This window comes from Flaviaestuariibacter amylovorans, from assembly GCF_039541815.1.
Lineage (GTDB): Bacteria > Bacteroidota > Bacteroidia > Chitinophagales > Chitinophagaceae > Flavisolibacter > Flavisolibacter amylovorans.
Window position 1 is genome coordinate 1 of sequence record NZ_BAABGY010000018.1, and the last position, 57,671, is coordinate 57,671.

General features: G+C 59.6%; 44 protein-coding genes and 2 tRNA genes (1 of these 46 running past the window's edge). 29 read left to right on the top strand and 17 right to left on the bottom strand.

Features of this window, described 5'->3' with window-relative positions:
* Nucleotides 1-251 (top strand): T9SS type A sorting domain-containing protein (locus ABD937_RS21835; protein WP_345258111.1); only part of this gene is annotated, 251 nt, incomplete at its 5' end.
* A 277-nt stretch (nt 252-528) separates the two neighbouring features.
* Here ABD937_RS21835 and ABD937_RS21840 read toward each other — a convergent pair.
* Nucleotides 529-1,521, bottom strand: coding sequence for a sugar phosphate nucleotidyltransferase (locus ABD937_RS21840; RefSeq protein ID WP_345258112.1), 993 nt, complete (start codon nt 1,519-1,521; stop codon nt 529-531).
* A 196-nt stretch (nt 1,522-1,717) separates the two neighbouring features.
* Here ABD937_RS21840 and ABD937_RS21845 point away from each other — a divergent pair, with 196 nt between their 5' ends.
* The 4 genes from ABD937_RS21845 (at nt 1,718) to ABD937_RS21860 (ending at nt 5,374) form a co-directional block, all read left to right on the top strand.
* Nucleotides 1,718-3,001, top strand: a complete 1,284-nt coding sequence (locus tag ABD937_RS21845; RefSeq protein WP_345258114.1) for a serine hydroxymethyltransferase — start codon at nt 1,718-1,720, stop codon at nt 2,999-3,001.
* A 240-nt stretch (nt 3,002-3,241) separates the two neighbouring features.
* Nucleotides 3,242-3,661, top strand: a complete 420-nt coding sequence (locus ABD937_RS21850) for a DUF4293 domain-containing protein (protein WP_345258115.1) — start codon at nt 3,242-3,244, stop codon at nt 3,659-3,661.
* A gap of 307 nt (nt 3,662-3,968) precedes the next feature.
* Nucleotides 3,969-4,916 (top strand): NAD(P)H-dependent flavin oxidoreductase, encoded by a 948-nt coding sequence (locus ABD937_RS21855; protein ID WP_345258116.1) that lies wholly within the window; start codon nt 3,969-3,971, stop codon nt 4,914-4,916.
* Between the two features lie 44 nt (nt 4,917-4,960).
* A complete protein-coding gene (locus ABD937_RS21860; protein ID WP_345258117.1) occupies nt 4,961-5,374 on the top strand; it encodes a carboxypeptidase-like regulatory domain-containing protein in 414 nt (137 codons plus the stop codon).
* A gap of 174 nt (nt 5,375-5,548) precedes the next feature.
* Here ABD937_RS21860 and ABD937_RS21865 read toward each other — a convergent pair whose 3' ends face one another.
* From ABD937_RS21865 to ABD937_RS21880, 4 genes are all read right to left on the bottom strand, one after another.
* The gene (locus ABD937_RS21865) at nt 5,549-6,097 is read right to left on the bottom strand and encodes a 2'-5' RNA ligase family protein (protein ID WP_345258118.1); all 549 of its coding nucleotides are present in this window, start codon (nt 6,095-6,097) and stop codon (nt 5,549-5,551) included.
* A 172-nt stretch (nt 6,098-6,269) separates the two neighbouring features.
* Complete coding sequence (locus tag ABD937_RS21870) at nt 6,270-6,953, bottom strand: HlyD family secretion protein (RefSeq protein WP_345258120.1); 684 nt, start codon at nt 6,951-6,953, stop codon at nt 6,270-6,272.
* Between the two features lie 204 nt (nt 6,954-7,157).
* Nucleotides 7,158-8,483, bottom strand: coding sequence for an ABC transporter permease (locus ABD937_RS21875; protein ID WP_345258121.1), 1,326 nt, complete (start codon nt 8,481-8,483; stop codon nt 7,158-7,160).
* 9 nt (nt 8,484-8,492) lie between these two features.
* Nucleotides 8,493-9,428, bottom strand: coding sequence for an ABC transporter ATP-binding protein (locus ABD937_RS21880; RefSeq protein ID WP_345258122.1), 936 nt, complete (start codon nt 9,426-9,428; stop codon nt 8,493-8,495).
* A 148-nt stretch (nt 9,429-9,576) separates the two neighbouring features.
* On the opposite strand from ABD937_RS21880, the gene ABD937_RS21885 reads away from it, so the two are divergent.
* A complete protein-coding gene (locus ABD937_RS21885; protein WP_345258124.1) occupies nt 9,577-10,584 on the top strand; it encodes a zinc dependent phospholipase C family protein in 1,008 nt (335 codons plus the stop codon).
* 462 nt (nt 10,585-11,046) lie between these two features.
* Here ABD937_RS21885 and ABD937_RS21890 read toward each other — a convergent pair whose 3' ends face one another.
* A complete protein-coding gene (locus ABD937_RS21890; protein WP_345258125.1) occupies nt 11,047-12,612 on the bottom strand; it encodes an NAD(P)/FAD-dependent oxidoreductase in 1,566 nt (521 codons plus the stop codon).
* A 414-nt stretch (nt 12,613-13,026) separates the two neighbouring features.
* Between ABD937_RS21890 and ABD937_RS21895 the strand changes: the two genes are divergently transcribed.
* The 3 genes from ABD937_RS21895 to dnaA all read left to right on the top strand — a co-directional run bounded on the left by ABD937_RS21895 (nt 13,027) and on the right by dnaA (nt 16,304).
* Nucleotides 13,027-13,779 carry a 5'-nucleotidase C-terminal domain-containing protein gene (locus tag ABD937_RS21895; RefSeq protein WP_345258126.1) on the top strand — a complete coding sequence of 251 codons (753 nt, stop codon included), beginning with the start codon at nt 13,027-13,029 and terminating at the stop codon, nt 13,777-13,779.
* Nucleotides 13,769-14,713: a bifunctional metallophosphatase/5'-nucleotidase gene (locus tag ABD937_RS21900; protein WP_345258127.1), complete on the top strand. Its 945-nt coding sequence runs from the start codon at nt 13,769-13,771 to the stop codon at nt 14,711-14,713. The genes ABD937_RS21895 and ABD937_RS21900 overlap by 11 nt, the downstream gene beginning before the upstream one ends.
* A 157-nt stretch (nt 14,714-14,870) precedes the next feature.
* The gene (gene dnaA, locus ABD937_RS21905; RefSeq protein ID WP_345258128.1) at nt 14,871-16,304 is read left to right on the top strand and encodes a chromosomal replication initiator protein DnaA; all 1,434 of its coding nucleotides are present in this window, start codon (nt 14,871-14,873) and stop codon (nt 16,302-16,304) included.
* Between the two features lie 160 nt (nt 16,305-16,464).
* Here the strand turns inward: dnaA and ABD937_RS21910 are convergent, their stop codons facing one another.
* Complete coding sequence (locus ABD937_RS21910) at nt 16,465-17,235, bottom strand: hypothetical protein (protein WP_345258129.1); 771 nt, start codon at nt 17,233-17,235, stop codon at nt 16,465-16,467.
* A gap of 220 nt (nt 17,236-17,455) precedes the next feature.
* Here ABD937_RS21910 and ABD937_RS21915 point away from each other — a divergent pair.
* Nucleotides 17,456-17,544: transfer RNA gene (locus tag ABD937_RS21915), tRNA-Ser, on the top strand.
* A 275-nt stretch (nt 17,545-17,819) separates the two neighbouring features.
* On the opposite strand, the gene ABD937_RS21920 is transcribed toward ABD937_RS21915, so the two are convergent.
* Genes ABD937_RS21920 through ABD937_RS21930 form a run of 3 tightly spaced genes read right to left on the bottom strand, consistent with a single transcriptional unit; the run spans nt 17,820 to nt 19,963 of the window.
* On the bottom strand, nt 17,820-19,307 hold the full coding sequence (locus ABD937_RS21920; protein WP_345258130.1) for an NADP-dependent isocitrate dehydrogenase: 1,488 nt from the start codon (nt 19,305-19,307) through the stop codon (nt 17,820-17,822).
* Between the two features lie 28 nt (nt 19,308-19,335).
* Nucleotides 19,336-19,653 (bottom strand): hypothetical protein, encoded by a 318-nt coding sequence (locus ABD937_RS21925; RefSeq protein WP_345258131.1) that lies wholly within the window; start codon nt 19,651-19,653, stop codon nt 19,336-19,338.
* A 1-nt stretch (nt 19,654) separates the two neighbouring features.
* Entirely contained in the window at nt 19,655-19,963 is a 309-nt protein-coding gene (locus tag ABD937_RS21930) for a hypothetical protein (protein WP_345258132.1), read from the bottom strand.
* Between the two features lie 70 nt (nt 19,964-20,033).
* Between ABD937_RS21930 and ABD937_RS21935 the strand changes: the two genes are divergently transcribed.
* From ABD937_RS21935 to ABD937_RS21945, 3 genes are all read left to right on the top strand, one after another.
* The gene (locus ABD937_RS21935) at nt 20,034-20,960 is read left to right on the top strand and encodes a LysR family transcriptional regulator (protein ID WP_345258133.1); all 927 of its coding nucleotides are present in this window, start codon (nt 20,034-20,036) and stop codon (nt 20,958-20,960) included.
* A gap of 206 nt (nt 20,961-21,166) precedes the next feature.
* The gene (locus ABD937_RS21940) at nt 21,167-22,084 is read left to right on the top strand and encodes a hypothetical protein (RefSeq protein ID WP_345258135.1); all 918 of its coding nucleotides are present in this window, start codon (nt 21,167-21,169) and stop codon (nt 22,082-22,084) included.
* 140 nt (nt 22,085-22,224) lie between these two features.
* Nucleotides 22,225-22,298 (top strand) — tRNA-Pro (locus ABD937_RS21945).
* A 317-nt stretch (nt 22,299-22,615) separates the two neighbouring features.
* Here the strand turns inward: ABD937_RS21945 and ABD937_RS21950 are convergent.
* A complete protein-coding gene (locus ABD937_RS21950; RefSeq protein ID WP_345258136.1) occupies nt 22,616-23,761 on the bottom strand; it encodes a LacI family DNA-binding transcriptional regulator in 1,146 nt (381 codons plus the stop codon).
* A gap of 259 nt (nt 23,762-24,020) precedes the next feature.
* Here ABD937_RS21950 and ABD937_RS21955 point away from each other — a divergent pair, with 259 nt between their 5' ends.
* From ABD937_RS21955 to ABD937_RS22015, 13 genes are all read left to right on the top strand, one after another.
* Nucleotides 24,021-27,071 (top strand): SusC/RagA family TonB-linked outer membrane protein, encoded by a 3,051-nt coding sequence (locus ABD937_RS21955; protein WP_345258137.1) that lies wholly within the window; start codon nt 24,021-24,023, stop codon nt 27,069-27,071.
* A gap of 34 nt (nt 27,072-27,105) precedes the next feature.
* On the top strand, nt 27,106-28,590 hold the full coding sequence (locus tag ABD937_RS21960; RefSeq protein WP_345258139.1) for a RagB/SusD family nutrient uptake outer membrane protein: 1,485 nt from the start codon (nt 27,106-27,108) through the stop codon (nt 28,588-28,590).
* A gap of 348 nt (nt 28,591-28,938) precedes the next feature.
* A complete protein-coding gene (locus ABD937_RS21965) occupies nt 28,939-31,218 on the top strand; it encodes an FAD-dependent oxidoreductase (protein WP_345258140.1) in 2,280 nt (759 codons plus the stop codon).
* Between the two features lie 114 nt (nt 31,219-31,332).
* A complete protein-coding gene (locus tag ABD937_RS21970; protein WP_345258141.1) occupies nt 31,333-32,766 on the top strand; it encodes an MFS transporter in 1,434 nt (477 codons plus the stop codon).
* An 83-nt stretch (nt 32,767-32,849) separates the two neighbouring features.
* Nucleotides 32,850-34,598, top strand: coding sequence for a cellulase N-terminal Ig-like domain-containing protein (locus tag ABD937_RS21975; RefSeq protein ID WP_345258143.1), 1,749 nt, complete (start codon nt 32,850-32,852; stop codon nt 34,596-34,598).
* Between the two features lie 465 nt (nt 34,599-35,063).
* A complete protein-coding gene (locus ABD937_RS21980) occupies nt 35,064-37,373 on the top strand; it encodes a PAS domain-containing protein (protein WP_345258144.1) in 2,310 nt (769 codons plus the stop codon).
* Nucleotides 37,374-37,547: 174 nt separating this feature from the next.
* Complete coding sequence (locus ABD937_RS21985; RefSeq protein ID WP_345258146.1) at nt 37,548-38,510, top strand: EboA domain-containing protein; 963 nt, start codon at nt 37,548-37,550, stop codon at nt 38,508-38,510.
* Nucleotides 38,511-38,545: 35 nt separating this feature from the next.
* Complete coding sequence (locus ABD937_RS21990; protein ID WP_345258147.1) at nt 38,546-39,529, top strand: TatD family hydrolase; 984 nt, start codon at nt 38,546-38,548, stop codon at nt 39,527-39,529.
* Between the two features lie 3 nt (nt 39,530-39,532).
* The gene (gene eboC / locus ABD937_RS21995) at nt 39,533-40,438 is read left to right on the top strand and encodes a UbiA-like protein EboC (RefSeq protein WP_345258149.1); all 906 of its coding nucleotides are present in this window, start codon (nt 39,533-39,535) and stop codon (nt 40,436-40,438) included.
* 30 nt (nt 40,439-40,468) lie between these two features.
* Complete coding sequence (locus ABD937_RS22000; RefSeq protein ID WP_345258150.1) at nt 40,469-41,629, top strand: 3-dehydroquinate synthase; 1,161 nt, start codon at nt 40,469-40,471, stop codon at nt 41,627-41,629.
* Complete coding sequence (gene eboE, locus ABD937_RS22005) at nt 41,626-42,867, top strand: metabolite traffic protein EboE (protein ID WP_345258151.1); 1,242 nt, start codon at nt 41,626-41,628, stop codon at nt 42,865-42,867. Before ABD937_RS22000 ends, eboE begins: the two co-directional genes overlap by 4 nt.
* 3 nt (nt 42,868-42,870) lie before the next feature.
* Nucleotides 42,871-44,226 carry an alkaline phosphatase family protein gene (locus ABD937_RS22010; protein WP_345258152.1) on the top strand — a complete coding sequence of 452 codons (1,356 nt, stop codon included), beginning with the start codon at nt 42,871-42,873 and terminating at the stop codon, nt 44,224-44,226.
* Nucleotides 44,227-44,421: 195 nt separating this feature from the next.
* The gene (locus ABD937_RS22015; RefSeq protein WP_345258153.1) at nt 44,422-44,832 is read left to right on the top strand and encodes a transmembrane 220 family protein; all 411 of its coding nucleotides are present in this window, start codon (nt 44,422-44,424) and stop codon (nt 44,830-44,832) included.
* Between the two features lie 149 nt (nt 44,833-44,981).
* On the opposite strand, the gene ABD937_RS22020 is transcribed toward ABD937_RS22015, so the two are convergent.
* From ABD937_RS22020 to ABD937_RS22035, 4 genes are all read right to left on the bottom strand, one after another.
* Complete coding sequence (locus tag ABD937_RS22020) at nt 44,982-45,596, bottom strand: N-acetylmuramoyl-L-alanine amidase (RefSeq protein ID WP_345258154.1); 615 nt, start codon at nt 45,594-45,596, stop codon at nt 44,982-44,984.
* A gap of 6 nt (nt 45,597-45,602) precedes the next feature.
* The gene (locus tag ABD937_RS22025; RefSeq protein WP_345258155.1) at nt 45,603-47,117 is read right to left on the bottom strand and encodes a glycoside hydrolase family 10-like protein; all 1,515 of its coding nucleotides are present in this window, start codon (nt 47,115-47,117) and stop codon (nt 45,603-45,605) included.
* A gap of 160 nt (nt 47,118-47,277) precedes the next feature.
* On the bottom strand, nt 47,278-48,606 hold the full coding sequence (locus ABD937_RS22030) for a hypothetical protein (RefSeq protein WP_345258156.1): 1,329 nt from the start codon (nt 48,604-48,606) through the stop codon (nt 47,278-47,280).
* A 197-nt stretch (nt 48,607-48,803) separates the two neighbouring features.
* Nucleotides 48,804-49,961, bottom strand: a complete 1,158-nt coding sequence (locus ABD937_RS22035) for an App1 family protein phosphatidate phosphatase (protein WP_345258157.1) — start codon at nt 49,959-49,961, stop codon at nt 48,804-48,806.
* Between the two features lie 226 nt (nt 49,962-50,187).
* Here ABD937_RS22035 and ABD937_RS22040 point away from each other — a divergent pair, with 226 nt between their 5' ends.
* Nucleotides 50,188-51,033 carry an alpha/beta fold hydrolase gene (locus tag ABD937_RS22040; RefSeq protein ID WP_345258158.1) on the top strand — a complete coding sequence of 282 codons (846 nt, stop codon included), beginning with the start codon at nt 50,188-50,190 and terminating at the stop codon, nt 51,031-51,033.
* 107 nt (nt 51,034-51,140) lie between these two features.
* Here the strand turns inward: ABD937_RS22040 and ABD937_RS22045 are convergent, their stop codons facing one another.
* The gene (locus ABD937_RS22045) at nt 51,141-53,540 is read right to left on the bottom strand and encodes a hypothetical protein (RefSeq protein ID WP_345258159.1); all 2,400 of its coding nucleotides are present in this window, start codon (nt 53,538-53,540) and stop codon (nt 51,141-51,143) included.
* 198 nt (nt 53,541-53,738) lie between these two features.
* Nucleotides 53,739-54,632: a DNA-methyltransferase gene (locus ABD937_RS22050; protein WP_345258160.1), complete on the bottom strand. Its 894-nt coding sequence runs from the start codon at nt 54,630-54,632 to the stop codon at nt 53,739-53,741.
* Nucleotides 54,633-54,865: 233 nt separating this feature from the next.
* Here ABD937_RS22050 and ABD937_RS22055 point away from each other — a divergent pair, with 233 nt between their 5' ends.
* On the top strand, nt 54,866-57,556 hold the full coding sequence (locus ABD937_RS22055) for a TonB-dependent receptor (RefSeq protein ID WP_345258161.1): 2,691 nt from the start codon (nt 54,866-54,868) through the stop codon (nt 57,554-57,556).
* A 36-nt stretch (nt 57,557-57,592) separates the two neighbouring features.
* A protein-coding gene (locus ABD937_RS22060) for a cyclase family protein (RefSeq protein ID WP_345258162.1) crosses the window boundary here: on the top strand, nt 57,593-57,671 show its start. 719 nt of this gene lie beyond the right edge of the window; 79 of the gene's 798 nt are visible here — the first part of the coding sequence; its start codon is at nt 57,593-57,595; its stop codon lies off the right edge, out of view.

Here is a 57,671-nt window from a genome sequence, read left to right on the forward strand (position 1 = left end):
GCAAGGTGAGCGTGGGCCCCAACCCGACGCAAAACCGGGTGACGGTCTACATTGATGCCTCGCTGAAGACGGGTGCTGCCTACTCGGTGCGGCTCGTAGATCAGCACGGTGCTGCGCTGATGCGCCCGGCGAGCTTCACGGGCACGAGCTATACGCTCGACCTGACGGGGCTGACATCGGGCACCTACCTGGTGCAGCTCACCGACACGCGCACGGGCGAGACCGTGCAGAAAAAGGTGATCAAGCTCTAAACGGGTTCTTGTACATACCCCCGCAACAACAAAAGGCCTCCCCGAAAAGGGAGGCCTTTTGCTATGCAGGTAAGCGAACAAGAGAACAGGGAACAGGGAACAAGGAATATCGAATAGCGAACAGGGGAACAGGGAACAAGGAACAGGAGAAGGAGGGGAGTAGCCCCAAACCTCCAAAACCCTAAGAACTGTAAGAACCCAAAAACGCAAAGCCCCGCCATCGGCGGGGCTTTGCTACTTCCTTATTCCCTGTTCCGTGTTCCCTGTTCGATTGTTCTTAACCAAGATCGATATCGGTATTATCCCCGATGTTGAGCGTGCGCGTTTCGCCGCGGATGCCGGTGTCGGAGCCGATGATGGAGTAGTCGAGCACGATGTCGAACAGGTTGGAGTAGGAGCCGATGATCGAATTCTTGATGATGGAGGAGTCCACGGTGGTCTGGTCGCCGATGGTGACGTTGGGGCCGATGATGGAGTTGCGGATGTCGCAGCCCTTGCCAATGCGCACCGGCTGGATGATCACCGTATTCTCATACGCCTGGCTCGACATCATAGAGCCGCCGAATTTTTTCAGCAGCGTGGCATTCGACTCGAGCAGGGTCTCGCGCTTGCCCGCATCGAACCAGGAATCGACCTTGAAGGAGCGGAAGGCCGCGCCCTTGCGGATCATGCAGTCGATGGCGTCGGTGATCGAGAACTCGCCGTGGGTGCGCAGGCCCTGGGCCATGTTGTTGTCGAGGCAGTCGAACAGCATGCGGCTCTCGCGGATCTTGTAGATGCCCACCAGCGCCATGTTCGACTTCGGGATTTGCGGCTTCTCCACCACATGCGTCACGTGGCCCTCGGGGTCGATCTCCGCCACGCCGAAGGCACGCGGGTCGTCGACCTTCTTGAGACCCAGCATGGAAACGGGTGAGGAGAGGACCATGTCGATATCGTACTCGCACAGCGTATCGCCCAGCACAATGAACACTTCGTCGTCGCCCACGATGTCGGCACAGAGCTTCAGCGCGTGGCCGATGCCCTGGCGGTCGTTCTGGTGCACGAAGTGCGTCTTGATGTTGAGGTAATTGTATTTGACGTAGTCCTGGATCTTGTCGCCGAGGTAGCCCACTACGAAGATGAACTCCGTGATGCCGGCGTTGCGGAGCTGGTCCACGATGATGCTGAGCACGGTCTTGCCGGCCAGCGGGATGAGCGCCTTGGGTTGCGTATAAGTATGGGGCCGGAGCTTGGTACCTGCTCCGGCAACCGGGATAATCGCTTTCATTCAGTTTTGTTTAGATGGCCCTCGCGGCACGGCTCGTTCTCACGGCCATCAGTAAACTATAGGAACGTCCACCGTATGGCTAAATTATTAAAGAGCCGGCAAAATTAGTGGAATTTAAAATTGCGGAAAATGGGCCGGCATCCACGGGGCCGCTTATTTTTGCGCCACCGCGCCGCGCGGGCCTCAAACCTTCCATATGCAAAGAGATAACGCCGTCTTCGATATTATCGGTAAAGAGCTGCAGCGCCAGCGCCAGGGCATCGAGCTCATCGCCTCCGAGAACTTCACCTCCGCCGCCGTCATGGAAGCCATGGGCTCCGTGCTCACCAACAAGTACGCCGAGGGCTACCCCGGCCGCCGCTACTATGGTGGCTGTGAGTTCGTGGACGAGGTGGAGCAGCTTGCCATCGACCGCATCAAGGAAGTATTCGGCTGCGGCTATGCCAACGTGCAGCCCCACAGCGGCGCACAGGCCAACGCGGCCCTCATGCTCGCCATCCTGAAGCCCGGCGACAAAATCCTCGGCCTCGACCTGAGCATGGGCGGGCACCTCACCCACGGCTCGCCGGTGAACTTCAGCGGCAAGCTCTATGAGCCGCATTTCTACAGTGTGCACCGCGAAAGCGGCCTCATCAACTACGAGGAGCTCGAGGAAAAAGCACGCACCGTGCGCCCGAAGCTGATCATCTGCGGTGCCTCGGCCTACAGCCGCGAGTGGGATTATGCCCGCATCCGCGCCGTGGCCGACGAGGTCGGTGCCTTCGTGATGGCCGACATTGCCCACCCGGCCGGCCTCATCGCCAAAGGCCTGCTTGCCTCGCCCTTCCAGCATTGCCACTTCGTAACGTCCACCACCCACAAAACGCTCCGGGGCCCCCGCGGCGGCGTGATCCTGATGGGCCAGGACTTTGACAACCCCTTCGGGCTGAAAGACCCGAAAGGCAATATCCGCGCGATGTCGCATGTGATCGACATGGCCGTGTTCCCCGGTTCGCAGGGCGGCCCGCTCGAGCACGTCATTGCCGGCAAGGCCATTGCTTTCGGTGAGATCCTCTCCGACGAGTTCACGACCTATGCCCGGCAGGTGCAGCAGAATGCCCAGGCGATGGCCAAAGCGCTCACCGACCTCGATTACCAGATCATCTCCGGCGGCACCGACAACCACCTTATGCTGATCGACCTGCGCAACAAGAACATCACCGGCAAGAAAGCCCAGGAAACGCTCGACCGCGCGCACATCACGCTCAACAAGAACGCGGTGCCCTACGACGACAAGAGCCCGTTCGTAACCTCGGGCATCCGCATCGGCGTCCCGGCCATTACGACGCGCGGCCTCAAGGAGGAGCACATGAAATCGGTAGTGGACCTGATCGACCGGGTGCTGATGAACATCGATGATGCCGCTACCATTGAGAAAGTAGCCGGCGACGTCAAGGACCTGATGGGTGGCTTCCCGCTGTATCCGGATCTCAGATCGTAGATCTCAGATCTCAGATCTCCGGATCTCAGATCTCAGTTTTCGAATGTGTGATTCGATTGAACTTGTTCGGATGCCGGTGAACTGCATACAGAAAGTCTGCGTAACGCAGGATCCTTCCGCAAGCTCAGTATGACAAAGCTTCGCTGCTCTCGCAATGACCGCAACTGCGTAAGAGGCGCCAACGTTGAACGACCCAAACTAATAAACTAATAGACCAATAGACCAATAAACGTTCTCCCTATGCTGCAACGTATTCAAAGTATCTGGCTGTTGCTCGCGGGCGCCTTCGCGGCCACCACGTTCCGCTTTCCGTTTTATTCGGGCACGCTGAAGCCGGGCGTTACCACGCTGACGAACCCCGAGCTGAACGCCAATGCCGATATGTGGCTCACGATCCTGACGGCCCTCGTGTGTGGACTCGCCTTTGTTACGATCTTCCTGTACGGCAACCGCAAGCTGCAGCTGCGCTTCGCCATCATCGGGCTGTTCCTTTCCATCGGCCTGCTGGCGCTGTACTTCCTGCAGATGGGCAACTACGCCACGGGCGTGATGGCGCTCTCCTGCATTTTCTACTTCGCCATCCCGGTGTGCTTCTTCCTCGCCATCCGCGGCGTGGTGCGCGATCAGAAGCTGATCCGCAGCATGGACCGGCTGCGGTAATTTCGCGCAAAGACGCAAAGAGCGCCAAGAGCGCAAAAAATACAAGGGTGCGCTATGGTGCACCTTTTCCTTTTCCAGACGGTTCCGCTGTGGCTTAGGCCCCTGCCTCTGAAGAAAAAGTGCCTTTGCGCGAAACCCTTTCGCTTTTATCAACGGTCAGCCTGCTGCACGTGGATTTTGGCGCAAACATGTAAATGGTCTTTGCGGAATTTGCGCGCTTTGCGCCTTTGCGTGAAACCGATTTGCGTACTTGGTCCCGCCAAAGGCGGGATGATACTGTATTTCCCGGATGCCGCATCTTTGCAGTATGTTTTCCAACCGCATTACGCAACTATTCGGGATCGAATATCCCATCATCCAGGCCGGTATGATCTGGGCCTCGGGCTGGAAGCTGGCCGCTGCCGTGAGCAACGCCGGCGGCCTCGGCGTCATCGGCGCAGGCTCCATGTACCCCGATGTATTGCAAGACCATATCCGCAAGTGCCGCGCCGCCACCGGCAAGCCCTTCGCCGTCAACCTGCCCCTCCTGTATCCTGACCTCGAGCGCCACATCGCCATCATTATCGAAGAAAAGGTGCCGGTCGTGATCACCTCGGCCGGTAATCCAAAGACCTGGACGGCGCACTTCAAGCAGCACGGCATCAAAGTGGTGCACGTGGTGAGCAGCTCGAAGTTCGCCCTGAAATCCCAGGAGGCGGGCTGCGATGCCGTGGTGGCCGAAGGGTTCGAAGCCGGCGGGCATAACGGCCGCGAGGAAACGACCACGCTGGTGTTGGTGCCGGCCGTAGCGGGCGCCGTAGAAATACCGGTGATCGCCGCAGGCGGCATCGCCACGGGCCGGCAGATGCTCGCCACCCTGGTGCTCGGCGCCGAAGGAGTACAGATGGGCTCGCGCTTCGTAGCCTCCGAGGAAGCCTCGGCACACCCTTCGTTCAAAGCCGCGGTGATCGGTGCAGCGGAAGGCGACACCCGGTTGTCTTTAAAAGCATTGACCCCTGTGCGCCTGCTGCGCAACCGCTTTGCGGAGGCCGTGCAGGAAGCAGAGGCAAGAGGAGCGGATAAGAACGAGCTGGCACAGCTGCTGGGACGGGCACGGGCGAAGAAGGGCATGTACGAGGGGGACCTGGAGGAAGGGGAGCTGGAGATCGGGCAGGTGAGCGCGCTGCTGAGCGACATTCTTCCCGCTGCCCGGATTGTGGAGAACGTGTGGCAGGAATTTTCGGCCGCCTTACAGAATCCGCTGCAAAAAGAATAACTTTACCCTCATTCTAATCATTTTCTCACCAACAAGCGAACGCTATGAAATTCAAAGCTCTTCTGCTGGCGGCCCTGATGGCCGGCGCTTCCGGCGCAGCCCATGCGAACAATGGCAACCCTCCCGGCGTTGGTGAGGAGAACATCAAAAAGGCCGACGTGGCCGGCGGCGTGCAGCACCACGAAAACCGCAAGCCGCTGGTGAACGTCACCGTTACCGCCTACGTGCTGAACCGCAAGGAGAAGGTAGCCACCACGGATGCGGCCGGCAACTATACCTTCGACGACCTGAAGCCGGGCACCTACAAGTTCGTGTTCGAGAAGCCGGGCTACCGCAAGGTGGAGCGCACCAAGACGATCGCCCGCGCCGACGAAGCCGCCGAGCTCAACGTGCTGATGGAGGAACATTCCACCTACGACTTTACCCCGGGCCCCGCCCACTTCTTCGATTTCCAATAAGAACGTGAATCGTCAATCGTGAATCGTGTAACCGCGATGCGCGGTGATACAGGAACGGATGCCTTTGGCATCCGTTCTTCGTTAACCGGCGTTAGCATTCACGATTGACGGTTCACATTTCCCCGCCTGGCCGGGCTCCTCTCCCTCCCGGGGGGGCTGGGGAGCATTCACGATTCACGATTGACGATTCACGAAGGCTGCCCGGTGCACCACGTCCCAGTGCCGGCCGTTGTGGTGGAGCAGCCCGATGTCGTCCGCAATCCAGGTGGCGGAAAAGCTTTCGGCTTCGAATTCGGGCCAGCACTCGAAAAAGGCCGACTTGCGCAGGTCGCGCGTGGCGATGGTGATGTGCGGGTGGAAGGGACGCCGGTCGGTCTTGAGGCCGTATTGCGGGCGCCCCCCGAACCACGCATCGTTGGCCACCTTCAGCGCTGCCAGCGCGGCATCAACCACTACGTCGATGAAGATCGTGCGCGGCCGGAAGGCCGAGAAGTGATTCGTGTGTACCGGGAACGGCGATTGTGTGTCTGCAAAGGCGTCCAGGTCGGCGCGGAGCTCCGGCTCCAGTGAGGGGTGCATCCAGAAGGGAGGTAGCAGCGTGATGTGCGCCGGCGACTTGAGGCCCACCTTGCAGCCATAGCGCTCCTGCATGCGCCGCTTCAGGGGCAGGATCCGTTCGTTCAGCCCGGCTGGGAGCACCAGCGCCGTAAAGTACATATCCATACAAAAAAGATCCCGCACCGGGGCAGGTGCGGGACGGGGCTTCCGTTAGCTAAAGCTAACACAATGCCAGGTAACCATACGGCGCGGTGCCGGGAGCGTGAGCGGCCCCGCGATCATCTACGGGCAGCTTCAGAAGGGAGGTCACTCACGCGCCGGGCACGGCCGCAGGGGATCAATCTCGGTCGCTGTTGATGCTTAGCTTCTCGTTCGTCTTCTTCCAGGTGAAGCGCTTGTGCTTCTCCAGGAAAGAGCGGTACTTGTTGTATACGTCTTCCGGCTGCTTCTTCCCGTTGAGCTGCAGCACACCGTCGCGGTGCTCGATGGTGTAGCGGTCCTGCTCGATAAGGCCGTCTTTTACCAGCGACTCCTCAAAGGCCCGGTATTCTTTCACGTCGCCGCGTGCCTTCTCGATGTCCTTGCGGGCGTTGGCGAAGGACGATGCCATTTCGGCGCGGGCGCGCTTGATCTCTTCGGCGGCTCGGGGCAGCTCTTCGCGGCGGGCGCGGGCAATCTCCTTGCGTGCCTGCGCGATCTCCTTCCGGGCAGCCTCCAGCTCGCGGCGCGAGATGTGCTCGTTGGCGCTGAGCTCCTTCTCGGCACGGGCCAGGTCGCGCTCGGCGCGCTCGAAGTCGGCTTCGGGTGCGGCCGGCGCCGCCGGGATCTCGGGCACTTCTTTGAGCGACTTCTCGGCGCGGTCGAGCTCTGCGTCCACATCGTCGAAGTTCCGGATCGTGCGCTCCGTATGGGCGCGCGGGGCCTTCGGTGCTTTCGGTGCTTTGGGGGCCGTTTGAGCAGAAGCACCCAGGGAAAGGGCGGCGGCCAGTACGGCCGTGAGGAAGATTCGGTTGTTGTTCATATCCTTCGGTTTTGTATGACGAATTGTTTCGTACAATATTACGATGGATTTCGTATTATGGTCTGCCGCTCATGGATTTGCGGAACCTTTAACAATTGTGCGGCACACGGATTTTTTGCGCGGGCGCAAAAAAAGAGACGCACATGGTGCGTCTCTACAATCGATATTCCGTGTTCGCTATTCAATATTCTTTGTTCGATATTCCTACGCCCGGCCAACCCACTTCATCATTTCCTTCCACGTCGGCTTCTTGCCGTACATCAGGATGCCGGTGCGGTAGATGCGGGCGCACAGCCAGGTGGTGAACAGGAAGCCCGCCGCCAGCAGGATCATCGAGAGGGCCAGCTCCCAGATGGGCACCGTGCCGGGCACGCCAAACGGCACGCGCGACATCATCACGATCGGTGAGGTGAACGGGATGATCGAAGCCCAGGTAGCCATCGCGCTGTTGGGGTCGTTGATCGAGTTCACCATGATGATGATGCCGATGACGATGGGCAGCGTGATCGGGAGTGTCAGGCTCTGCACGTCCTGCGGGTCTTCGTTGACGGCGGAACCCACCGCGGCGAAGAGCGCGGCGTAGAACAGGTAGCCGCCCAGGAAATAGAAGAGGAAGCAGCCGATCACCACGGGCCAGTTTACGGTCGCCATCGATCGCGTCAGCGAGTTGACCATCTCCAGGGAGTCGGCGTTCGGGGCGCCCAGGCCCGGGGTTGCGCCGGGTGCGTTCTTCACGCCCTCGAGCACGTCGGGCGAAGCCGCGCCGGTAAGGGCCATCCCGATACCCGTCAGCAGTACGATCCAGATCAGGAACTGCGTGATGCCGACGGCGCCGATGCCGATGATCTTGCCCATCATCAGCTCGAAGGGCCGCACCGACGACACGATCACTTCCGCGATGCGGTTCGTCTTTTCCTCCATCACGCCGCGCATCACCATCATGCCGTAGATAAAGAGCAGGAGGTAGATCAGGAAGGCGGTGAAGTAGCCGATGCCCATCTGCACCGAGAACGACGAGGAGCCGCCGCTGGCGACGTCCGATTTCTTCACCTGCTGAACCTTGATACCGGCGGCGATCTTCTTGATGGAGTCGATGCGGGCCGGGTCCACCTTCAGCTCGCGGCTGATCATATTGTTCTCGAGGGCGCGGCCGACGTCGTTGCCTACCTGGTCGTGCGCGAATCGGCTGAGGCTGCTTTCCGACACGAGCTGGAAATCGTTGCCGTGGTTGATGCCGGCGCCCGGCGCCAGCAGGAGGGCCGAGAAGCCCTTATCCGTAAAATTACTGGTGTCGGCATCGGTGGTGAACGTGTACGTCACCTTTTTGCCCGAGGTCAGCTTTTGCTGCAGCATGCCGGCGGGGTCCACCACGGCGATCTTTTCGTTGCGGATGTTCCGCACCGTGAAGTAGGTGGTGGTGGCGATCATGGCCACCAGTACCAGCGGGGTGAGGATGGTGGAGAGGATGAATGATTTCTTGCGCACGCGCGACAGGTATTCGCGCTTTATGATGATGAGGATCTTGTTCATGGCAGTGGCTTAAACGGTGAAGGTTTGAAAAGAGCGGGCGGGCGAGGTGCCTTCCACGAGGCGGATGAAGATCTCGTTTAGGGTGGGCAGCTGCTCGTTGAAGGAGCGCAGCTCGGCGCCCTGGCTGATGAAGAACTGCAGCACCGCGTTGGGCGTGAAGCCATCGTCGATGCGCACCGTGAGCGTGGGGCTCTTGGTGTCGGCACCTACAACGGCGAAGCCGGGGCCTTCGAGCACCGCCGGCATCCGCTCGAAGCCGACGCGGTAGAGGTGCTCCTTGTAGTATTGTTTCACCTCGCGCACCGAGCCGTCGAGGATCTTTTGACCCTTGTTCACGAGTACGATGTGGTCGCAGATCTCTTCTACCTGCTCCATGCGGTGCGTGCTGAAGATGATGGTGCTGCCTTCCTGCGCGAGGCGGAAGATCTCCTCCTTGATCACGTTGGCGTTTACCGGGTCGAGGCCGCTGAAGGGCTCGTCGAGGATGATGAGGCGCGGGCGGTGCAGCACGGTGGTCACGAATTGCAGCTTTTGCGACATGCCCTTCGAGAGGTCTTCCACTTTCTTGTTCCACCAGCTTTGCATTTCGAGGCGGGTGAACCATTCGCGGGTGAGGCGGTAGGCCTCGTCGCGGCCGAGGCCGCGGAGGCGCGCGAGGTAGACGGCCTGCTCGCCGATCTTCATTTTCTTGTACAGGCCGCGCTCTTCGGGCATATAGCCGATCTGCGCGATGTCCTTTGCCGGGTCGAAGGGACGGCCGTCGAAAATGACGGAGCCCTCGTCGGGGAGGATGATGCCGGTGATCATGCGGATGAGGGTGGTCTTACCCGCCCCGTTGGGGCCGAGCAGTCCGAAGATGCCGCCCTTCTGCACCGAGAAGGAGATGTCGTCGACGGCTTTCTGGGTGGCGTAGTGCTTTTTCAGGTGACGCAGTTCCAGGAGCATGGTTGTGGTTTTAGTGAGTACGTGCAAACTAGAAGGAAGTTCGCATTTGCTCCTAAAAATTTGACAAAAGGGCGCTTCCCCATGACGAATCGGGCCGCCATTCTTGTTCAGCCGCCCGGAAAGCGGCAATTTTGCGCAAACTTTCCCTATGCGCGCTTTTCGCCTTTCCGCACTGCTCCTCCTGATCCTGGTTGTTGCCGGGGGCTGGGGCTTCCTGGTGCACCGTACCACCACGCAGCTGGCCGTGTATCAGCTCCCCCTGCCCATGCAGTCCTTCTTCCACGAGAACATGGATTACCTCGTGCGGCATTCCGTGCGCCCCGACCAGCGCCGCAACGGCGATCCCACCGAGGGCCCGAAGCACTTCATCGACCTCGAGGCATTCGAGCACGGCGAAGGCGGCAAGCTGCTCCCCGAGCAGTGGGCCGAAGCCGTAAAGCTTTTTCCTGAAGACAGCCTGAAAAAATACGGGTACGTGCCCTACTGGGTGGTCACGATGAAGGAGCGCCTTACGGAGGCCTTCCAGAGCGGCAACCGCGACAGCATCCTCTTTTATGCCGCCGACATCGCGCACTACATTGAGGATGCGCACGTGCCGCTTCACACCACGCTCAACCACGACGGCCAGCGCACCGGCCAGAAGGGCATGCACTCGCTGTGGGAGAGCATGGTGCCCGAGATCGAGCTGACGAATTACCAGCTCTTCGAAGAGCACAACGCCACCTATATCTCCGACCCTGCAAAAGCCATCTGGGGCTCTGTGCGCCATGCGCATACGCTGCTGCCCGATCTCTTCGCCGCCGAAAAGGAAGTGTCGCAGGGCTTCGTGGATTCCACCAAGTACCGCATCCAGATGCGCAACGGCCGCGAGTCGAAGAGCTATAGCTCCGCATTTGCCCGTGCCTATGCGCAGCGCTTGGGCAACACCGTTAACAGCCAGCTCCTGCGCAGCACGCATATGGTCACCGACTTCTGGTACACCGCCTGGGTAGATGCCGGCAAGCCTGATCTCTCGAAGTTGCTGAAGGCCCCGCTTACCGCCGAGCAGCGCTTCGCCTTTGAAAAAGAGCTCCGCTCGTTCAAGAGCAACAACCTCATCCAGGACAAGCTGCTCCGCGCCCGCGAGGAGAAAAAAGAAGCCGGGTCGGGAGACTAGGGAATATCGAATATTGAACAAGGAATATCGAAGGATGACATAAGAGACCTCGCTACTGGCGGGGTCTTTTTTATTTCAGATTTGGGATTCGGGGTAGCGGGGACGGGTGGCGCTCCAAAAGGTTTTGAAAAACAATGGAACAGGGAATAAGGAACAGGGAACACGGAAGTGGCGCCGCGCTCCTTGAAGGCGGGCACTGCCTGCAAAGCAGCCACTGCAGAGAAGGAACGCAGCCCCGAAGCTTCGGGGTTACGGATTTGATACGAAAAGCGCGGATGTTCCTTTTGAGCTGTAAAACACCGCAGCCATACGCCTCCGACACAGGTAAGATCTTCCGGTACGATAAATGATACCGCAACACAACGACCCGTTTACCCATGGACCAATAGACCAATCGCCAACCCTCTTAGCGAATCCCTTAGCCCCTTCTTTTCTTAGCGGTAAGAAAACGCTTCTTCTCCTTTATTTGCCTTGTAGTACCGCCGCGATCTGCGTGGCTACCCGCTCTCCATCCATCGCTGCGCTCACGATGCCGCCGGCATAGCCCGCGCCTTCGGCACAGGGATACAGGTTTTCGACCTGCGGGTGCGCGAGTGTATCGTTGCCGCGCGGGATGCGGACAGGGGAGGAGGTGCGCGATTCGGTAGCCACCACTACGGCATCATTGGAATAATAGCCCCGGATCTTCTTCCCGAATTCCCTGAACGCCTGTTGCAGTGCGGTGTGCACAAACGTCGGAAGTACGCTGCGGAGGTCGGCGGAGTGAATGCCCGGCAGGTAGCTGCAATCCGGCAGGTCAACAGATGTTTTGTTCAGCGCGAAGTCCACGACCCGTTGCGCCGGCGCCACCAGCTTGCCACCGCCGGCGGCGAAGGCCTTTTGCTCCACTTCCTGCTGGAAGGCAAGCCCGGCGAGCGGACCCTGCTTGCTGTATTTCGTCACGTCTTTGTCTTCCACGTTCACCACGATACCGCTGTTGGCGTAGGGATTATTGCGCTTCGACGGCGACCAGCCGTTCACCACCACTTCACCGGGGGCCGTGGCCGCAGGCGCGATGATGCCGCCGGGGCACATGCAGAACGAGAATACCCCTTTGCCGTCTACCTGCTGCACCAGGCTGTACGCGGCAGGAGGGAGCCATTCGGGACGCAGGTCGCAGTGATACTGCCCCTGGTCGATGAGCGCCTGCGGGTGCTCGATGCGGACGCCAAGTGCAAAGGGCTTGAATTCGATGGCGAGGCCTTTGTCGTGCAGCAGGTGAAAGATGTCGCGCGCGGAGTGGCCGGTGGCGAGCACCACGGCATCGGCCGGCAGCGTATCGCCATCGGCGGTATGCACCCGGGTAAGCCGCCCTTTTTCGACGGTGAAGTCGGTGAGCTTTTTTTCGAACAGCACCTGTCCGCCCGCTTCGTTGATGGCGTCGCGGATGGCGGTGATGATGTGCGGGAGTTTGTTGGTGCCAATGTGCGGGTGGGCCTCGTAGCGGATGCGCTCGTCGGCCCCGTATTGGACGAGGATGTCGAGGATGCGTTGGACGTCGCCACGCTTCGTGCTGCGGGTATACAGCTTACCGTCGCTGTAGGTGCCGGCGCCGCCTTCGCCGAAGCAGTAGTTGCTTTCGGGGTTTACGATGCCTTCCTTGTTCATGGCAGCGAGGTCGCGGCGGCGGGCGCGCACGTCCTTGCCGCGCTCGAGCACGATGGGGCGGATGCCCAGCTCGATGAGGCGCAGCGCGGCGAAGAGCCCGGCGGGGCCGGCGCCTACCACGACGGCCTGCCGGGCGGCGGCTGTTACGTCGGGGAGTTGAAGCTTATAGGGAGGAGCGGGATGGAAGGGCTCGTCGATGAAGACCTGCAGCTTGACCTGGTACCAGGCCTGGCGGCCGCGGGCGTCGAGGGAGCGGCGGAGCACCTGCACGCCGCTTACCTGCGTGGGCTGCACGGCGCAGGCTTCGGCGGCAAGGCGGCGCAGGCTATTGTCGTCGGCCGCTTCGGAGGGCCGGATCCGTAGATGTACTTCTTGTTGCATAGTGTCAGGTGTTTATCCTGAAATCAGTGCAGCAAAGGTCCGGGATTTCGGCCGGTTTTGTTGTTGCGGCTGTCTTAAAGCGTGAGCGGGTGAGCGGGTGAGCGGGTGAGCGGGTGAGCGGGTGAGCGGGTGAGCGGGTGAGCGGGTGAGCGGGTGAGCGGGTGAGCGGGTGAGCGGGTGAGCGGGTGAAATTTTGGGTTACGTAAGGTACGTGTGGACCAGGAACACGCTGCGTAACGGAGGCGATTGCTTCGCTGCGCTCGCAATGACGTTTGCTGCGTCCGCAATGACGTTCAGTCCATGCCATGACGTTTACACTTTGAACGACCTTTTACCAATAAACTAATAGACCAATAGACCAATAAACCTGTTTTCTTCTGTACTTTACCCCGCAATCGCACTTATCTCATCCGTATGATCAACCAATTGAAACGATCCGTCTTTGCCGCGCTGTTGCTGCCCGCGGCGCTGCTGGCCTGCCGCACGGCGCAAGTGCCGGTAAAAGCCGAGCATGAGCGCTACCGCATCAACAGCGGCATGAAGTCCGACAGCAGTCTTGCCCGTGTATTGCAGCCCTACCGCGACAGCGTGGACCGCAGTATGAGCGAAGTGGTAGGCATTGCCGACAAGGCGCTCGACAAAAAGCAACCCGAGGGTACGCTCGGCAACTTCATGGTCGATGCGTTCTTCTACGCGGCGGAGCAGCAGTTCAAGCTGAAGCCCGACGTCGGCATCTTCAACTTCGGCGGCATCCGCCTTACGCAGCTGCCGGCCGGTCCGGTAACGCGCGGCAAGATCTTCGAGCTGATGCCCTTCGACAACCAGCTCGTGCTCCAGCGGCTTCCCGGCTCCGCGTTGCAGCAGTTGCTTGATCATGTGGCTGCGGCCAAGGGCTGGCCCGTGCACGGCCTCACCATGGAGATCCGCGGCGGCAAGGCGGTGAACGTACGCATCAACGGGGCGCCCCTCGATCCCAACAAGACCTATATCCTTGTCAATTCCGACTACGTGGCCAACGGGGGCGACAACGCCGCGATGCTGAAGGCCTTCCCGCAGCAAAGCGTCGGCTACCTGCAGCGGGATGCGCTGTTCGATTACATCCGACACCTCAAAAGCCAGGGAAAAAATATCTCCGCCACCGAAGAAAACCGCGTGTATGTACCCTAGAAGAAAGTTCCTCCAACAAACGGCCCTTGCCGCCGGCTCCCTCTTGCTGAGCCCTGCACTCGCGCGCGCAGCCGAGGCGGCCGCCGATGCTGCGCCGAAGCGCCTCACGATCCTGCATACCAACGATACCCATAGTCGCATCGACCCGTTCCCGATGGACGGTGGCCGCAACCAGGGACTTGGAGGTGTAGCCGCGCGCAGTGCGCTCATCCGCGACATCCGCGCGCAGGAGGAGCACGTGCTGCTGCTCGACGCAGGCGATATCTTCCAGGGCACGCCCTACTTCAATATCTACAAAGGGGAGCCGGAGGTACGCGCCATGTCGGCCATGGGCTACGACGCGGCCACCGTAGGCAACCACGACTTTGACGCCGGCATCGAAACGCTGGCCACACAGTTTGCCCGCCATGCCTCGTTCCCGATGATCGTATCCAACTACGACTTTTCCGGAACGCCCATGGAACACCTCGCGGTGCCGTATAAAATTTTCCGCAAAGGCGGACTCAAGATCGGCGTGCTGGGCGTCGGCATCAAGCTCGATGGGCTCGTACCCGACAACCTCACCGGGGGCACCCGCTACCTCGACCCGGTGCAGCGCGCCAACGAAACGGCCGCGGAATTGAAGCGCCAGGGCTGCGACCTCGTGATCCTGCTCTCGCACCTGGGCTACAAGTACGACAACGAGCGCGTGATCTCCGACCGCACGCTGGCGCCGCAGACCGAAGGCGTCGACCTGATCATCGGCGGGCATACCCATACCTTCCTTGATGCGCCCGAAGTGATGAAAAATAAAAAGGGGGAGGATATCCTGATCAACCAGGTCGGGTTCGCCGGTATTCAGCTGGGGCGGCTGGACTTTGTTTTTGAAAAAAATAAGAAGAAAAATTTGGTGAACTCAGGGTCGATTTCAGTTACGAAAAAAAGCGCACCATAAAAATTTTTTTCTCATTTTCTTTTCCACCAATTTCGTCCTCCCGACAAAAAAAAATTTAGTTGTACACAAAACACGTTGCGGGATTGTGAAGAACTAAATTGAGTAGTGAACGCCCTCGACCGAAGAATCCTCACTCAATATAAATCGCTTGAACTGCATGGAGAAGAATGCTGAATTGGTTTGGAACAATTGCCTTGCGATTATCAAGGATATTGTGGAATGGCAGCATTTTAAGACCTGGTTTGAACCCATCCGGCCCGTTGCCCTCAAGGAAAATGTTTTGATCATCCAGGTGCCGAGCCAGTTCTTCTACGAATACCTCGAAGAGCACTATGTGAACCTGCTGGCAAAGACCCTAAAGCGTGAGCTCGGAAAGGAAGCCCAGCTCGAGTACCGCATCATGGTCGACGGGGGCAACAACTACAACAAGCCGGTGACCGTGGACGTAGCGGGCCAGGGCTATAAATCCTTTGCTGGGAACGAGATGGACTTCCCGCTCGTGATCAACACGCCGGTCAAGAATCCCTTTGTGATCCCCGGGCTGAAGAAGATGCAGATCGACCCTCAGCTCAACGCGAATTATACGTTAGACGCCTTCATCGAGGGCGACTGCAACCGCGTGGCGCGCCGCGCCGGTAAGACCGTGGCCGAGAAGCCCGGCGCCAACTCCTTCAACCCGCTCGTGATCTATGGCAACGTAGGCCTCGGCAAGACGCACCTCGCCCAGTCGATCGGCAACGAGGTAAAGCGCCTGCATCCCAACAAAGTGGTGCTCTACGTGTCGTCGGAGAAATTCATCAACCAGTTCATCGATCACAGCCGCAACCAGGCCATCAACGATTTTATCCACTTCTACCAGATGATCGACGTGCTGATCATCGACGACGTGCAGTTCTTCAATAAGGCGGAGAAGTCGCAGGATGCGTTCTTCTCGATCTTCAACCACCTGCACCAGAGCGGCAAGCAACTCGTGCTCACCTCCGACAAGGCGCCCAAGGACCTCGAGGGGGTGCAGGAGCGTCTGCTGAGCCGCTTCCGCTGGGGCCTGTCCGCAGATATACAGGTGCCCGACTACGAGACCCGGATCGAGATCCTCGAGCGCAAGATGAAGAACGACGGCCTCGAGATGCCGCCCGAGGTGGTGAAGTACATCGCCTACAACATCAACAACAACGTGCGCGAGCTTGAAGGCGCGCTCATCTCCCTGCTTGCCCAGTCGTCGCTCAACCGTAAGGAGATCGACCTCGAGCTGGCCAAGAAGGTGCTGCGCAACTTCGTGAAGTCGTCGAGCAAGGAGATCACGATCGATACCATCCAGAAGATGGTGTGCGACTACTTCGAGGTGCCTTACGAGAAGCTGCTGCAAAAGACGCGCAAGCGTGAGATCGTTCAGGCCCGCCAGATCACGATGTACCTCGCCAAGGCCTTTACCAAGAACTCGCTCAAGAGCATCGGCGAGCACTTCGGCGGCCGCGACCACACCACCGTGATCCACTCCTGCCAGACCGTAAAGGACCTGATGGATACCGACTCCGGCTTCCGCGAGAACGTGCTGGAGCTACAGCAGAAAGTACAGCTGGCCGCCCTCTAAATCATCTCCCGATTGAAAGCAGTAAAGGTTCCCACAAGGAACCTTTTTTATTGGTGTGCCACTGCTCCTGATGCTCCTTTCGCAGTCGCCATTATTTTTTCTTTCAACACTCCCGTTCTCCTCATTACCCCATCACCCCATCACCCCATTACCCCATTAATTAGTATCGGTACTCGAACTGCTCTACCTGTGCGGGATGGTGCAGCTCGATGATCGTTTTTCCGGAGTGGGTCTTGTGGCCCAAGGCGTTGTACTGGTAGCTGTGCTGGATGGTGCGGAGCACCGTTCCGTCGGGCCGGCGGTACTCTTCCCGTAAGGGGTTGTTCCGTACCGGCGCATCGATGCCGAGGTAGTAGGGCAGCCCTTCGGTGGCGGCGGTGGTATTTGGTTGCCCGTCGTATTGCAGCACGTGCACGCGCTCGAGCAGGGTCCAGTTGCCGCTATGGCCGTTGTAGCGGTCGGTGCGCACGATGTTGCCGGCGGCGTTGTAGGTGTATACGCAGCGCTCGCGGCGCTCGACGCCTGCGGGCGTATGCAACGACTCCTGCACTTCGAGGATGCGGGTGCCGGCGATGCGGTAGCGCAGCGTCCAGGTGGGGTTGCCCGCAACATCGTACACCTGGATGCGGATGCTGTCGGAGGAGGGGTAGTGGTAGTCGGCGCGGCCGCTGCCGTTGATGCGGCATTGGCTGGGGCGTCCGCCTACGTAGGTATACACCTGCTCGAACAGCACGTCGCCGGCGGTGTTGCTGCGGAAGAAGCGACGGAGCGAGCCGTCGGGATTGTATTCGAAACTGTCGGTGAGCGCGCCGGAGCGCATGCTGCTGATGCGGGTTGCCGCCAACGGGCGCTCCAGGCCCGAGCGATCGGGGCTGCAGCCCAGGATGCCCAGGAGGCAGAGAAGCAGGGCAATCGGGAAGGTGTTGTTCATGGTGGCAGGTTATGGTGCTGCAAAGGTGCCGCGGCCCGCATTGCCGGGCAAGGGCGGGGCGTGCGTGCTGTAGGAGGTGGCGGCACCAGGCGGCAGAATGCCGGTATGAATTGGGCGGGGGGCGCCGCGGCGCAAGGCGCTGAATGTTCAGGGATTAGGCAGTAAAATTTGTTGGGCTGATTTGTTTTTATCCCTATTTTTGCCACCCTTGCAAAAGGAAGGTGAGGTGGATGAGTGGCTGAAATCAGTAGTTTGCTAAACTGCCGTACGGGTTAAACTGTACCGCGGGTTCGAATCCCGCCCTCACCGCAGCAACTACACGAGGCCCCGACTGAAACGTCGGGGCTTTTTCGTGCCCGGGACCGATGCAAGCTTGGTTGAAAGAGCGCACCGGGTAAGAAAATCGGCGGATGCCGGGCGCTCTTGCAGTTGCTGCCTCCCCCACCCGGGAGGGCCGCAGGCAATCCCGCCCTCATCGCAGCTACTACAGCAAAAGCCCCGACCGTTCGTGTCGGGGCTTTTGCGTGGGTGGCCATCCCGGTTGCCGGCGCGTTGCCGTACAGTGTCCGGGTCACTGCCTTCCTTTATTGACCTTGCCCGGCGCTGAATCCAGGCACTCCGTCAAAGGTGTAGAGATTCTCTGTTTTGATGATATCCAGTCCGGCCTTGCTGATCTGCTGCAGCAGGAAGAGCATCCCGGTGTAGCCGCAGTCGTTCAGCTCTTCGCACAGGAAGCGGCAGCGCCAATGGTCGGTGCAAAAGGTCTCAGGGTGGCCGTCGGGCCATACCTTGGTGCCCCGGTTGGTGATCATTTTCAGCTTCACCTTGCCCACCATCAGCGACTGCATCCGGGCGCCCAGCTCGTTGGGGTTTTTGCCGTTCCAGTGCAGGAACACGTCGATCCCGACCAGCTTTTTCTCGGCAGGCTTTACGGGCGTCACCTGCACGTTGATCTGCCGCGTCGGTTGTTGGTAGCTGACCGCCGGCAGTTGCACCGGCAGGCTGCCCAACCGCCTGATCACCGCATCGGCAAACTCCCGGGTGCCTACATGTTCGCTGGAGTTGCCTTCTTTGAAAATGTCATAGGTGTGCACGCCGTCTTCGAGCGTCCGGAGCCAGGCGTTGTGCACGCGCTCCGCCACGTCGCGCTGGCCGATATGCACCAGCATCTGCACGGCGCCAAGCAGCAGCCCCGAAGGGTTGGCGACGTTCAGGTTGGCCAGCCGGGGCGCGGAGCCGTGGATGGCTTCGAACATGGCCACGCCATCGCCGATATTGGCGCTTCCGGCAATCCCCACCGAACCGGTGATCTGTGCCGCCACATCGCTCAGGATGTCGCCATACAGGTTGGGCATCACGATCACGTCGAATTGCTCCGGCGTGTCGGCGAGCTTGGCCGCACCGATGTCCACGATCCAGTGTTCCTTTTCGATCTCCGGGTACTCGGCGCCTACCTCGTCGAACACCTTGTGAAAAAGGCCATCGCTCATTTTCATGATGTTGTCCTTAGTGAAGCAGGTCACTTTTTTACGCCCGTACACACGGGCATACTCGAAGGCGTAGCGAACGATCTTTTCGCAGCCGGGACGGGAGATCAGTTTCAGGCACTGCACCACTTCGCCGGTCTGCTGGTGCTCGATGCCGGCATAGAGGTCCTCTTCGTTCTCGCGAATGATCACGACATCCATCTTCGGATGCTTCGTCTGCACAAAGGGGTGATACGAGGTGCAGGGGCGCACGTTGGCATACAGGCCGAGCACTTTCCGGGTGGTCACGTTCAGGCTTTTGTAGCCGCCGCCCTGCGGGGTGGTGATGGGCGCCTTCAGGAATACCTTCGTTCGGCGGAGCGAGTCCCAGGCAGTGGGCTGGATACCGGACGTGTTGCCCTGCAGGTATACTTTTTCGCCGATATCAATGCGTTCGATCTCGAGCCGGGCCCCGGCCGCCTCAAGGATGCGGAGCGTGGCCTCCATGATCTCCGGGCCGATGCCATCGCCATAAGCAACGGTGATCGGTGTCGGGGCCGGCAATGCCGGTGCTGCCGGTTTTGGTTGCGGTTGTGTAGTAAGCATAAAGTTGATTGGGCTTTGATAATTGTGGTTATACGAAGGGGATGGCGAGGAGACTGCGCTCTTCCACCGGCGCTTCGGTGAGATCGAGCTGCAGCGACATGCGTACGCTCAGGTGCTGCTGCATGGTCTTGGCTACTTCCAGGAAGCGGTCGAGCTCTTCCTGGGCGCGGCAAAGCTTCTGGATGTTCGCGGACGCCTGGGCACAGTTGCCGTCGTAGCGGATCAGCGACTGGAAGTCCTGGAGCCGCTGGTGCTGGAGCGCGGCTTTGATCATCGCCCCCAGGATCTCGCGGGCGTCGGCGGGGGCATAGCTGCCGTGTAACAGAGGTACATCTTTCGGTTGCATGTTATTGTTGGTTTTGAGTGGATGAAGTAGTTCCGAGCATCGCCAGCAGCAGGAAGGCGATCAGTGCGGGGCCGCTTTCCTCGAGCAGGGGATGGCTGCTCCGGAGGTAAAGAACAATGACCGTGAGCAAACCGGCCCCGAGCAGTAGCTTACGGCCATCGACACGTTTGTGCGTACGGGCGTCGTCGTCGTCGTTGTGAGCGCCTTCGGACTGCGTACCGGACGTGCGGCCGGCTACGTGCATGCGGGCGGGCTTTTTCGACAGGAAGCCGCCGGCAGATGATTGCTGTTGGGTGGTTGTCTGGTTCATGGCTCAAAATTGGGGTCGGTACATCATAAGCGATCATATAACTTTGAAATAAAAGTCATAGCTTTTTTTTATGAACTATACACTCAACCAATTGCGCATTTTTCTCAAGGTGGCGGAAACGGCAAGCATCACGAAGGCGGCGGAAGAGCTGCACCTGAGCCAGCCGGCGGTGTCGATCCAGCTCCGGAATTTCCAGCAGCAGTTCGACTATGCGCTTACCGAAACGATCAGCAAGCGGTTACACATAACCGATTTCGGAAGGGAGGTGGCGCGCGCGGCGGAAACGATCCTTGCCGAGGTCCATGCCATCCAGTTTGCGCAGCAGGCGTATAAGGGAAAGCTGGTGGGACGGCTGAAGGTATCCGTGGTGTCGACGGGTAAATACGTCATGCCTTATTTCCTGGCGCAGTTTCTCCGGCAAAACGATGGGGTGGAGCTGGTACTCGATGTTACGAACAAGGCCAAGGTGGTGGAGAGCCTGGAGAAGAACGAAGTGGACCTGGCGCTCGTATCGGTGATGCCCGAGCAATTAAAGGTCAGCAAGATCGAGCTGATGCAGAACAAGCTCTTCCTCGTCGGCAACCGCGAGCGGAAATTCAACAAGCGCCCCTACGATCATAAGATCCTGCGTGAGTTGCCGCTGATCTTCCGGGAAAAGGGCTCGGGCACGCGCCATGTGATGCAGCGCTACCTGGAGCGGCACCGGCTGTCGGTGCAGATGAAGATGGAGCTTACCTCCAATGAGTCGGTGAAGCAGGCGGTGATCGCGGGGCTGGGCTACTCGGTGATGCCGCTGATCGGGCTCCGCAACGAGCTGCAGCTCGGGCAGCTGCAGATCATTCCCGTCGCTGGGTTCCCGATCAAGTCCAGCTGGAACCTGATCTGGCTTGCGGAAAAGCGGCTCTCGCCGGTGGCGGAGGGGTACCTGCACTTCCTGCGGGAGCAGAAAACAGCGATCATCGAAGACGCATTCGGTTGGTTCGAGAAATACGCGTAGGGGCCGGCGAAACCCCCGGCCGTGCGCGGCCTCCGGCGGTTACCACGCCGCTGCCGGTTACTGGCGGTGAGCGGCCACCTGAAACAAGTTGTAGCCCGTTGTGACCAGTGCTTTTTGCACATCTGCAGCGGTGTTGACGTCCTGTTTGGCAGCATCTCGCAGGGGTTGCTTAATTTTAAGCCCTATCAAAAGTCAGTTACCCGCTTATGAGAAACTACCTGTCGGCGCTCCTGCTTCTTCTGACTGCCGCTTCGTGCCGGCGTACCGATAACACGATGGAGGCGCCTCCCTACGAGCCGCCGAGGCTCCTGCAGGTGGTCGGCATCGACTCCACCCGCGCTGTTCCCAATGATACCATCAGCCGGGTCTCGTATATCTACGATGCGCAGGGACGCACCACCGAAGTGCATTCGGTGCAGCTCCGCGGCGCGCGCGATACGAGCAGCTACACCCGGCAGCTCATCGACTATGCAGGGGGCGATACGCTGGCCAGCCGCAGCCTGGTGATGACGCGCGCCACCGGCGCCGATACGCGGTTTGATACGATCTACTACGGCCATCGGAATGGCGTGCGGGTGTACGATTCGATCCGCACCGCCTTCGCCTCGGGAATGACCGCGACCCGCGTACGCCGCCGCACCTTTACGGCCACCCACGTGATCGACTCGGTTACCCTGGTGCAGGACGACGGCGTCAGCGGCCCCGACAGCACCTACGAAGTGCGCCGGATCTGGCAGCAACGCGTCGGCATTTATTTCCTGCGCCAACTCGACAGCACCGTTGCGCAGGGGCCGCTGCTGCAGACCTTCCGCCGGCAGGAACTGAACGTAACGCCGTCGGTCATCCCGAACCCCGTATACCGCGCCCTCCGGGGGATTACAGATGTGGTGGCCGACGAGCAGACGAGTACCTTCCCCGATACCTGGGCCCTCCAATACCTTCCCGAAGCCACCCTCAGCAGCCACAAGTCGTGGGAGGCAGGCATGCCGGGATCCGTGGAGCGAACGGAAAGCACCACGTACCAGGTAACCACGGACAATAGCAGCTTCCCTGTGCGCATGACGGTGCGCCGGACGGTCGGATCGGCTGTTTCGGTGCGGTACTACCGGTTCCTGTACCGATAGTACCGGCACCGGCGAAACTCTTTTGCTCCGGTGCTCCGAAACCGCTAGCTTTGCAGCCCCTTGCGGGAAGTAGCGCAGCCCGGTAGCGCATCCCGCCTTCGGGCGGGAGGGTCGCCGGTTCGCGTGAAGTGAAATCAGTTCGGGAAGTAGCGCAGCCCGGTAGCGCACCTGGTTTGGGACCAGGGGGTCGCAGGTTCGAATCCTGTCTTCCCGACTAGAAAGGAGTGTCTTCATGACGCTCCTTTTTTTATTCAGTATTCGGTTGTGCTTCCCGCCTTCGGGCGGGAGGGTCGCAGCTTCTGTCGGCGTACCCAAAATCCGGCAGTTTAGAACCGGAGTTTCCGGGATGCTTTTAAACTGTCGTGCACATGAAAAAAGGTTTAGTGAGTCGCATATGGTAACGGCAAACAGGGCGGCATGGGAGTTTCCGACGGCAAACGATTGAAAGCGCGCGGTAGCGAAATAAGCGGGCATAGAGGAATCAGAACCTGCATGTACAAACGCACCGATAAAAAGGTACGCTTACAAACATCAGTGGTTATGCGAAGAAGAGCTACGAATGACCAGTGAGGTCGAAAGAATTTTCGATTCTATATGGACATCCCTGTTTTTTAGTCGCTGCAACACCAACCGGGCGGCAGCTTTGCCGATCTCCCGCACCGGCTGCGCCATGGTGGTCAGCCCGATAAACTGCGCTATGATGTCATCGCTGAATCCAACTACCGCCAATTGCGCCGGGATTGAAATCCCCCGCATTTTTGCCAACTGAATAACCTCAACAGCGATCGTGTCGTTCATAGCGAAAATGGCATCAGGGCTATTCTCCAGATCAAACAAATAGGCAGCTGTACGTTTTGCTCCTTCGAAACTCAGGTCGCAATGCCGGATCCAATCCTCATTAACCGGGATCTCATACTTTTTCAAGGCATCTTTATAACCCGTGATACGGCTTTGGGCAATCTGCAATGTTTGGGGTCCGGCAATGTGCGCTACCTTTCTATAGCCGTTCAGAATCAAATGCTCGGTCGCTTTGAAAGCGCCTTCGTAATCGTTGACCGTCACTTTAGGGACGTCTACTTCGGTACAGATCCGGTTGTACAATACCAGGGGGATGCCCTTGGCGACAATAGCTTTTAAATGATCGTACTTTTTCGTTTCCTGCGTCAGCGAAATCAGAAAGCCGTCCACACGGCTCGAAAGCAGCAACTTTACATTTTCCACTTCCCTTTCATATGACTCGTTGGAGTGGCAGATGACCAGCTTGTAGCCCGCCTTCGCCAACACTTCTTCCGCACCCAGAATGACATTGGGAAAAAACGAATTGATAAACTCCGGCACCACGATGCCAATGGTGAAACTTTTGCTTTTCACCAGGCTGCTGGCCAGCATATTGGGCTGGTAATCGAGCCTGGCTGCCAGATCCAACACTTTTTTCTGCGTAGCCAGGTTGATGTCCGGATGCTTGTGCAACGCCCGCGATACGGTTGAGGCAGATAAATTCAAGTGCCGGGCGAGGTCGGTGATGGTCACCTGGTGCTGGTGTGCAACGGGCGATTTGTCCTCCTGCTCCTCCGAAAAGTAAACCTTGCAGTCCTTGCAATAATACCGTTGCCGGCCCCGCACTTTACCGGACTTTTTGATGTACCCTACCTCGCCGCACTTTTTACATCGAATCATAGAAGGATTAATTGGTAAAGCGTGGTTGATACGGCAAGAAACTTTTTTTGAACGGGCGTTTTCTGCCGCTTTCCCGGAGTTGAAAATACTGAATATTCTACCCGGCAGCTATCGCAAAGGTTTTCGGTAACGTTTGCGGTACCTCTTGTGTATCGGTTGGTTTTTCGCTTTCCCGAAGCAATGGATATTTGATCAGCGACTCTTCCGGTGCGCGCTGCACCAGCCTTTCGCAGAATATTCAAACACTAAAACAATTGCTATGCTGCTTGCTCCATCTGCAAAGAGAAAACATCCGCTCTTTTGCCTGCTGCTTTTGCTCTGTTTATTCCCGGTGTCGTTGTTTGCGCAAAATACACTGACCGTAAAAGGACGTATCACCGATGATGCGGCCCAACCGCTGGCCGGTGTGAGTGTTGTGGAGAAAGGCTCCGCCAACGGCACCACCACCAATGCCGCCGGTACCTACACGCTCCGCGTTTCGAACGGTGCGGCTTTGCTGCAAATTTCTTATACCGGATTTGAAACCCGTGAACAGCCGGTGAATAACCAGGCCTTGCTGAATGTATCGCTCACACCGGACAACAAATCACTGGCCCAGGTGGTGGTGGTGGGCTACGGCACACAGCGCCGGGCTTCCGTTACCGGTTCCATTGCATCGGTAAAGGCAACAGAACTGATGCAAACACCAGTAACCAACGTGGCACAGGGACTGCAAAGCCGCGTGGCCGGTGTGCAGATCAACCAAAACTCATCGGCGCCCGGAGGCAATATCAGTGTGCGCATCCGCGGCACTAACTCCATCAATGGTACCTCCGAGCCGCTGTACGTGATCGACGGCGTACAGATCGGAAACGGCGGCGGTGTTAATGATATCAGCCCGCTGTCTACCATCAATCCCGGAGATATAGAATCCGTAGAGGTATTGAAAGACGCATCGTCGACAGCCATCTACGGCGCACGGGGTGCCAATGGAGTTGTCCTGATCACCACTAAAAGAGGCCGGGCTGGCGGCGGCACCCGTGTCAGTTATGAAAGCTACTATGGTCAGCAGGAAGCCACCCGGAAGATCGACATGCTGAACTCCGTGGAGTTTGCCAAGCTGGAAAATGAAGTTTACCGGTCGAACATCTACCCCGACCCGGCCAGCCTGGGCAATGGCGTCAACTGGCAGGACCTGGTGCTCCGCAAGGCAGCCATCAGCAGTCATCAGCTGATGGTAAACGGGGGCAATGAGAAAACGCAGTTCTATTTCTCGGGAAATTATTTTGACCAGAAAGGCGTCATCCTATCCTCTGATTTTAAACGCTACTCCCTGCGGATGAACCTCGATCACCAGATCAGCGAACGGTTTAAAATGGGTACCAGTCTGTTTGGGAGCTATACCATCAATAACCGGATCCCCACTGGCTTCAGCAGTATCGACGGCGGGGCCACGAACAGCATTGTAGGCGCTGCCATAGTGGCGCCGCCGGTGCTGGCTCCTTACAATCCGGATGGGATGATTTTTCCTTTTGCCGACCAGCTGAACGGGCGGTACCGGGAAGTGGTAAACCCACTTGGCCTGGCCGAAATAACCGACCGGAACGCAACGGTCCGCAGCATTGTCAATGTCTACGGCGAAGCAAAGATCCTGAAGGGGCTGAGCTACCGGGCTTCTTTTAATGTGGACCTGAATGATGGGGCAAACGATTACTACAGCCCGATCTATATTGTGGCAGTGCGCGACCGGAACGCCAATACCGGCAGCGCAGCTAAATTCAATGACCGTGGCATCACCCTGCTACACGAGAGCATCCTCACGTACACAACAGAGATAGCCAGGGATCACACATTTAAGTTTACCGGCGTTTTCGCTACCCAGTCGAACAGCCTTGAAAGCAGCAACGCTTCGGCTTTCGGCTTTCCCAACGATGCAACGCTTTACAACGCCTTGCAATTAGCACCACAAGCGAACCGCAGTGCCTCCAGCTTCCGCAGCAGGGACCGGCTGGATTCCTATATGGGCCGCCTTAACTATGGCTTCCGTAACCGGTATTTTCTGGATGTGACCGCCCGTTACGACGGCTCCAGCAAATTTGGAGAGAGCAACAAGTATGGTTTTTTTCCTGCCTTCTCAGCAGCCTGGCGCGTGAGTGAGGAAAACTTTATGGCGAATCAAAAACTCTTTAGTGACCTCAAGTTTCGCGTCAGCTATGGCTCCACCGGAAATGCCGGCGCCATTGCTCCTTATCAATCGCTGGCCTTGTTCAATCCCACCGGCGGCTACAACTTTAACAATGGTGCTCCGGCGGTAGGCATCGCACCGGCAAGGGTGCCCAACCCCGACCTGCGGTGGGAACGTTCCGTACAGGCCGACATCGGCCTGGATGCCAGCTTCTTCAATAACCGCCTCAACATCGTGGTGGATCTTTATAACAAACGGACCAAGGACCTGCTGTTTGTCAGGCAACTGCCGTTTTCCTCCGGCTATGCCAGCCTGACCGGCAATTTTGCTGAGATTGAGAACAGGGGCGTTGAATTTGCGGCTGATGCCCGCCTGATCAACAGCGAATCCATCAAATGGACCGTGAATGGCAACATTACGTTCAACCGGAACAAGCTGATTAGCCTGGTCGACAATCGGGAAGAGTCTGTGGTCAATAACTATTCGGTGCTGCAGGTGGGGCAACCGCTCGGCATCTTCAAGACCTTCGTCTTCGATGGTATTTATCAGACCGGCGAAACGGTTTTGCCTGGTTCCGACAGCCGCACCGGTGGTGTAAAGGTTCGCGACCTCAACAAAGACGGCCAGATTACCGCAGCCGACCAGATCATCACCGGCAATGCCAATCCCAAATTCATCTACGGCTTTTCGACCAACTTCCGCTTTCGCAACTTCGACCTGAGTGCGCTGTTTGCAGGTGTACAGGGAAACAAGGTGTACAACCTGCTGCGCTATACGCTGGAGAACCCCCTGGGCAACCGCAACGTGGTCGCCGGCATGGTAGACCGCTGGTCTCCCACCAATCCGAACAACGAGTTTGCGTCCGGCTTCCAGGGTGGTCGCCTGCCCATTTCCGACCGGTTCATGGAAGACGGTTCCTTTCTGCGGTGTAAGAACCTGACACTGGGTTACCGGCTGCCCGCCATCAAAGGCATTTCCTCGGCAAGGGTTTACCTGAGTGCCAACAATTTGTTCACCATCACCAACTACACGGGTTACGACCCTGAAGTGAATACGTTTGGCAACTCCAACGTATTGCTGGGTGTGGACAACGGTGTCTACCCGATGGCCCGTTCCATCATCGGTGGCTTGCAGGTCAATTTCTAAGTAGTACAGATTGCTCCCTTTAAAAATTTGCGACATGAAAAAACATTTTGTGCTGATGCTCCTTTCCTTCGGCTTCCTGTTTTCCTGCAGTAAGCTGGACGAAACAGTCTATTCATCCATCGCCCAAACCAATTTTTATAAAACGGCCTCGGATGCGGAAGCCGGCTTGACTTCGGTTTATAGCTCCTTTGCCGATATGTACAGTGGCCCTTCCATGGTGTTGGTGCCTGACTTTAGCGCCGACCAGGTGTATCCCCGCCCCGTGGTGGGACGCAACACGCTTACGATGTTCAACTACGACGCCAACTACACCACCCAGCGCAGTTTCAACCGTACGTTGGAATCGCCGCTGGATATCTGGCAACATACGTACACCGGCATTGAGCGAGCCAACTGGGTCATCAGCAAAGTGCCTGGTGTTGCCATGAATGCCAGCCGACGAGACCAGATTGTTGGCGAGGCTCTTTTTCTTCGTGCGCTCTTTTATTTTACGCTGGCCCGCAATTTTGGCGATGTGCCGGTAAAAACGACGCCCACGCTGAACGAGACGGACGCTTTTACAGCCAAAAGCGCGCGGGCTGATGTGTACCGGCAGATTTATGAAGACCTGGACAAGGCAGCGGGTTTTCTGCCTGCGTATAGTGCTTCAATTCCAAAAGGCCGCCCCTCAAAGGAAGCTGCAATGGCGCTTCATGCCAAGGCAGCGCTTTATGACGAAAAATGGGACGTTGCCCTGCAGAAAGCACAACAGGTCATCAGCTCCGGCAGATACAGCCTCATACCGGAGGTAAAAGATTTGTACGATGTTGCCAGGGAAGCGGCGGCCCGCCAGGAGGTTCTGTTCGCCTTTGAAGCCGAAAGCACTGCCGGTGGCCGTAACGGGCAGATAATGAGTCTTTATGGCCCTCGAAACAGCGACGGACCGCAGTACGGTAAAACAACGTTCGGCTCCATCTTCGCCTATCAGAAGTTTTTCAACTCGTTCAATCCACTGGACAAACGGCGGCAGTTGCTGGATACGAACTATGTAAATGGGCAAGGCCGGGTGGTGCCGCAAAGAGATATTACGCCCATCACCACCGAGGGTGTGCTGGTGAAAAAATACATGGACCCGAACTCCAATGGCGCTAATGGCGCCAACAACGTACCAGTGCTGCGCCTGGCTGATGTGTACCTGGTTGCCGCTGAAGCCGAGGCCCGTTTGAATGGCCCTTCCGGCTCTGCGTACAACAACATCAATATCGTGCGCAGGCGGGCGGGCCTGGGCGATCTGACTCCCGGCCTGAGCAGGGATGCTTTTGTGGATTCTGTTTTGCAGGAGCGCTCCTGGGAGTTTTTTGGCGAAGGCGACCGGTGGTACGACCTGACCCGCACGGGCAAGTTCCTGGCGGTAATTCCGACTGCAATCAACAGTGTATTTCCCGTGCGGACACCGCTGGCGAAACACCGGTTTTTTCCTCTTCCGCAGGATGAAGTGAATGCGAACCCGAAACTGGAGCAGAATCCCGATTGGAGGTAGTGGAGCGGCAGGGGTGCAGGATGTTTTGAAAAGCTGAACGCCTTTAAAAGCTATTTTGAGTACACGGATACCATATCGTGATCTGGCAGGGACGCTTTTTTGTGGACTTTTACCGTTGCCGTGCTGGCCCATATCTGTTCCGGCTCGATCAGCGGCTTCCATCATGGCCGATCCGACCGCTATTGACAAAAACTGAAGCGAACGCGCAAGCCAGCCATTGCATTGCCACCCACTGACAGTAACATCATCAAGACCCTGCAACGCGGTAAACCTTCGAATGCCGGCTGGCTGTAGGTGCCGAATCCCGGGCAGCCGGTGATACAACGAAAACCGATACAAATTAGAAGTATGATCAGGGAAGAAGCGACAGGAAACAGAGCCTTGCAAACGGTACATTTCTCAGCCGATCTGGTAGTGGTGGGCGGGGGGCTCTCCGGTACAGCATGTGCCGTAACGGCAGCACGCGCAGGAATAAAGGTTATTCTCCTCCAGGACCGGCCCGTACTGGGCGGAAACGCCTCCAGCGAGGTGCGGTTGTGGGTGCTGGGTGCTACCTCGCACATGGGCAACAACAACCGCTGGGCAAGAGAAGGCGGCTTTATTGACGAACTGCTGCTGGAGAATCTTTACCGGAATCCTGAAGGCAATCCGCTGATTTTCGACACCATTATCCTGGAAAAAGTGGTGGCGGAAGGAAACATCACGCTGTTGCTGAATACAGCCGTTTATTCGGTGGATAAGTCGGACGAGGAAACCATTACTTCCGTCACCGCTTTTTGCAGCCAGAACGCGACGCAGTACACCGCTGCCGCTCCCTTGTTTTGCGATGCGTCCGGCGACGGGATCCTGGGCTTTTTGGCAGGTGCGGCCTTCCGTATGGGAGCAGAAAAAAAGGAGGAGTTCGGGGAGAAGTTCGCTCCATCGGTAGCGTACGGAGAATTACTGGGGCATTCCATTTACTTCTACACCAAAGATGTGGGCAAGCCGGTGCGCTTTGTGCCGCCCGCTTACGCGTTGCAGGATATCACGCAGATACCCCGCTACCGCAGCTTCAACGCGAAGGATTACGGCTGTAAGCTGTGGTGGATCGAGTACGGCGGCCGGCTAGACACGGTGCACCAGTCGGAAGCCATCAAGTGGGAGCTTTGGAAAGTGGTGTATGGCGTATGGAACTACATCAAAAACTCGGGGAAGTTCCCGGAAGCCGAAACCATGACGCTGGAGTGGGTGGGCACTATTCCCGGCAAGCGGGAAAGTCGCCGCTTTGAAGGTGATTATATCCTCACGCAACAGGACATCATCGAACAGCGGCCACACCATGATACGGTGGCGTTTGGTGGCTGGAGTGTGGACCTGCATCCCGCTGACGGCGTTTTTTCGGAAAGGCCTGGTTGCAATCAATGGCACAGCAAAGGCATCTATTCCATTCCGTTTCGCTGCCTCTACAGCCGCAACCTGAAGAACCTGTTTTTGGCGGGGCGGACCATCAGTGCTTCGCATGTGGCATTTGGCTCCACGCGGGTGATGGGCACCAGTGCGCATGTGGGGCAGGCGGTAGGTATGGCAGCAGCCCTTTGTGTACAAAAGGATTGTACGATCCGGGTGTTAGGCCGGAAAGAAAAGATCGGCGAGTTGCAGCAGGCCTTGCTGCGAACAGGTCATCATCTGCCCAACATTTGTCTGCAAGATCGGGAAGACCTGGTGCAGAAAGCTACGGTCAGGGCTACGTCCGTTTTCCAGTTAAGAGAGTTGCCGGAAGGGGAGGAGTGGTTCGCCTTAGCTGATTCGGCAGCACAGATGCTGCCGGTAACAAAAGGGAAAATGCCGGCTCTTTCCGTTCCGGTACAGGCATCGGAAGAAACAACGTTGCGCCTCCAGTTCCGGTGCAGCAGCAAGCCGTATAACCACAGCCCCGACACCACCTTGAAAACCATCGACGTGCCGTTGAAAAAAGGACATCAGGTAATCGAACTCGCCGAAGACCTGGAGGTGTGTGATGACGGCTACCTCTACATCTGCTTTTTGAAAAACAAGGCGGTGCAGCTTTGTTATAGCGAGCGTAGGGTGAGTGGCGTATTGTCGCTGTTCAACAAAACAAATGCGGCGGTGTCTAACTATGGCCGGCAAGACCCGCCGGAAGACATTGGCGTGGAGGCCTTTGAGTTTTGGTGCCCCGACCGCCGGCCGTATGGGAAAAACATAGCGATGAAGGTGCAGGGGAATGCCTTTTCTTTTGTTGCCGAAGCCGTCCGCAACGGAATTTTCCGGCCCGCCGTCCTGCCCAATGCCTGGGTGGCAAAACCCGAAGAGGAAAAACCTGCCATTACGATTGACTGGAGCGAACCCCAAACCATCCGGCGGCTGGTGCTGCACTTCGATACTGATTTCGACCATCCGCTTGAGTCGGTGCTGATGACCCATCCCGAAACGGAAAGCCCTTTTTGCGTTGCCCATTTCATCATCTGCAACGACAAGCACGAGAGAGTGTTCGAGATGCGCAACAATCATCAATCTGTTGTGGCGGTTCATTTCGACAGCCCATTAACCACCCGCTCACTTACCCTGCACCTGGAGCGGAAGAGTGAAAACGTGCCGGCGGCTCTTTTCGGCGTGCGGTGTTATGCCTAAAAAAGGAGCGAAGTCGTAAACAATATGTTTTTACTCTTGTCCTAAACCTTTACAGGGGGATACACAGACAGGGATTGAAAGGAGGGAATGGAGCGTGGCTGAAAAAAATTGCTTATGAAAATTAAAGGCATGCGTTGGTGGATTGTGGGCCTGCTGTTTCTGGCAGCGGTGCTCAACTATGTAGACCGGCAAACCCTGTCGGCTCTGGCGCCAACGATTCAAAGCGACCTGGACATGAACGACCGCGATTATGCGAATGTGGTCAACATCTTTTTGGTGGCATACACCATTGCCTATCTTTTGTCGGGACGCATAGCGGATAAAATCGGTACCCGCAGCAGCATGTTCCTTTTTGTGGCCTGGTGGTCTGTTGCCAATATGCTCACGGCCGCTGCAAGAGGCATTACTTCACTGGGTGTTTACCGTTTCCTGTTAGGCCTGGGTGAAGCAGGCATCTGGCCAGCCGCATCCAAAGCCGTATCGGAATGGTTTCCGGCAAGGGAAAGGGCTTTTGCCATCGGCCTGTACACGATGGGCGCCACCATCGGAGCAACCGTTGCTCCGTACATTGTCATTCCGCTTGCCACACATGCCTATGCCGAAACGGCGCCGGCCGTTGCCGCCTGGTTGGGGCAGGGCGCCGGCTGGAAGCTTGCATTTATCGTGACAGGACTGGCTGGTTTGATATGGCTGGTTCCCTGGATGCTGACCTACCGCAAACCAGGCAAAAGCCGCTTAATCACCGCATCGGAGCGGCAACTGCTACACGAGTCGGAAGCGGCTGAAAACCCCGCCGATTCAGCCGCTGAAAATGCCTGGTCGTGGAAGCAGGTGTTCACGTTTCGCGGTACCTGGCTCCTGCTTCTGGCCCGCCTCATCACCGACCCGGTCTGGTACTTTTACCAGTTCTGGTTTCCCAAGTACCTCAGCGCCGACCGCAATCTTTCACAGGAGGCGCTCAAGATCACCTGGGTCATTTATGCTGCGGCCGGCGTGGGCAGCCTGCTGGGCGGCTGGTTATCGGGCCGTATGGTACGAAAGGGTGTGGCACCTTCGCAAAGCCGGTTATGGGTGATGCTCGGATGTGCCTGTATCATGGCGCTATCTCCTTTTATCAGCCAGGTTACCGGCTTAAGCCTTTCCATGGCGCTGGCGGTTTGTACGGTGCTTGCGGCACTGGCCTGGTTGATCAATATCAGCTCCCTGGTGGTTGATATTGTACCGAGACATTCGCTGGGTACCGTGTTCAGCGTAGTGGCCGCAGGTAGTACCGTTGGAGGCATCATGATGAACATGATCGTAGCAGCCATGGTTTCCGGGCCTTCGGGCAAACCTTCGGGCTTCCTGGATAAAGGGTTGCAAACCCTGCTGCATCCCCTTTTGGATGCCGTGCAGGAACAAGGCTATGGACTTTGGTTTTTGATCATGGCTTTTTTGCATCCCCTGGGATGGCTGCTGCTTAAACTCGGTGGTATCACTAAACTTTCCGCTATCCGATCGGAAAACAGAAAAGCAGTAACGCAGCCGGAAGTCGCACCCGCGGAGTAAACAAGCAGGCTTGAAAAAATTGAACAGGGTCGCTCTTTCTTCATAAGCAGTATTTACGAGCACTCCCATCTAAACAAGAAAAAATGAGACCTCTATTTTGCAGCATTTTACTTGGATTCGCTTCTGTTTCCGTTGCACAGGATCCGCTGCCGGCGGCCGGTAGCGCATCGCCAATTGCCGTGAACCAGGTTGGATACCTGACGGACGGGCCCAAACGGTTCACATCACCACTGCTTAAAACGGGTGCCTTTTCAATTCAAACGGTAAAGGGCAACAAAACAGTTTATAAAGGTGCGATCAACAATCATCTCGGTGACTTCTCCGGCTTTAAGCCAGCCAACGGAGCAGGAGAATATTCCATAAACATAAAAGGACAAAAAGGAACATCTTTCCCATTTTCGATTGAGAGGAACCTTTACCAGGAGCAGTTCTGGCAGCCTGCCATCAACTTTATGATCGACTGCCGGAGTGTGGTCGGCACACACCCCAGTGCTTACGGTGGCTGTCCCTGGCGGGATGGTACGTATTATTCCTACGAAGTGCCGTCATTGCTGTGGCTCTACGCGGCTGATCCGGTCTTTATGGAAGGCATGCCCCGCCAGATCAACTGGCAGGAAGACAAGCAGCGGGTATTGTCTCCGGAATTCAGGTATGACGAAAAGAACCCGCAGTCGGAAGATGTTATGGAAGCGGTAACCCGCTATTATACGGAGCTGGAGCCGCCAGCAGATAAAGCGCCTGACGCAGTAAAGCTTATTCACTGGGGGTTGGGTTTTTACCTGATGAAACCCTATACAAAAGACCCGTCGCAGGACATACTTCCGAAGCAGATCCACGGCCAGGTGGTAGCGCAGTTCGCTCATTTTCTTTATGCCTGGGACAAGCTGAAGCTGAACCGTTGGATCGCTCGATCGTTCTACGACAAATGCCTGGATTTTGTGCTTACCCATTGGAAAGCATCCGGGGGGCTGGCTATTGACCCGAACTGGTCAACGTCCACCTATTCGGAACCTATCAAAACAGACAGCGGTTGGGTTTTAAAGATTTTGCACCCCTATAAAGGCCGGCATGTACCTGGTCACTCCATTCTGCCCAACTTGTATATGTACCAGGTTACAAAAAATAGGTTCCCTGTTCTTGCCCGGGATTTTATCAACGCTGCGAAGAACCAAACCAGATGGATCATCGATAGCCTCGACTGGAATATTCCGGGTGCTACCAAAGGTCAGCGTGGCGGCGAATTTAAAACCATCGTTAACCTGGTATGGTTCCTGAAGAATATGCCCGACCAGGCGCCGGGAGAGCTGCAACACAAGATCGAAGAATGGGCACAGGTGGTAGTGTCACGTTCAGATAATATGTGGGACTTCAGGCGTTACGATCTTGTAGATCACTGGACCATTCCCGAGATGAACGAAACCGGGAACCTGGCAGGGTTTCCGGCTTGTGCACTGGCTGCCGCCAGCGTTTTGAAAGAGGGCACTCTGAAAAGCAGGCTCACCGAAATCGCCTATGCCCATATCGATAATTTGTTCGGAAGAAACCCGAAGATGGCCGCCGCCGCTAACCGCCCGCATAAAGGATATCCGCTTGTTGAAAATGGATGGCCCATACACTACAAACCGGATGTCTGCGCCCGCCTGGAATTGTGCCGGGGCGGATTAGATGCCTCCCCGGGCACAGAAATGTATCCGTACAATCCTCAGGGAAAATTCCGGCATCCGGAAGGTTGGATCATCTGGAATGCCTCCTGGAATGTAAGCCTGGCTTTTTTACAAACGAGTCGGCCGGCTCATGAAAATAAAAACGGGGCAGACGCTGCTTATCGATGAACGATCGAAGGATAAAAAGTGAACGGCGCAGTATGCGCCCGTTAGCCGATGGCCAGGACCGGGTAGTAAGGGAATACGGATCAATTTCGAAAGCGAAGCGAAGGCGGGCTTTCTTCTTCGGCACATTGCCTCGTTTTCGTCGGGCTTCGTCGGGCGCAGTCCAACGAATGCGGTTCGCATCCGATTGAGGTCTTGTGTCAATTTGTTTAAATATTGTTTCATCTTCCCGACAAGAAAGAGCGTCTTTGACACTCTTTTTTTGTGCCCGCCACCACAGGGGGCGTTTTTGCTGCGCTCATCTCCAATGCTCCCGCAAATCTTCGCTCCCCCGACCCGGCAGGGACGGAGCCCTTTGCTCCCGCCACCACCCGCCCGGAACGGGACAGCGGCCGTTTTCCGCGAACGCAGTTGGCCGTCTGTCCGCCGCATCCTATTTTTACGGACCCTTAACCGCCAGCTTCCTGAATGGAATCCCTTCATCACAACGAGCAACAAACCGCCTCGATCATCGACGCCCTGCCCGACGCCGTGATGCTGTATCTCCCGATGTACGGAGACGAAGGCACCCTTTCGCCGGTCGACTTCCAGTTTTGCTATTGCAACGATGAGATCGTTCGCCTGCTGGGCGTATCAAGGGAACTGCTGATCGGGCAGACCATCCGCACCACCAACCTGTCGGCGCCGGAAGTACGCGAGCATTTCTTTCAGCAACTCTGCGCCGTCTGGTCGCAGGATATCCGGCAGACCGAAAGCTATTACCATCCCCAGCTCGACAAGCACCTGGAGTCGGTGCGCAGCAAGGCGCTCGGCGGGGTCATCAGCATCACCCGCGACCGCACGCGGGAAGTGAAATCTGAGGCATCGCTCCTCGAGCAGGAGCGGAAGTTCCGCACCATCATCGATACCTCTACCGACGGCGTCATGCTGATGGAGCCCGTCCGTACGGGCAACGTCATCACCGACTTCCGGGTCACCTTTTGCAACCAGTTTGCGTTGGAGATCGGGCGTATGCCCGCCCACTGCCTCGGGGCAACCCTGCTCGGGATGTTCCCGCAATTGCGCGCCTCCGAGCAGTTCGAGTTGCACCGGCAGGTAGTGGAAACCGGCGAGCCCGCCCGCTTCGAAACGGCATTTCATGACGTCGATGGCAGATCGTTCGGCTGGTTCATCGTGTCGCTCACCTGGGCAGATGACGTGCTGATCTCCCGCTTTACCGACATCGCCTATAAGAAGAAGCACGAGGAGGAGATCGAAGCCCAGCGCGACCTCCTGGACGGGATCCTGAACGCGTCGCTCAGTGCCGTTTTTGCCGCGGAGCTGCTGCGCGACGAGCAGGGGCGGCCGCAGGATTTCCGGATCATCAAGGTCAACGCCGCCTTTACGCGGATCAATACCGTTACCGCCGAGCGGGCGGAAGGCAACCTCTTTCTCTCGCTCTTCCCGGCCACCCGCCCCGCCGGGATTTTCGACGCCTATTGCCGGGTGGTGGAAGACCAGCAGCCCTACGAAACCGAGTTCTTTTACAACGGGGAGGGTATCGACGGTGCCTTCGAGGTGAAGGCAGTGCCCTGGGGCGAAAACGGGATCGTCGTCAGCTTTTCCGACGTCACCGAGCGCCACCGGATCACCCGCAAAGTGGAGCAGGCTGCGGAATACCTGCAGCAGGTGATCGACGTGGCGCCTACCGGCATCCTCACCCTCAGCCCCGTCCGCGACGATGCCGGCGCGATCGTCGACTTCCGGTTCAAGGCGGTGAACCGCGTGCTGGCCGCTTATGTGGGACAAGAACCGCAGGCGCTCATCGGCGACCTCCACGAAAAGTGGTTTCCCGGCTACCGCGCCAACGGCGCTTTCGCGATCTATAAAGAGATCGCGGAGCAGGGTGGCGAAAAGCGTTTCGAGCGGTATTACCGCGATGAGCGGATCGAGGTCTGGCTCGATGTGACCGCGAAGCATGTCGACGGCGACGTGCTTATCAGCTTTCATGATTTCAGTCCCCTGAAGCGGCTCCAGCTTCAGCTCGAGTCGGTGGTGGAGCAGCTGCGCCGGTCCAACGAGGACCTCGAGGAATTCGCCTATGCAGCTTCTCACGACCTGCAGGAGCCGCTCCGGAAGATCGTCATCTTTGCCAGCAATCTGCGCGAGTCGCTGGCAGGGCACCTCAGCGGGCAGCAGCAACGAAGCTTCGAGCGGATGGAAGAAGCTGCCCGGAGAATGCGGACCCTGATCGACGACCTGTTGTCGTTTTCACGCTTCGGCAAAAAGAACGATTCGGAGTTCGGTCCCGTAGATCTGAACGCGTTGCTGGAGCAGGTAGTTCAGGACCTCGAAGCGCCGATCCAGGAAACGGGCGCCCGTTTATCCGTGGCGACGCTCCCGGTGATCCAGGGTGATAAGCGCCAGCTGCACCAGATGCTGCAGAACCTCCTGGGCAATGCCGTGAAATACCGGAAGCCCGATACCGCCCCGGAAGTGGAGATCGGCTACCGGTTGGTGGCTCCCGGCGACGAAGTGATGGCGCGGTTCCCGTCGGCGCCCGTGCAGCCCCATCACCTGGTAACGATCCGCGACAACGGGATCGGCTTCGAGCAGCAATACGCGGAGCGGATCTTTAAGGTATTCCAGCGCCTCCACGGGAACGCCGAGTACCGCGGCACCGGGGTCGGTCTTGCCATCGTGAAAAAAGTGGTGGAAAGCCACAACGGCCAGATCACCGCGGTTGGCGAGCCCGGGGTAGGGGCGACCTTTTACCTGCTCTTTGCCGCGGGTGTCTAGTCGCAATTGCATTTGCTCCCATCGCGCCCCGGGCGCTCCAAAGTCGGCGCGCCTGCTTCCCACTTTTGGACCTTCGGCCCACAGGTTTCTACCCTTTTTTTCAATCCACTCCGCACCCCTGCGCCCTTACCCCGTTCCATTTTGGGGACCTACGCCACGGCACAGCTATAGGGCATGATTTTTTTGGCTGAGGTTGCGACCGGCCCCTTCATCCGGGCCTGGACTGTTACCATGCACGCTACCACCCACGAAATCGTCCCCAGGCCTTACCCATTCGACCGCGACCGGCTATCGGCGCTGCTGGCTGCCCTTATCCAGCAACAGGCACCCGCAGGGGCCTGGAACTGGCTGGACGTTGAAGCGGCGACAGGCAATGCCCCCCGCTTCTATGGCGCCTTTGCACAAATGCCCCGGAAGACCGGCAAGTCGGTGATTGCGATCAGCACGGACGACGCCGAAACGCTGAATGCCCTGGTGCCCCATTTTACGATCGGCGGCTGGACGCTTGACCGGCTCGCCCGCGTCTGGCTCCTGCTTCAACTCGACGCCTCCGACCGGGAGCGATACCTCCGCCAGGTGGAGCAGCTGTTCCGCGCGGCTGACATGAACGAGCTCGTGGCGGCCTACTCGGCGCTGCCGGTGCTCGCTTACGGCCCCGCCTGGAAGTTGCGCTGTGCCGAAGGCATCCGCAGCAATATCGGCGACGTGCTCGAAGCCATCATGTGCCGCAATCCCTACCCGGCTGCCCACCTCGACGACCCCGCCTGGAACCAGATGGTGCTGAAGGCCTTTTTCACCGGTAAGCCGGTGAACGAGATCGTGGGACTCGCCGAGCGCAACAACCCGGAACTCGCAGCGATCCTGATCGACTATGCCCACGAGCGGCAGGCGGCCGGCAGGCCGGTTAACCCCTTGCTCTGGCGCTGCGTGGCGCCCTTTCTCGACGAAGGCAGCCTGCCTGACATCGCCCGGCTCCTGGAGTCGGCCGACACCGGAGTACAGGCCGCCGGCGCACTCGCCTGCCGCGACAGCCGGTACCCGCCCGCACAGGCACTGCTGAAGCAATATCCCCGGCTTGAGGGCGCCGTAGTATCCGGCGCACTGAGCTGGGACGCCCTCATCCTAACCCCCTCCTGAAACATCCACAGCCACCTCCCTAAACGATTCGAAACATGTGTTGCAACCCCCTCAGCAATGAACGCAAACAGCAGCCGGCAGAAGACCCGGGCTTTCTCGATAGCATCAGCGGCATGACCTTCTTCGATCCGCACGTGCACATGACCTCGCGTACTACCGACGACTACCAGGCGATGGCCGACGCCGGTATCGTAGCCCTCATCGAGCCCGCCTTCTGGCTCGGGCAGCCGCGCACCGGCGTATCCACGTTCCAGGATTACTACAGCAGCCTCATCGGCTGGGAGCGGTTCCGCTCCTCCCAGTTCGGCATCAAGCACTACTGCACCATCGGGCTCAACTCGCGCGAGGCCAACAATGTGCCGCTCGCAGAGGAGGTGATGGAGCTCCTGCCGCTCTTCATCTACAAGGAAGGCGTCGTAGGCATTGGTGAGATCGGATTCGACGACGGGACGGCCGCCGAAGAGCGCTTTTACCGGGCGCAGCTGGAGCTCGCCAAAGAAGCGAACCTGCCCGTGCAGATCCATACGCCCCACCGCGATAAGAAGCGCGGCACCACCCGGAGCATGGACATCGCCCTGGAGCACGGCCTCGACCCCGGCATGGTGATCGTGGACCACAACAACGAGGAAACGGTGAAAGAGGTACTCGACCGCGGCTTCTGGGCTGCCTTCACCATCTATCCCTTCACCAAGATGGGCAACGAGCGGATGGTGCAGATCGTAAAGCAATACGGCGCCGGACGCATCATGGTCAACTCGGCAGCCGACTGGGGCATCTCCGATCCGCTGGCCGTTCCTAAAACCGCTGCCCTGATGAAGCGTACCGGCATTTCCGACGCCGACATTCGCCTCGTGACCTACCAGAATGCGATCACGGCCTTCGGGCAAAGCGGGCAGATCAGCGAGGCCGATTTTGCCACCGTACGCGACGTCGATCAGAGCGGGAAGTACGAGGGCAATACCGTGCTGCGCGGCGGACAGCAGCCACGGATCGACAAGTCGTCCATCATCATTTCCTGATCCATGAACACCACTATCGCCATGCTGCGGCTCATGCGACCGGCCAATATCATCACGGCTGTTTCCGACATCCTCGCCGGTGCCGCCATTGCACTGTTTGCCGGCAATGCCGACTGGCGGGCGGTTCCCGTGGTATCTGTATTATTACTGGTGGCCGCAACCGCGGGACTGTATGGCGGCGGCGTGGTGCTGAACGATGTGTTCGACGCGGAGCTGGATCGGGTGGAGCGCCCCGAGCGCCCGATCCCGAGTGGCGCCATCGGCCGGGGAGCGGCCGCGCTGCTCGGTGCTGCACTGCTGGTAGCCGGTATTGTGGCGGCCGGATTCGTGCACCGGCCCCATTGGCTCTCTGCCTCGTTCTTGCTTGCGGGCGCCATTGCGGTGGCGGCGGTGATTTACGATAAATGGGGCAAGCACCATTCGCTGGCGGGCCCGCTCAACATGGGGCTTTGCCGCGGGCTGAACCTGCTGCTGGGCATGAGCCTCCTTCCCGAAGCCCTGCGCAATTACTGGCTGCTCGCACTGGTGCCTATCGTGTATATCGCGTCCATCACGATGGTGAGCCGGGGCGAGGTGCATGGCGGCAGCCGGCGCACGCTTCACAGCGCCGTGGCCCTGTACGCGATCGTGGCTGCCAGCATCTTTCTTATTTCGGTGCGCAACGGCACCTGGGCCTACGCGCTGCCCTTCCTGCTGCTCTTTGCCGGGATGATCTTTGCCCCGCTCCGCAAGGCGATCCGCGATCCGCGCGGGCCGCTGATTGGCAAGGCCGTGAAGGCAGGTGTGATCGCGCTCATCCTGATGAACGCCGCCTGGGCCGCCGCCTTCGGCAACCTGCCCGCCGCGCTGCTGATTCTCGCGCTGTTGCCCCTCTCACTTGGGTTGGCAAAAGCTTTCATGGTCACCTGACCCTTTTTAACTGAGTAGACGATCTTGTGTATGGACCATATCGAACAAACCTTCCAGGTAAACTATTCCTTCCCCGTTCATTTCACGGAGCACCTGTTTCGTGCCGGCAACGAGCTGTTTGGCGACTTCCTGCTGGCACGGCGGGGCGATACCGTTAAGAAGCTGCTGTTCCTCGTGGATTCGGAGGTAGCGCTGCATCACCCGCTCCTCGACGGGCAGATCCGCGAATACGTTTCGGGCATCGAGGGCTACGCGCTTGCCGGCATCCTGCAACTGCCCGGCGGCGAAGGGTGCAAGAACGACCGCCGGTATTTCTACGAGATCGTGGACGCGGTGAACGAGCTGGGCATCGACCGGCATTCCTACGTGGTGGCCATCGGTGGCGGGGCCCTGCTCGACCTCGCGGGCTACGCCAGCGCCGTGTCGCATCGTGGCATCCGCCATATCCGCATCCCCACCACAGTGCTCTCGCAAAACGACAGCGGCGTAGGCGTCAAGAACGGGATCAACTACGCCGGTAAGAAGAACTTCCTCGGCACCTTCGCGCCGCCGGCCGCCGTCTTCAACGATGCCTTTTTTCTGACCACGCTGTCGGACCGCGACTGGCGCTCCGGCATTGCCGAAGCCGTGAAGGTGGCGCTGATCAAGGACGCCGCCTTCTTCGGATGGCTCGAGGCGAACGCACCGCTGCTGGCGCAGCGCGACCCCGACGCCATGGAGTACCTCGTACAGCGCTGCGCTGCGCTGCACCTGGCGCACATCGCCGGCGGCGACCCCTTCGAGATGGGCTCCTCCCGGCCGCTTGACTTCGGCCACTGGAGCGCCCACAAGCTGGAGCAACTCACGGGCTTCGAATTGAAGCATGGAGAAGCCGTGGCGATGGGCATTGCGCTCGATAGCTGCTACTCCTTTGTGTCGGGCCGGCTGCCGGAAGAAGCGCTGCAACGGATCCTCGGGTTGCTGCTGCAGGTAGGCTTTGAGATCACGCATCCCGGGCTCGTCGTCGATAACGCCGAGAGTCCGTTGCTGCTGGGTCTGCAGGAGTTCCGGGAGCACCTGGGTGGAACGCTCACCATCATGCTGCTACGCGCCATCGGCAGCGGAGAGGAAGTGCACCACCTCGATGTAGCGCTGCTGCAGGAAGCCAGCCATTACCTGTTCCACTACCAGCCAATCCATTCCCCCCAATGAAAACAGCGTTCGGACACCTCGGTTACTGCACCAACATCCATGGCGGCGAAGCCTGGGCGGATCATTTCCACAACATCCGGGCGCATGTGCCGGCGGTAAAAAAGAGATTGAGCCCCGGCGCGCCGTTCGGCATCGGGCTCCGCATCGCCAACAGCGCAAGCGAGGACCTGCTGCAGGGTAACGAGTTGCGCGCCTTCCAGGAATGGCTGCAGCAGGAAGACTGCTACGTATTTACGCTCAACGGCTTTCCCTACGGCGGCTTTCATGGCACGGTGGTGAAGGACGCGGTGCATGCACCCGACTGGACCACGCGCGAGCGGGTGGCGTACACAAAGCGATTGGCCGATATATTGGCCGTGCTGCTGCCCGAAGGCCTCGACGGCGGCATCTCCACCTCGCCGCTCTCCTACAAGCCCTGGCATCCTACCGCCGTTGCGCGCAAGGAGGCGATGGTGATCGCCACCGCGCACCTGCTCGAAGTGATCCTGCACCTGGTCGGAATAAAAGCGAGCACCGGCCGCTCCATCCACATCGACCTCGAGCCCGAGCCGGGCGGACTGATCGAGACCGGTGCCGAGTTCATCCACTGGTACGAGACCGTATTACTACCGGAAGGCACCACAACCCTTGCGCGGGAAGTCGGCTTCTCGGCGGAAGCGGCCGATGCGGCCATCCGGGAGCACCTGCAGCTTTGTTTCGATATCTGTCATTATGCAGTAGGATTCGAAGACGTGGAGGCCGCAATCGCGGAACTTGAAGCGAAGCGGATCAGGGTAGGCAAGATCCAGGTCAGTGCCGCGCTCCGTGCGCCGCTTCCCGACGAGCCTGCGGCGCGAATGAATGTGATCGACGCCTTCCGCGCTTTCGACGAGCCTACCTACCTGCACCAGGTAGTGGCCCTGACGAAGGAAGGGGCGCGCATTTATTATGACGACCTGCCTGCCGCGCTGGCGGATGCCGGCCGCACCGATACGCGGGAGTGGCGCGCGCATTTTCATGTGCCGCTGTTCGTGGACGACTACGGCCTGCTCCGCTCCACCCGGCCCGAAATCAAGACCGTACTTGCCCTGCAGCAGCAGCGACCCTTCACTGCGCACCTCGAAGTGGAGACCTACACCTGGGACGTGTCGCCGGAGGCCATGAAGCTGCCGCTTACCGAATCGATCGCGCGCGAGCTCGAATGGGTGAACGGCCTCATGAAAGCGCCGCACCTGTCCACATCCAACACCAATGTTTAATCCATGATGCACAAGACCGTAGTGATCGATATCGTGGGGCTCTCGCAATCGCTGATCGGAACGCATACCCCCTTCCTGCAGCAGTATGTCAACGAAAAAGGGTTGCAGACCGTACGCCCCGTGCTGCCCGCCGTCACCACTACGATGCAGTCGGTCTACCTCACCGGGAAGCCGGCATCGGAGCATGGCGTCGTGGGCAATGGCTGGTACGACCGGAGCGATTGCGAGGTGAAGTTCTGGAAGCAATCCAACAAGCTCGTGACGGCCGAAAAGATCTGGGAGCGCGCGAAACGCGAAGATCCTTCCTTGACCTGTGCCAACCTGTTCTGGTGGTACAATATGTATTCGTCGGCCGACTACTCGGTGACGCCACGCCCCAACTACCTCGCCGATGGGCGCAAGCTGCCCGACTGCTACTCTCATCCAGCGGGCCTCCGCGACGAGCTGCAGGCGCGGCTCGGGCAGTTCCCGCTGTTCCAGTTCTGGGGGCCGGGCGCCAGCATCAGGTCTACGCAATGGATCGCCGACGCGGCGCGCATCACCGAGGAAAAATTCAACCCGACACTGACGCTCATCTACCTGCCGCACCTCGATTACTGCCTGCAGAAATACGGTCCCGACGAGGCGAAGATCGCCGCCGACCTGCGCGATACCGACCGCGTGGTGCAGGAGCTCGTTGCTTTTTACCGGGCAAGAGGGGCACGCGTGGTCCTGCTGTCGGAGTACGGCATCGGCGCGGTAGACCGGCCCCTCCACCTCAACCGGCTGCTTCGGGAGCAGGGACTGCTGGCCATCCGCGAGGAGCGGGGACTCGAGCTGCTCGACGCCGGCGCCTCGAAGGCCTTCGTGGTAGCCGATCACCAGGTGGCGCATGTCTACATCAACGATGCTTCCGTGACACAGCAGGTGAAGGAACTGATGGCAGGTGTCGAAGGGGTTGCCCGGGTGCTCGACCGCGCCGCTCAGAAAGAATTTGGTATCGATCATGAGCGGGCCGGCGACCTCGTGCTGATGGCCGACGCGCGGAGCTGGTTCACCTACTATTTCTGGCTCGACGATGCGAAGGCGCCCGATTACGCCCGTTGCGTCGACATCCACAAGAAGCCCGGCTACGACCCGGTGGAGCTGTTCATGACCTCCAAGGCGCGGGCGGCCTACAAGCTGCTGCGCAAGAAGGCAGGCTTCCGCTATGTGATGGACGTGATTCCTCTCGATGCCACGCTCGTGAAGGGTTCCCACGGCTCCCTGGATACACCCCGCGACTTATACCCGGTGCTGATCGCCGACCTGGAAACGGGCGCTGACTTATCGGCAACGGAAGTATACGACGTGCTGTGGCGGCACCTGACCGAAGCATAGCCACCGGTTGCAGTCGGAGCGCTTCTTCATCCCGGAACGTTTGCCGCGGGCACGGTTTTTATGCCCTGGAAGCGGGTGCGTGCGGGGTCGCAGATGTCGGATCCAACGTATTCCGGCTGTTCCCCGAACTCGCCAAGATCTTCGGACTTGCCTTGTGCTGGTGGCCATCATTACTTAACCTTTTTAGCGCCTCCGATGAAAGCAATCAACCTCCTGTTCATGGTCCTCTTCGTGGTGAGTGCTGCCCTTCAATACAACGACCCGGACCCTTATCTCTGGATGCCCATCTACCTGCTGGGCGCCTTTCTCTGCTGGGAAGCGGCCCGGGGGCGCTTCCGCGGTCCGCTCTATGCGCTCGCCATCGGTGGGTACAGCCTGTATATGGTCGTGCTGCTCCTGCGTGCCGATGGAGTGCTGAGCTGGGCACGCGACCACGACCGCGAGAGCCTCGTGCAAAGCATGAAGGCCACCAAGCCCTGGGTCGAGAACACGCGCGAGTTCGGCGGGCTCGCACTTTTGCTTCTCATCCTGCTCCTCAACTGGTTTTACTGGCGGCCACGTGCGCACCGCGTCAGCAGGGGAACTGCGGGCGCTACGCGACTCTAGCTTTGTTGTTGCCTGCCTCAAGAGGCGGAGAGTTTGTCATCATTCCGCAGCACATCATGGAGTTTCAATCAGCAGCGCCCGTCGGGCGCTTTTTTCATGACTGGGATCCGGGTCGGCAGAGGAGGTATTGCGCCCGCAGAAATACGGGGTCAGCGGCGGTTGTCGAGGAGTGCCTTTGCTTCGCGCAGGATGTATCCGTCCTGGAAATAGGCATACAGGTTCTTGCCCGGGCAGGTCGTTTGCTTCGAGTGATCGCGGTGGGTGGAAAGCGAGTCGGCGGGAATGTTGTACGTGCGGCTGCAATGCGCGATGAGGCGCACGAGGGCTGCCAGCTGTGCGGGTGGTACCTCCTGCTCCTCGAGGTTGCCGAGGCAGGTGAGCAGCAGGTGCCCCGACGGATCGTACTCGGTGGCCGTTTCGCCGGCCGTGTTCGGGTTGCGTCCTTCGTAGATGGTGCCGTCGGGCGCGATGAGAAAATGATAGGGGATGTCGGCCCACTTGCGGTCGGGGCCCATGCCCCATCGCTGGATGGCAAAGATCTTTTTGGCAGCGTCGGCCGACGGGTCGAGGCGAGTGCCTTCGTGGTGTACGGTGATGCGCACCGGCACCTGCGGACGATAGGGTTTTGCCTCGGCGGCGCCCCAGGCGGAGCGCGGCAGGATCGGGACCAGCGGGCCGGCCGTTGCGGTCGCTGCTTTTTTAGGAGGGCTGCACTGCAGGCAGAGGAGCGCCCCAAGCAGGAGAGAGGTGTTGCGTAGTTTCATAGTCGGTTAAGGGTTGAGGGCCTGCTCGCTCCGGGCACTCTCGTTGCCGCTGCGGTCTACGGCGCTGAGGGCGATGCGGGCGAGGCGTTGCCCCGCTTTATTGACGGTGATCGTGGACGGTACCATTGTAGTGCGCTCCTGCGCGTCGAGGATGCGGTAGCTCCAGCTGTTGCCATACTGCGTGTAGAGCACCCAGCGGAATACGTCGCCAGCCTCCCGGTGGGTCCATTCCGCCCGCAGCGAGTCGCCCTGCACCGTGGCGCGCAGCTCCGGTGCGGCCGGGGCTTTGGCGTCGAGCCAGGGCGATGCGGGCACGAGGGCAGGGCGCTTGTAAGGGCCGGCGAGCAGGGCATTGGCCATATTCGGACTCTTGAACACCTGCCCGATGCTCCAGTGGATGACGCCCTTGCTGTCGGGCAGCATCCCGCGCGATACCATGATCTGGTTCATCACTTCCGTCACATTCCGGGCGCTGGTGTCGGAGCCGACGCTGATGCCCGGCCAGAGGTGGCGGCCCTTCGTGTTTTCGCGCTGCCACCAGCCGAGCAGCACCGGGAAGCTTTGCTGCGGCCGCGTGATCGGCCAGTATAATTGCGGGGCGAAGTAATCGATCCAGCCTTTATTGAGCCACAGCTTCGCATCGGCATACAGCACGTCGTACTGGTCGAAGCAGCAGGCCGTCTCCGGCTGACCAGGGCGGTAGATGCCGAATGGCGAAAGGCCGAACTTGACGGTCTTCTTTTCCTTTTTGATCTCGGTATAGAGATTCGCGATGAAGGAGTTCACCGCCTCGCGGCGCCAGTCGCCGCGCGACAATTTGCCGCCGCCTGCCACGTAGGCCGCGTACGACACGGAATCCGGAAAATCCTCGCCTTTGTTGTATTCCTTGTAGGGATAGAAGTAGTCGTCGAAGTGAACGCCGTCGATGTCGTAGCGCCGCACGATGTCGAGCACCACGTTCGTGGAGTGTTGCTTCGTGCCTTCGAGCGCCGGGTCGAACCAATGGTAGCCGGGCGATTTGAGCGGCAGCACCAGCTCGGGCCTGCGGCGTGCGAGCGAGGAGTCGGTGACGGGTCCGCCCGACGGGTGGTGTACGCGGTAGGGGTTCAGCCACACGTGCAGCTCGAGCCCGCGGCGGTGCGCCTCCTCGGTCCAGAACTGCAGCGGGTCGTAATAGGGATCAGGAGCCTTGCCCTGCTGCCCGGTGAGGTAGTAGCTCCAGGGCTCAAGCGAGCTTTGGTAGAGCGCATCGGCCTGCGGCCGCACCTGGAACACGACGGCGTTGAAGTGATGCGTCTTCAGGAAATCGAGCAGGGTTACGGCCTCCAGCTTTTGGGAATCGACCGGGAGCCCGGGCTTGCTGGGCCAGTTGATGTTGGCGACGGTGGCCACCCAGGCCGCGCGGAACTCGCGCTCGGCGCGGGGCTCGGCGGTGGCGGCGGAAGGGGCCGGTTTCGACGTGCGGCAGGAAGCGGCAAGCAGGAGGATACCGAATAAATACAGGCGTTGGATCCGGGGCATGGCAAGCAAGGTTGGTGCTGCCCAAACTTAGCTTGTTTTGCCCGGATCGGATCGACCCACCTGTATCAACGGCTTCCGGGCATGAACGAACTGCTGGCCCGTAGTTCGGTCAGCGGAACCGGGTTACACGCACACGCCGAATGGCCCGCCCCTGTACCGATCAGGGTACCTTGACCTTCAGTGCCCAGAGATCCGTAGATCCACGGGCGCCGCTGATGATGCCGTCGTTGCTTCCGGTGCCGCCGGCAAAAAGCAGGGCGCCGTCGGCCGTGCGCAGCAGGGTTTGCGGCGATTCGAAAAAGGTGCCGCCGAAGGTGCCCGACCAAAGGAGGTTGCCGGCCGCATCGTGCCGGGTGATCCAGAGGTCGGAGGCGGTGGTGCCGCCCCGCGCCGCAAGGTCGCCGTCGTTGCTGGTAGTGGCCGCCGCCAGGATCAGCGAGCCGTCCGTATCCCGCAGCATGCCAACGGCGTTGTCGGACCTTGTGCCGCCGAAGACCCTGCTCCAGGTCCTGGTGCCGGCAGCGTCCACCTTCACCAGCCAGCTGTCGACGCCACCGCGGGGGCTGCTGATGTCGCCATCGGGGCTGTCGGTGGAGCCGGCAAAAAGGAAGCTGCCATCGGGATTGGGGATCACCTCCCAGGCGCCGTCCGACTTGCTGCCGCCATACACCTTGCTCCAGATCTTGTTGCCGCTGCCGTCGGTCTTGAGGAGCCAGGCATCGAAGCCCTCGGTGGGGGTATTGTGCAGGCCGCTGATGTCGCCGTCGTTGCTGCGGGTGCTGCCGCCGAATACGAACCCGCCGTCCCCCGACGGAGCAATGGCGTAGAAAAAGTCATTGTAGCTACCTCCGAAGACCTTGCTCCAGACGATATTTCCGTCTCCATCGAGCCGGATGGCCCAGGCATTGACGCTCCCGTTGTTCCCGGGCACGTCGCCGTTGGTGCTCTGACTGGTGCCGGCCACCACGAAGCCGCCGTCGGCCGTGGCGATGATCTTGTGTCCCTCATCGGAAGCCGTGCCGCCGTAGGTCCGGCTCCAGCGGATATCTCCGTTCGCGTCCAGCTTCGTCACCCATAGGTCGTAGTTGCCGCGGTTTGCGCTGATATCGCCGTTGCTGCTCGAAGTAGTGCCGGCAAAGACGATTGCGCCGTCGGGCATTACGAGCACCGATTCGGCGACGTCGCCGCCCGAGCCGCCATAGGTACGGGCCCATAGTTTTTCGCCGGCAGGCGTCAGCTTCACGACCCAGGCATCGCCGAACCCGCGGTGGCCGGTGACGTCGTCGGAATTGCTTTTGGTGGTGCCGGCGAGGATATAATGGCCATCGGCGGTTTGTGCCGCGGAGCGGGCCTCGTCTTCGTTGCTGCCACCGTATACCCGGCTCCAGAGCACCGGTGTGGAAGCCGGGCCGGGCGCGTCTGCGGTTCGTTTTTTACAGGAGGGCGCAAGAAGCACCAGCAGGATCAGGAGGGTTGTAAAGCGGTTCATATCCATACACGATTGCACTGCGTAAAGGAACGAAAAATCCGGCTGTACCGGAGGGCGTTGCCCTGGTGCTGCCTATCCGTCTTTCTTTTTCATTAAGCTCCTGTTCGCCACGCACCAGTGTCGTGCGCCGCGTTTATGCACGACCAATGAATTCGTCTCTCATTATCCAATTCCCCCATTACCCCATTACCCCATTCCTAAAGCTCCTCCTTCCCGGCCGCCTGCCCCTTATCCTGCTGCTTGTCTTCCTCGATGGCGGGGATGGCTTCGCGGAAGATAAGGCCGGTGCGGGCGGCGTGCTCGGCGGCCTCCACGGAGTTCTCGGTCAGGATCATCTCCACCTTGTGCTCCTTGAACGACTCCTGTATTTCTACGGCTACGCGGCGGCGCTCGGGCAGCGCGAGGTCGCGGATGTAGACGGCGAGGATGCGGCCGGGGTAGCGGCGCACGGCCTCGCGGTAGATGGCGGGGTCTTCCTGGCCGGAATCGCCCACGAGCACAAAGGGCAGCTGCGGATACATGGCCAGGATCTGCTCGATCTCCTTCATCTTATGCCCCATGTGGCCGCCCTCGGCCTCGGCATTTTTTGGCTCGTTGAGCCCGAAATCGCGGAGCAGCAGCGGCCCCGCAGGGATGCCGTTGAGGTCGAGGAAGTCGCGGAGCAGGTCGTACAGGTTCCAGGGCGAGGAGCTCACGTAAAAGAAGGGGTTGTTGCGCTTGCCGTTGCGCCCGAGCTGCAGGGCCTTGTAGAACTCCGATACGCCGGCATAGGGGAGGCGGGTACGCGCATTGTGCAGGAAGGTGCTGCGGCTCATCGAAAGAAGACTCGTGGCGCCGGTCTGCACCACCGTGTCGTCGATGTCGGAGATGATGCCGTACTCGGCGTCGTGTGGCGGGATCATGATCTCGGCCACCGTGCGCCCTCCCTTTTCGTGGGGGATGGGCGCATCGAGTAGCTCGAGCTCCAGCGGGTGCCAGAGCGCCTCGTTGAGGATCGGCTCCACTGGGTTCAGGTCGAACACGAAATAGCCTTCGCGGTCGGTAACGACATCGTGCGCTTCGCTGCCGAGGCGCACCCGCAGCCGCGCACCCGCTACCTCGTCGCTTTCGAAGCGCTTGTACATGTTGAGCAGGTTGTTGAGCACCGTGTCTTTGTCGCCCGCAGCGGCGATGCCTTTGTCTTCGAGCACCCGCCCCTTGAGGTAAACCTTGCGCGGTGTGCCGTAGGTGCGGTAGGGAACGATCTGCACGGGGGCGTTGAGGCCGAGGCGGCGGGTAAAGCCGTTGCGCAAAACGTCCCAGCGCTCTTCGAGTTGGGCCGCGGAGCGCTTGAACAGGTCTTTCCAGTGGGGCATGACGTTGCGGTTTAAAAAGCTACCTGCAAAAAGAGTGCGCAGGCTGATAAGTCAAAATTCAAAATTAAAAAACGGTATCGTTTGGTCAGGTTGTCTGCTGGCAGTGACTTGCAAACACGCTGGTACCATCGCAGGTCAATAGTGCTGCGCATACGGCTGGCCGGGGAAGGGAACAGGTTGATCGAGCATGATTTTTTTGACTCTTGACTTTGGAATTTTGAATTGAATGGATGAACGCACCGACGAGATCAACGGCATCACCCTCCACAGCTACACCTCCGGCGATCCCGGCGGAGCCCCCGTGGTCTTCCTGCACGGCTTTCCCGAGTGGGGCGGTGCCTGGAAGGCGCAGCTCCGGTACCTCGCGGCGCGCGGCTGCTATTGCGTGGCGCCCGATCAGCGGGGCTATGGGCAAAGCAGCAAGCCCCGGGGCATCCGCTCCTATACCACGCCCACGCTGGCGGCCGATATCGCCGGCCTCATCGGCTGCCTCGGCACCGGCCCGGTAACGCTCGTAGGGCACGATTGGGGCGGGGGCGTGGCCTGGGAGGTCGCGCGGCGCCGGCCCGACCTCGTTCGGCGATTGGTGATCCTCAACATGCCGCACCCCGATGCCATCCGGCAGGTGCTCCGGGAGAACGGCGCGCAGCGCCGCAAAAGCTGGTATATCGCCTTCTTTCAGCTGCCGCTGCTGCCGGAAGCCTGTTGTTCCGCTTTCGGCTACCGGCTGCTGCGCCGCACCCTGCAGCGTAGTGTGCGCCGCGGTACCTTCTCTGAATCAGACCTGAACCGTTACCGCGACGCCTGGGCGCAGCCGGGCGCCCTGCGCGGGATGCTCCACTGGTACCGCGCCCTCCGTTACCACCGCCCGGCGCCTTTTACGGTAGCACTACCGACGCTGCTCCTCTGGGGCAGGCGCGATGCCTTCCTGGAGCCTGCCAACGCCGCCCTGAGCCTCGCCCGCTGCACCCAGGGCACGCTCCGCTACTTCGACAACGCCACGCACTGGCTGCACCACGAGGAGCCGGAAGCGGTGAGTGAGGCGATACTTGGCTTCATACGGGAGTGTTAAGTCGAAGTTCTAAAGCAAGGACAGGGCACGCGTGCAGACAAAAAAGCCTTCCGCACCGGAAGGCTTTTTCAAGTAGTTATCGAACCCTGGTCACGTCAAACACCGGGCTAGTTCACCGCCCGCACCTTCTTCTCGACGCGGATCACCTTTCCTTCGGCATTGACGCCTTCGAGCACGAGGCGGAAGTGCTTCGTTACGTCGTTGTTGTAGAATTGCAGCCGGATCTTGCGGCGGGTCTTGTCGGTATAGATCGTGGGCGACCAGAGCAGCGTGCTGCGGTAATCGCCGTAGGCATCGCGCTCCGAGGGCTTTGCATAGTCGGGCGAGAAGAATTCCTTCACGGGAGAGTAACCCTGGATCGTGACGAAGGACATGCCCTTGAAGCTCGGGTCGGTCGCGCCTTCGCCGCCCTTGCGCGTATAGATGGCGATCACGCCGCCACCGCCGCCGGTCATGATGCTTTCGCCCGGTCGGAACACTTTCACATAGGCAATGTCGTGCACGGAAATGGAACCCACCTGCGCTACGTCGGACTGCATCTCGTCGAGGTAGAGGGCCGGTGAGCCGCCACGCCAGGTGAGCGTCGGGTTGGGGCCGCTGTTGCTGATCTGGAGGCCGGCCACCTTGCCCTGCAGGAACTGGAACACGTTGGCATAGCTCGTACCCATCGGGTCGTTCACGAGGTCGAAGCCCTTGCCGCCGCCGGCAAACATGCCACGCGCATACTTCTGGTCCATCTTGGCGAGGGGCGACTGCGCCTTACCTGCAACGGTTACGTTGGCGAGCTGCACCGAGCGTGCAAACTGCTGCGCCGACTGCTGGCTGAGCGCGGTCACCTTCTGGTTAGCGGCAATCGTGGCCACGTCGGGCGCGGCTATGCCCACCAGCACCGAGGAGTCGAGCAGCGAGCGGATACCGGGTTTATACAGTCCGTTGTCGAGCCGGAGCACGCCGGCATCCGAAGGCAGGCTCTTGTTGCTGAGCGAAAAGTAAAGGCGCGCCGGACCGTAGAACACGAGTCCTTCGGAAAAGATGTTGCCCTTGCGGTCTACCGGCAGCACGATGATGTCCTTGGTAGTGTCGGCCGTTTGCAGGATGCCGTTGACCTGGAGGCCGGGTCCCAGCAGCCCGGGCGGCACGCCCACAAGTCCGCCGGTGATGGCCAGGAAGGAGTGCTCGGTGTAGCGGCGCGGCGGCAGGCGGCGGGCCCACACGTCGCTCCAGTTGTAGCGGCGCCAGCCATGCGTGAGCATCAGCAGGTCGGTATGGTAAGCGGCGCTGTCGCTGTTGCTGAATACGTAATAATACGGGTTGTTGATGCTGCCCCGCAGCTCGCTCGTCAGCAGGAGGCGGCTCACGATATTGTCTTCCATCGGACCCGGTGCGTTGAGGTCGGCGTCGGTCACCGACAGCGAAAGGTTGGTGGGCACCGTATCGGAAACCGAGATCTCGAGCTTGTTGAGCCCGCGCTTGTTGAAGTTCTTTTGCGTCAGGTACACGTCGCCGTCGAACTCGAAGTCGCGGTTGTTGACGAAGCTGATCCGCTCCAGCAGCGGCTGCCGGTTGCGGTCGAAGACGGTGATGCAGAGGATGCCGCTGCGCAGGTTGCCGGTGGGGAATACGCCGCTCGCCGTGACGCGGCTGGTCATATTGATGTCGGCCTTGAACAACACCTCCTGGTTCATGAACGCCACCACCTGCAGTTCCTTCTGGGCCTCGGGCACGTCTGCCGTGCGCAGGAGCGTGAAGCGCTTGCCGGTTTCGTGGTCGGTGATGGCGAGGAGCGTGCCCTGGGGGCGGGCGGGGGGCAGCTTGCTGCTGTATGGCTTGCCACGGCCGTCTTTCCAGCTTACCGTATAAGTACGGCCCTCCTCCGGGATGAAGGTAAAGCGGCCCATGCCGTCGTGGATCGTGCGGAGCTCGGCAACGCTCTTTCCCTTATCGTCGGTGACCGTGCCGCCGACGCGCAGCGGGGCGCCGCGCTCGTCGGTGGCCTTGAAGGCTACCGTGCCGGGAAGACCCACAATGAGGTCGCCGCCCTCGGGCAGGAGCCGCAGCGCGGGCGCTGCCGGCTTGAGCGTGGTCTTGCGGACGCCGAGCACCGGGATGGCTTTCGTGTAGAGAAAGCCTGTGTCGCTGTTGAGCATGGACACCGTATAGGCCTTGAAGAAAACGGCCGGCTTAACGAAATTCGAGTCGATCGTAAAAGAGCCCGTGGCCGCCGCGAATGCAACGGGACTGCTGTGGCGCTGCAGCACGCGACCGTCCTCATCGAGGAGCTCGGCGTAGAAGCTCGAAGACACACCCGATGGAAAGCCGCCGGCATAGAGGTAGGCCTTGAACCAGATCGTTTCGCCGGGGTTGTACTGGCTTTTATCAAAATGCACGTGCACCCGCTCCTGCGGGTCGGCGCGCTGCCGGAAGGCGAGCAGGGAGTCGAGGCCCTGGGAAAAGGCGGCAGGGGCGCAGGAGAGCAGGAGGAGTGAGAGGAGGAAACGCAACAACATAAGGCAGAAATAGGTTCCGCTAAGTAAAACCGATTTGCGGGAAGTGGCAAATGGATTAACATTTTTGCGGTACCGGGGACCTGTTCGCTATGCTTACGGTTCCGCACGACGGCGGATCGTTCACACGGCGGCACGACGGATCGGGAAGCGGGTGCCTGCCTGCCCGGTCGTGAGCGCAAAGGGGAGCTTCGCTTCGGACTAAGGTTTTCGCTTTAGGCCGTATTTCCTTTCAACACCCTTCCAGAATTCGTCGATGGCATTCCCGTGGTTGGCCAGGAACCAGGTCTCGTGGTTGCGGAGATAGGCGGTGCGGACGGCTTCGTCGTTGAGGTCGTTGGGGATCCGCTTCATCCTTGGGTCGATGCTGTCGAAACCCGTAAAGGGTTGGGCGAGGCGCCGCTGCGTGGCGGCCACGTAGTCCGCGTTCAGCTCGATACCCATGGCCGCCCGCCCCAGTTGCTGGCACACCCGCAGCGTGGTGCCGCTGCCCGAGAACGGGTCGAGCACAAGCTGGCCGGGGCGCGAGGAAGCCAGCACGAGCCGCTCGATGAGCCCTTCGGGCTTTTGCGTCGGGTGCGCCTGCCGGTTGTCGTTGCAGTAATGTACGTGCGAGAACTCCCACACGTCGCCCGGGTTAGCGCCCCGCATGTTGTTGACCGACCGGTAGAATTTCTGCGGCACCCGCACGGCGTCGAGGTCGAAGTGATAGCGCTCCGATTTCGTGAACATCAGGATGTCGTCGTGCCGCGGAGAGAAGCCCCGCTTTTTGCCGATGCCCTGGGTATAATGCCAGCAGATCCAGTTGCGGAAGTGCAGGCCGCAGTCCTGCTCCATGATGGCGTACAGGTAGGCGATAAAGCGGAAGCCCATGAACACGTAGATCGTACCGGTGTCGGAAAGCACCCGCTTGGCCTCCGTCAGCCAGTCTTTCGTGAAGCGGAGATAGTCTTCGGAGGCCCGGAGGTCGGAGCCGTTGCCGTAGTCCTTCCCGAGGTTATACGGCGGATCGGCGATGATGAGGTCGACGGAGGCCGCGGGCATTTTTTTCAGCTCGGTGAGTGCGTCGCCGCAAATGAGGTTCAGGTCTGCCATCCATTGGTTCCGTTTAGCCCGTCCGGTGTCCGCACAGGGGCGTTAAAGATACGGGTTGAAGGCGCCCGCGCCGAACTTCAGAAAAGCAGGCCGGGCGGGCATTGCCGCCCCCGATTATTCAGAAAAAAGGTTCATCTTTCCGCAGGAATCCCGGGATGGAGCGTTTGCTGCTGCATCCCGCCTGCTCCCGGTCCGGAAACCAAAGCGGGCCGTCACCAATCTGTACACTGCTTATGAAAATGATCCCCGGAATGCTCGGCGCATTCCTGCTGCTCCATGCTGCTGCCCAAGGGCAGGAACTCTCCGGTACCGTACGCAACGCACAAGGTCCGCTTCCCGGCGCTACCGTGTCGTACCAGGGCAATGGCCCTGCCCGGACCGTGCTCTCCGACAGTGCCGGCCGCTACACCATCCTGGCTGCTCCCGGCACCGGGCGCCTGCGCGTCTCCTACAGCGGCCTCGAAGCCCACAGCCAGCCGGTAACGCTGAAAGCCGGCAGCCGCTCGGTCGTGAACGTAAACCTCGAGCCCTCCGGCGCCCTGCTCAACGACGTAGTGGTAGTGGGCAGCCGCACCGGCGCCCGCTCGCTCAGCAATACGCCGCTGCCCGTCGACATTCTCTCCGGCCGCGAGCTGCAGGCCACCGGTCAGACCACCTTCGACAAGGCGCTGCAGTACAAGGTACCCTCCTTCAACACGATCCAGTCGCCGGTGAGCGACGCCACCTCGCTGCTCGACCCCTACGAGATCCGCAACCTGGGCCCGAGCCGCACCCTGGTGCTGATCAACGGCAAGCGCAAGAACGCCTCTTCCCTCGTTTATACCTGGCCTTCGATGGGCCGCGGCGAAACCGGCGCCGACCTGTCGGCCATCCCCATCGACGCGGTGCAGCGCATCGAGATCCTGCGCGACGGCGCCTCCGCCCAATACGGCTCCGATGCCATTGCAGGCGTGGTGAACGTGATCCTGAAAGACCGCGCCGACGAAGGCTACTTCACGCTGCGTGGCGGCGTCACGTCGAGAGGCGACGGCTCCTTCTTCGGCATCGCTGCCAACAACGGCAGCCGGCTGGGCAAAAAGGGCTTTATCAACTACACGCTCGACCTCGAGAAGACCAACGTAGCGGCCCGCCCGGGAACCGTGGATGCGGAGGGAGAGGCCCTCGACTTCAGTGCTCCCATCGCCGAGGTACGCGCCTTCCTCGACAGGCATCCCGACGCGCTCAACCTCAATGGCACGCCGGAGACGGCCGCGGCCCGTTTCCTCGTCAACGGCGGCGCCGAGCTCGCCGAAGGACAGGAGCTCTATTTCAATGCGGCTTACGTGTATAAGAAGGTGAGCTCCTTTGCCAACTACCGCGCGCCCTACTGGCGTACCACCGACTACGGGCTGCTGACGCCGGCGGGCCAGCCCTACAACGGCTACCTCCCCGGCTTCGGCGGCGACCTCAACGACTATAACGCGACCCTGGGCTTCCGCTCGGAGCGCGGGCGCTGGAACACCGATATCAGTATTACTACGGGTGGCAACAGCCAGCAGTACTGGGTCAACTCCGTCAACCACAGCCTGGGCCGAAACAGCCCCGTGCACTTCCGCAACGGCGGCTTCGGCTTCAACCACCTCGTCGGCAACCTCAATATCACGCGCTCCTTCAACGACCGCTTCCGCCTTGCGTTCGGCACCGAGTTCCGCTCCGAGAACTTCTCGATCATCGCCGGCGACACGGCTTCGTACTCGGGGTCGGGCTCCGACTGCTTCCCGGGCATCTCGGCCGACAATGCGCTCCAGGTGAACCGCTTCAACTTCGGCGGCTACGTGGACGCGAGCTACGACATCACGCCGCGCCTCGTGGTGGATGCGGCCCTGCGCCTCGAGAGCTACAGCGACTTCGGCGATGCCTTCGTGTGGAAGGGAAGCGCCCGGTATAAGGTCCTCGACAATCGGCTCGTGGCACGTGCCTCGGCCTCCACCGGCTTCCGGGCGCCGTCGCTCCACCAGATCTACGTCCAGAAAACGCAATACAGCTTCGTGGCCGGCCAGGGCGTGGTGGTCGACGGGCTCGTCAACAATGTGTCGCGGCAGGCGAAGCTGCTGGGTATCCCCTCGCTCGGCGCGGAGAAGTCGATGAACTTCACGGCCGGTCTTACCGCACGGCCCACACCGCGCCTCAGCATCACGCTCGACTACTACGACATCACGGTGCGCGACCGCATCGTGCTGAGCAACAGCATCAAGCCCAGCGGCGACCCGCAGGCCGTGCTCGACCAGATCCTGGAGCAGAACAACATCAGCACGCTCTACTTCTTTGCCAATGCATTCGATTCGCGTACGTCCGGGATCGACCTGGTGGCGTCGTACCGCGCCCTCCCGCTGGCGGGCGGCCGCCTGGCGCTGAATGCTGCCGGCAACTACACCTTCCGCAACGAGCGCAGCGGCGCCGTCAACAACCCGGCCGTCATCGAAAGCGCCGGCCAATCGGTCGTGAACGGAACGCAGGAGGCGCTGATGCTCACCTCGCGGCCGAAGTACAAGGCCGTGCTGGGCGGGGAGTGGGAGCGGGGCCGCTTTGCGGTGACGTTGAACAACACGCTCTTCGGGCCGGCCACTTTCCGGAACGAGGGCCTCGACGAGAACCTGGAGGTGCGCTTCCGGACCAAGGTGGTGACCGACCTCGGGGTCCAGTACAAAACGAAGGGCAACGTTACTTTTTCGGCCAACGTGAGCAACGTGCTGAACGTGCTCCCGGAATGGGAGCTGCACGCCCGCAACGGCGCCGGCGCTGCCGTGCTGAAAGATCCCGCGCTCGTGAAACGCAATGTCAACCTCATCACCTTCAACGGGCGCTACGCGCAGATGACCTACTATGCCGGCCACTTCAGCCAGCTGGGCACGATCTTCAACCTGCAGGTGCGGGTGGGGCTGTAACGACAGTATATCTACGGACGCACAATTTTTACCGGTATGAACCGTATTCCTTTTTTCTCCTGCCTGCTGCTCCTGGCGGCCTGCGCGCAGCCCGACAAGAGAAGTGCCCCTTTTT

Coding starts and splice junctions, on each gene's coding strand:
- ABD937_RS22020 (WP_345258154.1), bottom strand. CDS start 45,596: ATGAAACTACGCAACACCTCTCTCCTGCTTGGGGCGCTCCTCTGCCTG.
- ABD937_RS21860 (WP_345258117.1), top strand. CDS start 4,961: ATGAAATTCAAAGCTCTTCTGCTGGCGGCCCTGATGGCCGGCGCTTCC.
- ABD937_RS21855 (WP_345258116.1), top strand. CDS start 3,969: ATGTTTTCCAACCGCATTACGCAACTATTCGGGATCGAATATCCCATC.
- ABD937_RS21870 (WP_345258120.1), bottom strand. CDS start 6,953: ATGAACAACAACCGAATCTTCCTCACGGCCGTACTGGCCGCCGCCCTT.
- ABD937_RS21845 (WP_345258114.1), top strand. CDS start 1,718: ATGCAAAGAGATAACGCCGTCTTCGATATTATCGGTAAAGAGCTGCAG.
- ABD937_RS21980 (WP_345258144.1), top strand. CDS start 35,064: ATGGAATCCCTTCATCACAACGAGCAACAAACCGCCTCGATCATCGAC.
- ABD937_RS21935 (WP_345258133.1), top strand. CDS start 20,034: ATGAACTATACACTCAACCAATTGCGCATTTTTCTCAAGGTGGCGGAA.
- ABD937_RS21890 (WP_345258125.1), bottom strand. CDS start 12,612: ATGCAACAAGAAGTACATCTACGGATCCGGCCCTCCGAAGCGGCCGAC.
- ABD937_RS22000 (WP_345258150.1), top strand. CDS start 40,469: ATGGACCATATCGAACAAACCTTCCAGGTAAACTATTCCTTCCCCGTT.
- ABD937_RS22050 (WP_345258160.1), bottom strand. CDS start 54,632: ATGGCAGACCTGAACCTCATTTGCGGCGACGCACTCACCGAGCTGAAA.
- ABD937_RS21955 (WP_345258137.1), top strand. CDS start 24,021: ATGCTGCTTGCTCCATCTGCAAAGAGAAAACATCCGCTCTTTTGCCTG.
- ABD937_RS22045 (WP_345258159.1), bottom strand. CDS start 53,540: ATGTTGTTGCGTTTCCTCCTCTCACTCCTCCTGCTCTCCTGCGCCCCT.
- ABD937_RS21885 (WP_345258124.1), top strand. CDS start 9,577: ATGCGCGCTTTTCGCCTTTCCGCACTGCTCCTCCTGATCCTGGTTGTT.
- ABD937_RS21910 (WP_345258129.1), bottom strand. CDS start 17,235: ATGAACAACACCTTCCCGATTGCCCTGCTTCTCTGCCTCCTGGGCATC.
- ABD937_RS22025 (WP_345258155.1), bottom strand. CDS start 47,117: ATGCCCCGGATCCAACGCCTGTATTTATTCGGTATCCTCCTGCTTGCC.
- ABD937_RS22010 (WP_345258152.1), top strand. CDS start 42,871: ATGATGCACAAGACCGTAGTGATCGATATCGTGGGGCTCTCGCAATCG.
- ABD937_RS21930 (WP_345258132.1), bottom strand. CDS start 19,963: ATGAACCAGACAACCACCCAACAGCAATCATCTGCCGGCGGCTTCCTG.
- ABD937_RS21975 (WP_345258143.1), top strand. CDS start 32,850: ATGAGACCTCTATTTTGCAGCATTTTACTTGGATTCGCTTCTGTTTCC.
- eboC (WP_345258149.1), top strand. CDS start 39,533: ATGAACACCACTATCGCCATGCTGCGGCTCATGCGACCGGCCAATATC.
- ABD937_RS21880 (WP_345258122.1), bottom strand. CDS start 9,428: ATGCTCCTGGAACTGCGTCACCTGAAAAAGCACTACGCCACCCAGAAA.
- ABD937_RS22055 (WP_345258161.1), top strand. CDS start 54,866: ATGAAAATGATCCCCGGAATGCTCGGCGCATTCCTGCTGCTCCATGCT.
- ABD937_RS21985 (WP_345258146.1), top strand. CDS start 37,548: ATGATTTTTTTGGCTGAGGTTGCGACCGGCCCCTTCATCCGGGCCTGG.
- ABD937_RS21925 (WP_345258131.1), bottom strand. CDS start 19,653: ATGCAACCGAAAGATGTACCTCTGTTACACGGCAGCTATGCCCCCGCC.
- ABD937_RS21865 (WP_345258118.1), bottom strand. CDS start 6,097: ATGGATATGTACTTTACGGCGCTGGTGCTCCCAGCCGGGCTGAACGAA.
- ABD937_RS21950 (WP_345258136.1), bottom strand. CDS start 23,761: ATGATTCGATGTAAAAAGTGCGGCGAGGTAGGGTACATCAAAAAGTCC.
- ABD937_RS22035 (WP_345258157.1), bottom strand. CDS start 49,961: ATGCCCCACTGGAAAGACCTGTTCAAGCGCTCCGCGGCCCAACTCGAA.
- ABD937_RS21965 (WP_345258140.1), top strand. CDS start 28,939: ATGATCAGGGAAGAAGCGACAGGAAACAGAGCCTTGCAAACGGTACAT.
- ABD937_RS22030 (WP_345258156.1), bottom strand. CDS start 48,606: ATGAACCGCTTTACAACCCTCCTGATCCTGCTGGTGCTTCTTGCGCCC.
- ABD937_RS21920 (WP_345258130.1), bottom strand. CDS start 19,307: ATGCTTACTACACAACCGCAACCAAAACCGGCAGCACCGGCATTGCCG.
- dnaA (WP_345258128.1), top strand. CDS start 14,871: ATGGAGAAGAATGCTGAATTGGTTTGGAACAATTGCCTTGCGATTATC.
- ABD937_RS21900 (WP_345258127.1), top strand. CDS start 13,769: ATGTACCCTAGAAGAAAGTTCCTCCAACAAACGGCCCTTGCCGCCGGC.
- ABD937_RS22015 (WP_345258153.1), top strand. CDS start 44,422: ATGAAAGCAATCAACCTCCTGTTCATGGTCCTCTTCGTGGTGAGTGCT.
- ABD937_RS21895 (WP_345258126.1), top strand. CDS start 13,027: ATGATCAACCAATTGAAACGATCCGTCTTTGCCGCGCTGTTGCTGCCC.
- ABD937_RS22040 (WP_345258158.1), top strand. CDS start 50,188: ATGGATGAACGCACCGACGAGATCAACGGCATCACCCTCCACAGCTAC.
- ABD937_RS21840 (WP_345258112.1), bottom strand. CDS start 1,521: ATGAAAGCGATTATCCCGGTTGCCGGAGCAGGTACCAAGCTCCGGCCC.
- ABD937_RS21875 (WP_345258121.1), bottom strand. CDS start 8,483: ATGAACAAGATCCTCATCATCATAAAGCGCGAATACCTGTCGCGCGTG.
- ABD937_RS21940 (WP_345258135.1), top strand. CDS start 21,167: ATGAGAAACTACCTGTCGGCGCTCCTGCTTCTTCTGACTGCCGCTTCG.
- ABD937_RS21970 (WP_345258141.1), top strand. CDS start 31,333: ATGAAAATTAAAGGCATGCGTTGGTGGATTGTGGGCCTGCTGTTTCTG.
- ABD937_RS21990 (WP_345258147.1), top strand. CDS start 38,546: ATGTGTTGCAACCCCCTCAGCAATGAACGCAAACAGCAGCCGGCAGAA.
- ABD937_RS21960 (WP_345258139.1), top strand. CDS start 27,106: ATGAAAAAACATTTTGTGCTGATGCTCCTTTCCTTCGGCTTCCTGTTT.
- ABD937_RS21850 (WP_345258115.1), top strand. CDS start 3,242: ATGCTGCAACGTATTCAAAGTATCTGGCTGTTGCTCGCGGGCGCCTTC.
- eboE (WP_345258151.1), top strand. CDS start 41,626: ATGAAAACAGCGTTCGGACACCTCGGTTACTGCACCAACATCCATGGC.